This is a genomic window from Pedobacter sp. (genome assembly GCF_031119335.1).
GTDB lineage: Bacteria > Bacteroidota > Bacteroidia > Sphingobacteriales > Sphingobacteriaceae > Pedobacter.
This window is the reverse complement of sequence record NZ_JAVHXT010000006.1, coordinates 216,378-263,910: the sequence shown is the minus strand read 5'-3', so window position 1 is coordinate 263,910 and position 47,533 is coordinate 216,378. Positions and strand designations below refer to the sequence as shown.

General features: G+C 38.3%; 36 protein-coding genes and 2 tRNA genes. 21 read left to right on the top strand and 17 right to left on the bottom strand.

Going from position 1 to position 47,533, the window contains the following annotated elements; all coding sequences use genetic code 11:
* Positions 1–192: 192 nt before the first annotated feature.
* On the bottom strand, positions 193–441 hold the full coding sequence (locus REI64_RS09230; RefSeq protein WP_308849825.1) for a GIY-YIG nuclease family protein: 249 nt from the start codon (positions 439–441) through the stop codon (positions 193–195).
* 48 nt (positions 442–489) lie between these two features.
* A tRNA-Met gene (locus REI64_RS09225) sits at positions 490–563 on the bottom strand.
* Positions 564–792: 229 nt separating this feature from the next.
* On the opposite strand from REI64_RS09225, the gene REI64_RS09220 reads away from it, so the two are divergent.
* From REI64_RS09220 to REI64_RS09210, 3 genes are all read left to right on the top strand, one after another.
* Positions 793–1,173: an START-like domain-containing protein gene (locus tag REI64_RS09220; protein WP_308849824.1), complete on the top strand. Its 381-nt coding sequence runs from the start codon at positions 793–795 to the stop codon at positions 1,171–1,173.
* 72 nt (positions 1,174–1,245) lie between these two features.
* Entirely contained in the window at positions 1,246–2,700 is a 1,455-nt protein-coding gene (locus REI64_RS09215; RefSeq protein ID WP_308849823.1) for an LptF/LptG family permease, read from the top strand.
* Positions 2,701–3,249: 549 nt separating this feature from the next.
* Positions 3,250–4,461, top strand: a complete 1,212-nt coding sequence (locus tag REI64_RS09210) for a bifunctional 3,4-dihydroxy-2-butanone-4-phosphate synthase/GTP cyclohydrolase II (protein ID WP_308849822.1) — start codon at positions 3,250–3,252, stop codon at positions 4,459–4,461.
* Between the two features lie 368 nt (positions 4,462–4,829).
* Here the strand turns inward: REI64_RS09210 and REI64_RS09205 are convergent, their stop codons facing one another.
* Positions 4,830–9,230 (bottom strand): translocation/assembly module TamB domain-containing protein, encoded by a 4,401-nt coding sequence (locus tag REI64_RS09205; RefSeq protein ID WP_308849821.1) that lies wholly within the window; start codon positions 9,228–9,230, stop codon positions 4,830–4,832.
* 77 nt (positions 9,231–9,307) lie between these two features.
* Here REI64_RS09205 and tsaD point away from each other — a divergent pair, with 77 nt between their 5' ends.
* On the top strand, positions 9,308–10,309 hold the full coding sequence (gene tsaD / locus REI64_RS09200) for a tRNA (adenosine(37)-N6)-threonylcarbamoyltransferase complex transferase subunit TsaD (protein ID WP_308849820.1): 1,002 nt from the start codon (positions 9,308–9,310) through the stop codon (positions 10,307–10,309).
* A gap of 14 nt (positions 10,310–10,323) precedes the next feature.
* Positions 10,324–10,542 (top strand): hypothetical protein, encoded by a 219-nt coding sequence (locus REI64_RS09195; protein ID WP_308849819.1) that lies wholly within the window; start codon positions 10,324–10,326, stop codon positions 10,540–10,542.
* Positions 10,543–10,638: 96 nt separating this feature from the next.
* Here the strand turns inward: REI64_RS09195 and recA are convergent, their stop codons facing one another.
* Positions 10,639–11,649: a recombinase RecA gene (gene recA, locus REI64_RS09190; RefSeq protein WP_308849818.1), complete on the bottom strand. Its 1,011-nt coding sequence runs from the start codon at positions 11,647–11,649 to the stop codon at positions 10,639–10,641.
* 132 nt (positions 11,650–11,781) lie between these two features.
* Positions 11,782–12,441 carry an endonuclease III gene (gene nth, locus REI64_RS09185; protein ID WP_308849817.1) on the bottom strand — a complete coding sequence of 220 codons (660 nt, stop codon included), beginning with the start codon at positions 12,439–12,441 and terminating at the stop codon, positions 11,782–11,784.
* A 639-nt stretch (positions 12,442–13,080) separates the two neighbouring features.
* On the opposite strand from nth, the gene mtgA reads away from it, so the two are divergent.
* Positions 13,081–13,812, top strand: coding sequence for a monofunctional biosynthetic peptidoglycan transglycosylase (mtgA, locus tag REI64_RS09180; RefSeq protein WP_308849816.1), 732 nt, complete (start codon positions 13,081–13,083; stop codon positions 13,810–13,812).
* Here mtgA and REI64_RS09175 read toward each other — a convergent pair.
* Both REI64_RS09175 and REI64_RS09170 read right to left on the bottom strand, forming a co-directional pair.
* The gene (locus REI64_RS09175; RefSeq protein ID WP_308849815.1) at positions 13,809–16,250 is read right to left on the bottom strand and encodes an AsmA family protein; all 2,442 of its coding nucleotides are present in this window, start codon (positions 16,248–16,250) and stop codon (positions 13,809–13,811) included. The two genes, mtgA and REI64_RS09175, sit on opposite strands and share 4 nt — an antisense overlap.
* Positions 16,251–16,697: 447 nt before the next feature.
* Positions 16,698–17,183 (bottom strand): ABC transporter ATPase, encoded by a 486-nt coding sequence (locus tag REI64_RS09170; RefSeq protein ID WP_308849814.1) that lies wholly within the window; start codon positions 17,181–17,183, stop codon positions 16,698–16,700.
* A 50-nt stretch (positions 17,184–17,233) separates the two neighbouring features.
* On the opposite strand from REI64_RS09170, the gene REI64_RS09165 reads away from it, so the two are divergent.
* The gene (locus REI64_RS09165; protein ID WP_308849813.1) at positions 17,234–17,716 is read left to right on the top strand and encodes a hypothetical protein; all 483 of its coding nucleotides are present in this window, start codon (positions 17,234–17,236) and stop codon (positions 17,714–17,716) included.
* Positions 17,717–18,022: 306 nt separating this feature from the next.
* On the opposite strand, the gene REI64_RS09160 is transcribed toward REI64_RS09165, so the two are convergent.
* The 3 genes from REI64_RS09160 to REI64_RS09150 form a co-directional block, all read right to left on the bottom strand.
* Positions 18,023–18,811 (bottom strand): (Fe-S)-binding protein, encoded by a 789-nt coding sequence (locus tag REI64_RS09160; RefSeq protein WP_308849812.1) that lies wholly within the window; start codon positions 18,809–18,811, stop codon positions 18,023–18,025.
* A gap of 24 nt (positions 18,812–18,835) precedes the next feature.
* A complete protein-coding gene (locus REI64_RS09155; protein ID WP_308849811.1) occupies positions 18,836–19,354 on the bottom strand; it encodes a TPM domain-containing protein in 519 nt (172 codons plus the stop codon).
* An 88-nt stretch (positions 19,355–19,442) separates the two neighbouring features.
* Positions 19,443–20,738, bottom strand: coding sequence for a (Fe-S)-binding protein (locus REI64_RS09150; protein ID WP_308849810.1), 1,296 nt, complete (start codon positions 20,736–20,738; stop codon positions 19,443–19,445).
* A 233-nt stretch (positions 20,739–20,971) separates the two neighbouring features.
* Here REI64_RS09150 and REI64_RS09145 point away from each other — a divergent pair.
* Together REI64_RS09145 and REI64_RS09140 are read left to right on the top strand one after the other, a co-directional pair.
* Positions 20,972–21,044: transfer RNA gene (locus REI64_RS09145), tRNA-Phe, on the top strand.
* Positions 21,045–21,625: 581 nt separating this feature from the next.
* Positions 21,626–23,614, top strand: coding sequence for an AAA family ATPase (locus REI64_RS09140; RefSeq protein WP_308849809.1), 1,989 nt, complete (start codon positions 21,626–21,628; stop codon positions 23,612–23,614).
* Between the two features lie 49 nt (positions 23,615–23,663).
* Here the strand turns inward: REI64_RS09140 and REI64_RS09135 are convergent, their stop codons facing one another.
* Both REI64_RS09135 and REI64_RS09130 read right to left on the bottom strand, forming a co-directional pair.
* On the bottom strand, positions 23,664–24,176 hold the full coding sequence (locus REI64_RS09135; RefSeq protein WP_308849808.1) for a hypothetical protein: 513 nt from the start codon (positions 24,174–24,176) through the stop codon (positions 23,664–23,666).
* Positions 24,177–24,194: 18 nt separating this feature from the next.
* Positions 24,195–24,419 carry a helix-turn-helix transcriptional regulator gene (locus tag REI64_RS09130; protein WP_308849807.1) on the bottom strand — a complete coding sequence of 75 codons (225 nt, stop codon included), beginning with the start codon at positions 24,417–24,419 and terminating at the stop codon, positions 24,195–24,197.
* A 550-nt stretch (positions 24,420–24,969) separates the two neighbouring features.
* Here REI64_RS09130 and REI64_RS09125 point away from each other — a divergent pair.
* From REI64_RS09125 to REI64_RS09095, 7 genes are all read left to right on the top strand, one after another.
* The gene (locus tag REI64_RS09125) at positions 24,970–25,761 is read left to right on the top strand and encodes a sigma factor-like helix-turn-helix DNA-binding protein (RefSeq protein WP_308849806.1); all 792 of its coding nucleotides are present in this window, start codon (positions 24,970–24,972) and stop codon (positions 25,759–25,761) included.
* Between the two features lie 441 nt (positions 25,762–26,202).
* Positions 26,203–27,300, top strand: coding sequence for a hypothetical protein (locus REI64_RS09120; protein WP_308849805.1), 1,098 nt, complete (start codon positions 26,203–26,205; stop codon positions 27,298–27,300).
* A 931-nt stretch (positions 27,301–28,231) separates the two neighbouring features.
* Positions 28,232–30,061, top strand: a complete 1,830-nt coding sequence (locus tag REI64_RS09115; RefSeq protein WP_308849804.1) for an ATP-binding protein — start codon at positions 28,232–28,234, stop codon at positions 30,059–30,061.
* Positions 30,062–30,292: 231 nt separating this feature from the next.
* A complete protein-coding gene (locus tag REI64_RS09110) occupies positions 30,293–30,925 on the top strand; it encodes a response regulator transcription factor (RefSeq protein ID WP_308849803.1) in 633 nt (210 codons plus the stop codon).
* Between the two features lie 437 nt (positions 30,926–31,362).
* Positions 31,363–37,869: a choice-of-anchor Q domain-containing protein gene (locus tag REI64_RS09105; protein ID WP_308849802.1), complete on the top strand. Its 6,507-nt coding sequence runs from the start codon at positions 31,363–31,365 to the stop codon at positions 37,867–37,869.
* Positions 37,870–38,000: 131 nt separating this feature from the next.
* The gene (locus tag REI64_RS09100; protein ID WP_308849801.1) at positions 38,001–38,468 is read left to right on the top strand and encodes a CYTH domain-containing protein; all 468 of its coding nucleotides are present in this window, start codon (positions 38,001–38,003) and stop codon (positions 38,466–38,468) included.
* An 82-nt stretch (positions 38,469–38,550) separates the two neighbouring features.
* Positions 38,551–39,015 carry a hypothetical protein gene (locus REI64_RS09095; protein ID WP_308849800.1) on the top strand — a complete coding sequence of 155 codons (465 nt, stop codon included), beginning with the start codon at positions 38,551–38,553 and terminating at the stop codon, positions 39,013–39,015.
* Between the two features lie 33 nt (positions 39,016–39,048).
* On the opposite strand, the gene REI64_RS09090 is transcribed toward REI64_RS09095, so the two are convergent.
* Positions 39,049–39,801, bottom strand: a complete 753-nt coding sequence (locus REI64_RS09090; RefSeq protein WP_308849799.1) for an SDR family oxidoreductase — start codon at positions 39,799–39,801, stop codon at positions 39,049–39,051.
* Between the two features lie 211 nt (positions 39,802–40,012).
* Here REI64_RS09090 and REI64_RS09085 point away from each other — a divergent pair, with 211 nt between their 5' ends.
* From REI64_RS09085 to REI64_RS09075, 3 genes are all read left to right on the top strand, one after another.
* Positions 40,013–40,270 (top strand): hypothetical protein, encoded by a 258-nt coding sequence (locus tag REI64_RS09085; RefSeq protein ID WP_308849798.1) that lies wholly within the window; start codon positions 40,013–40,015, stop codon positions 40,268–40,270.
* A gap of 147 nt (positions 40,271–40,417) precedes the next feature.
* Complete coding sequence (locus REI64_RS09080; protein ID WP_308849797.1) at positions 40,418–40,693, top strand: hypothetical protein; 276 nt, start codon at positions 40,418–40,420, stop codon at positions 40,691–40,693.
* Positions 40,694–40,898: 205 nt separating this feature from the next.
* The gene (locus REI64_RS09075) at positions 40,899–41,471 is read left to right on the top strand and encodes an HD domain-containing protein (protein WP_308849796.1); all 573 of its coding nucleotides are present in this window, start codon (positions 40,899–40,901) and stop codon (positions 41,469–41,471) included.
* A 73-nt stretch (positions 41,472–41,544) separates the two neighbouring features.
* Here REI64_RS09075 and REI64_RS09070 read toward each other — a convergent pair whose 3' ends face one another.
* Positions 41,545–42,168, bottom strand: coding sequence for a DUF4142 domain-containing protein (locus REI64_RS09070; RefSeq protein ID WP_308849795.1), 624 nt, complete (start codon positions 42,166–42,168; stop codon positions 41,545–41,547).
* 196 nt (positions 42,169–42,364) lie between these two features.
* Here REI64_RS09070 and REI64_RS09065 point away from each other — a divergent pair, with 196 nt between their 5' ends.
* Positions 42,365–42,982, top strand: a complete 618-nt coding sequence (locus REI64_RS09065; protein ID WP_308849794.1) for a hypothetical protein — start codon at positions 42,365–42,367, stop codon at positions 42,980–42,982.
* A 306-nt stretch (positions 42,983–43,288) separates the two neighbouring features.
* On the opposite strand, the gene map is transcribed toward REI64_RS09065, so the two are convergent.
* Positions 43,289–44,053, bottom strand: coding sequence for a type I methionyl aminopeptidase (gene map / locus REI64_RS09060; RefSeq protein WP_308849793.1), 765 nt, complete (start codon positions 44,051–44,053; stop codon positions 43,289–43,291).
* Positions 44,054–44,092: 39 nt separating this feature from the next.
* Entirely contained in the window at positions 44,093–44,227 is a 135-nt protein-coding gene (locus REI64_RS09055; RefSeq protein WP_308849792.1) for a hypothetical protein, read from the bottom strand.
* A 199-nt stretch (positions 44,228–44,426) separates the two neighbouring features.
* Here REI64_RS09055 and REI64_RS09050 point away from each other — a divergent pair, with 199 nt between their 5' ends.
* The gene (locus tag REI64_RS09050) at positions 44,427–46,646 is read left to right on the top strand and encodes an NADP-dependent isocitrate dehydrogenase (RefSeq protein WP_308849791.1); all 2,220 of its coding nucleotides are present in this window, start codon (positions 44,427–44,429) and stop codon (positions 46,644–46,646) included.
* Between the two features lie 330 nt (positions 46,647–46,976).
* On the opposite strand, the gene REI64_RS09045 is transcribed toward REI64_RS09050, so the two are convergent.
* The gene (locus REI64_RS09045; RefSeq protein WP_308849790.1) at positions 46,977–47,276 is read right to left on the bottom strand and encodes a GIY-YIG nuclease family protein; all 300 of its coding nucleotides are present in this window, start codon (positions 47,274–47,276) and stop codon (positions 46,977–46,979) included.
* Positions 47,277–47,533 lie beyond the last annotated feature (257 nt).

Here is a 47,533-nt window from a genome sequence, read left to right as displayed (position 1 = left end):
AGCCAATGTAAATCTTGTCGAACTGTTTAGAATATAAAATGTAAACGGTAAACATACTGTTCTGCAAAAAAAAAAAAGCCCACATTTCTGTGAGCTTTTGCCTTAGTAGCGGGGAGCAGGATCGAACTGCCGTCCGCCAGCTGGCGGATATGAATTCCTGCGCTCTAACCATCTGATGGCATGAGAATATTCTTATTGCATCAATAGTTGCTTTCTGATGAACTCTCTACCTTTGGCAGACTTTAGCTGCTTTTCTCTTCTGAGTGCTTCTGATCTACTTTCGAAAACTTCTGTATGGAGAATTTCCCAAGGTCTGAATTTTATCGTGTAACCTTTCGTTGCCAATGCATTGTGCGACAACAGCCTTTGTTCTAGATTGCTGGTGTAGCCAATGTAAATCTTGTCGAACTGTTTAGAATATAAAATGTAAACGGTAAACATGCTGTTCTGCAAAAAAAAAAGCCCACATTTCTGTGAGCTTTTACCTAGTAGCGGGGAGCAGGATCGAACTGCCGACCTCAGGGTTATGAATCCTGCGCTCTAACCATCTGAGCTACCCCGCCGAAAAATTTCGAGCTGCAAATATAGGATTTAATACCATAAACAAGAAAATTATTTGAAAAGGTTTTTTTGTCGAAATGATAAGCCTCCCATAGCTTGTTTTCTAATTATTTAGCTAATAATAAAAGGCTCAAATCTAATAGATGTAGCAAAAAAAATACTTATTTCCTAAAACTTTGCTTTTATAAAAGAAAATACTTTTCTTTAGAAAAATATAAATCAGAAGTTAGGATGTCAGAAAAGAAGAAATTTACATTAGAATACGCAATAAGGTCATCTCCACGTATACTATATAGCTTTATAAGCGAGCCAAATGGTTTGGCGCAGTGGTTTGCTGATGATGTAATTTTTAGAGACCAAACCTATACTTTTACTTGGGATGGAGAGGTGCAAAAAGCGAAACTCATTAGCGCAAAAGAAAATAAGCTCGTGAAGTTTAAATGGGTCGATGATGAACCTTATTGCTATACAGAAATGGAAATTGTTCAAGATGAACTTACCAATGATGTAGCTTTGGCCATCACAGATTTTGCTACAGAAGATACTATCCAAGAGAGAAAGCAAATTTGGGATAACCAAATTACTTATCTTCTTAGCGTACTAGGAGCCTAAGTTTAATCGTTTTTGCTGTAATAGGTAGCTAACACTTTTAACTTTTCATTGGCTTTGCCTATCTTTGCATAGTTGAAAAAGATCCATTTATTGCTGATAAAGGCTTTTCTTAGGCCTTTTGCCGTCACATTTTTTATTGTGATGTTTATTCTATTGATGTTCTTTTTGTTTAAGTACGTCGATGATTTGATAGGCAAAGGCTTTGAGTGGTATGTAATTGCCGAGCTAATGATGTACGCATCGGCATCTAACGTGGCCATGGCACTGCCCTTGGCTATTCTGCTATCCTCTATCATGACCTTTGGTAACTTGGGTGAAAATTACGAGCTGGTTGCCATTAAATCTGCCGGAGTTTCACTGCGTAAAGCCATGCAGCCACTTCTAGTGCTCATTGTAGGCTTGGCGGTAGCTTCGTTCTTCTTTTCAGATTATATGCTGCCCAAGGCCAACCTTAAATACGGTTCGCTACTTTGGGATGTACGAAATAAAAAACTATCCTTCCTTATTAAGCCAGGCGTGTTTAACAACAGTATTCCAGGCTATTCTATGCGTGTAGAGCGTAAAGGCGAAGGTGCTATAGATTCGCTTTACGGCATCATGATTTACGACCATAATGGCGGAAACGGCATCCCGCAGATTATTATGGCTCAGAAGGGTAAAATGTCTAAAACGTCTGATGGTAACTACATGGTACTTAACTTGGTGAATGGCGTACGTTACCAAGAAGCGGCATCTAACAGTGGTGGTTATAACCCACGGCAGTCGTTAACGCGTATGCGCTTTAAACAAACTGAGGTGAAATTCGACTTCAGTAGTTTTAAGGACATGACCCGTACACAGGAAGAGAATTTCAAGAACAATGCACCTATGCTCAACAGAAAAGAGCTATTGCATAGGCGAGATTCCTTAACCAAAGATCTGGACAGCGTGGGTAAAGCATTGCAAACCAATGCCCAATATTACTTCAAGCAAAACAGTTATGTAAAGGGCTATACTAAAGTTAAAACGCCACCTGCAACTATTAAGGGTAGTGTGCTTATGGTACTGCCAAAAGACCAGCGGATACAAGCCCTGCAAGGTGCATACGACCAAGTTGATGCCTTAAAACAGACCATAAAAGGTCAATTGTCAGAATACGAATTTAGAAGTAAGGAAATTTTACGGGCAAAAATAGAATATCAACGTAAATATACTTTGGCGGTGTCTTGTTTGTTGCTATTCTTCATCGGCGCACCACTAGGGGCTATTATCCGCAAAGGTGGTTTAGGTTTGCCGGTGGTAATTGCTGTAATTTTCTTCCTTTTCTATCATATTATCTCTACAGTGTCTGAAAAATCTGCTAAAGAAGGCTCTTTAGATCCTATTGTTGGTATGTGGATGGCTATTTTCATACTCACGCCGGTCGGAATTTTCTTAACTTACAAGGCTACGGTAGATTCTGCGCTTTTCGATATCGATTACTACAAACAAACGGTGGTTGGGCTGTTCAAAAAACTTGGCAAGAAGAAAGCTGTAGAACCTAGTTAGGTGAAGAAACCATAACGGTAATTTCTATTAGTGAATAAGAAAATGTGTGGTCGTGCTCATGGCGACCGTTGTCCCGCTATCCGCTTTACTTGGGGCAACACGTAGGTTTGCCCCTATGTGCTCGCTTCTATCGGGTTTAATTCACAAAAACCTGTGCAAAGCACCTGTAAACCATGCTCGTTTAGCCTTTGCGTTCTTTGCGAAACTCTTATTTTCTTAGCATTAATTAACCGCAAAGTTTTCGGAGGTTTGGCAAGTACGTAAAGTTGTTGTACAATTTTGCCACCTAAACCCGATGGAAATGAAAAGCCCGCAAGCGAGGAACGAGTGCGGACTTGTAATGTACAGCGGGGCTGCGCTGAGATAGCAGTACGAAAATTGCTTTTCTAATTATAGAATGCTCTTTCAGATAAAATAAACCCTTTTGCAACTGTACACTAAACTTACGTTATAATTATAATTCAGTACAATTATTGCTGTTAAAGGTTGTACCTTTGTACTCAAATTAAAGTGAGGCGAAAACCTCATTCATTTTGTTATAAAGCCAAAATGGAAATTAAATTAAATACAATAGAAGAAGCGCTGGCCGATGTTAGGGCTGGCAAAATTATCATAGTAGTTGATGATGAGGATCGTGAAAACGAAGGCGATTTTTTAACTGCGGCTAGAAATGTAACGCCAGAGATCATCAATTTCATGTCTAAATATGGACGTGGTTTAATCTGTGCACCGCTTATTGAAGAAATGTGCGATAAGTTGGAGTTGAATTTAATGGTGCAGAACAACACCGTTTTACATCAAACGCCATTTACGGTATCTGTAGATTTGATTGGGCAGGGTTGTACCACAGGGATCTCGGCACATGATAGGGCTAAAACGGTGCAAGCGTTAATTAATCCGGCTACCAAACCAGAAGATTTAGGTAGACCTGGACATATTTTCCCGCTTAGGGCTAGAAAAGAAGGTGTTTTACGTAGAACTGGACATACGGAAGCTACCATAGATATTGCTCGTTTGGCTGGTTTTGAACCTGCTGGTGTGCTGGTAGAAATTATGAACGAAGATGGCACAATGGCTCGTTTGCCAGATTTGATGCTGATTGCCAAGCAACACGATTTAAAAATCATTTCTATTAAAGATTTGATCAGTTATCGTTTGGCTGCCGAGAGTTTAATTAAGGAGGAAGTTACGGTAAACTTGCCTACACAATGGGGAGATTTTAAGATGACTGCTTATACGCAACTTAGCAATGGCGCTACGCATTTAGCTATTTCTAAAGGCGAGTGGCAAGAAGGCGAGCCTGTTTTAACACGTATCCACAGTTCTTGTGTTACTGGAGATATTTTTGGTTCGTGCCGTTGCGACTGCGGCCCACAATTGCATAAGGCTATGGAAATGATTGACAAGGAGGGGAAAGGCCTAATTGTGTACATGAACCAAGAGGGTAGAGGTATTGGCTTGGTAAACAAGCTGCATGCTTACAACTTGCAAGATGCTGGTTTGGATACTGCCGAAGCGAACATTCAGTTAGGTTTTAAGGTAGACGAACGTGATTATGGTGTTGGTGCACAAATTTTAAGGGCGCAGGGTATTACCAAAATGAAATTGATGTCTAACAATCCGACAAAAAGAGCTGGCCTGATTGGCTACGGTTTAGAGATTGTAGAAAATATTGAAATTGAGATAGAAAGCAATAAGCATAACGAATCTTACTTAATTGCGAAGAGAGATAAAATGGGCCATCAGATTTTGAAGGGCTAAATACTTATTGAACTATAAGAAAGCGTCAGGAGTTAAATATTTCTGGCGCTTTTTTATTTAACGTGAGTTTTGGGTCTTAATCTAGTCTAACAGACCCTGAAATAAATTTACTGCGTAGCTTTCCGCTTCGCTACAGGTTAGGGTGACGGGATATGGGCGTTTCGTCATGCTGAATTTATTTTACTCCGTAGCTTTCCGTTTCACTACAGGTCAGCATCAGCTTTTAAGGCAGCTTTAAACAATACTCGAAATCAATAAATGTACAAACATCTGATAATCAGATGTAAACACCCGTAACTCACGTTATTTACGTTAAATTGGAAAGGAACATTTTGTTCGAGATGGCGAAAGAGGACTTGAGACCAATATTATTTCCGTTGATTTTTCTTGCTCTCGTTAATGATCGCTTCTTTGCTAATACGTTGCTTCTCTTTCTCTGCTTCTTTCTTTTTCTGCTCTCTACGGTACTTGCCCGATATTTTCTGCATCAGCTCAGCAAAAGTATCAAATTGTTGATTGTAGATTAATCCTAGCGAAGTGATATTTCTGAACGGATCTATACCCGGATTGGCAAATATACTTTGTATGGTAGGCGGTTTGTTAGCCACTTTACCTACCAAACTACCGTCTTTCTTAATCAATCCTAAAACCTCAACTTCGCGGCCAACCTGATTTCTAAAACCGATGGTGTTATCTATAGAACTTTTGCTCATATCGGTAATTCCGGCGTTTACAATTACCCTATCGTTAAAGAATTTGAACGAGGCACTGGCTTCGTTAAATGACCTGATGTTAATATCAACGAAGTTTAAATTTAAACTAGAAAGTACATTGTTAAGCTGGTTAAAGATTAAATCGGTTGCTGTACCTGTACCTACAGAACCTAACTGCTGACTTAAATTTTCTGAACCTGTGCCTGGGGCAAACCTGCGCTGAATAATTAAGCTCAGCGCTTGCGTATTCATGTTGTTGCCATCGTTAAAGTAAGATTGCAATTCCTCTTTAACCGCTGGTAAGGTTGGGAAGAAAATATCAAGTTTAATGTCTGGTTTCATCAAAAGTCCCGTTAATCCCATTTCTACCTCGGTTTGGGCAACTTGTGTAGCGTTACTACTTCCATCACGGTTTGCAGCTTGGTATAAATCGCCAAGTGCAGCACGTAGCATGTAAATTGCTTTAAGGTTAATTTGTGCATTAACTGGGTTTCCTGTCCATCTAATTGTTCCACCTTGCCTAATCTCAAAGCGCTTGTTGATTACTTCTCTCGCCGTAAAATCAAATACACCACTTTCAATAATGTAATCGCCCTTCATTTCGAAATCGCCAACTTTAGAAATATTTAGTTCTAGATCTGCATTTCCTGTACCACTTAGTTTACCTAAAACTGTAAATATATTCACCGTAGTATTAGGATCTACCGATAGCTTAAACCTCATGCTCAAACCTTCGAAACTACTTTGTTTCTTTACCACTTTCGTAGTGTCTTTGCTCACAAAGGTGATGAAGTCCTTATCGGTTACCGTTTCGGAACTGTTAAGCGGAAGGCTAAAAACCGTTCCTTTCTCTGTTTTCGCATCAATGTCAATAAACATATCGTTGGTAGGCCCTCTGAAAGAGAATTTACCGGTTCCGTAGGCTTTACCAAAATAAATCGCATTATCTTTTGAAGTAGTATTCAGTGCCATTAAGCCCTTAGCTTCTAGCTCTACCTGTATGTTTGGGTTGTTAATGTCCTTCAAATCTACACTACCGTTTGCAGTTCCAGTGTGTCCCTCTAAATCCTTTAAAACTAGATCGTTTAATTGAATAGCACTATTGTTTACCGAAACTTGATCGTCTATTATATAGGTGGTTTTAAGGTAGTTAACCGTCAGTTGTGCTTTGTTAAGCGTAATATCTCCATTAATCAAAGGCTGATCGAAAGGACCTTTAACTGTTAAATCTGCCGAAACCTTTCCTTTTAGATTAGACACCAGCTTATTTAAGAAAGGAGTTAGAATTGCCAATTCACTATTGTTCAGGTTTACCTTTAGGTCAATTTGCTTTTGGGCGGCATCCAGATTTCCCGTTATATTGAATGTTTCTCTGTCAGCAGCAACAATTTTAGTATAAACCGAAGCAATTTTACTGGTGCTGTTAAACGAAGAAGTATCCGTAAGGCTACCGATATAGGTATTGTTAAAGCTGAGCGAATCAATATGCAGGCTATCTCTTACCTGCGGCGATTTGAGTATACTATTGATTCTTGCTTTTCCGTTGGCTATTCCTGCAAAGCTAAATCCAGATCCTTTCATAAATGGATTAATGGTAGAAAGCCTAAAGTTTTCTAATGTCACCAATAGGGCATCTGAAGGGTCGTCAGAAATGACACCGTCTATTTTCAAATCTTGCTTTCCGTTGCTTAATGAAAAGTTTTCGACTTTGGTTTTTCCTCCATTAAAACTAATCTGAACCTTGTCTTCAATGTTCCAATCCTCGTAGTTTATTTTTAAGTTGGATGGTAAAATACTGATTTTAGATGTGTCTGGTAAGAACTCAACCAAGCCGTTTAAATCCAGTTGGTTGGCATCGTCTGCGTTAGATAGTTTTACGTTGAGGGCCAAACTATCGTTACGCAAAATGTTTGAAATGTTGACGTTCTTAATGTAAAGACTGTCATTCAGATCTACTCGATCTGAAGAGATAATTGCTGTGAGCTGTCTTTCGGAAGTGTTTTGATCAATGATAATATTATTTGCAACTACGCCATTATATTTAAGGCGCTTGATAATGCCCCCCATAGTGGCTGTTTTGTTCCTCGAATCAAAGGCTCCAACCAGTAACGACTGTTCGTCGATTTCCAAACCTGGAGAAATCAATTCGGCAATAGGTTCAAAGTCTTTAATTTTTAGTCTAAAATCAAATACCTGCGTTTTGTAATTAACAATCTCTGTTTTTAATGATGGGATATAGGTTTTTGCAATGGTTTTAAAGTAGGATACAATAGTTCCTAAATCGTACTGACCTTTAATGCCTGCTTCCAAAATATCAGAATTGATGCTTAAACTTCTATCTAAGCCAGTGCCTCTGGCGTTAAGAAACACAGAATCTACTTTGTAAATACCTCTTAGGTTGTTAAGTGTGATTTCTTGCAGCAGTAGACTACCTTGAATATTGTCGAGATTAGTTCCAGAAAAATTGGTGCTAAATATCGCATCTACCTTAAGCGAATCTTTGTAGAGTTTCAAGGTTTTTAAACGGGCATTTCGAATGTCGGCTTTGAAATTGAAAATCGGTAGTTCTGGGTTTAAATTTACGCCACCATCAAAGTCCAACTGTACATTCTTGTCGTTAACTTTTAAGCTTCCATCGAAAAATTTCTTCTCAAAAGTACCATTAATGTTGATGTTGCGATATCTATACCCTTTGAAATCTAAATAACTGATTTGCCCTTTCAATTCTTCGCTCAAATCTTTAACCTCGGTGCCACGCCCTTTAATGTAAAGTTCTGAGCTAATTCTGCCCAATAATTTTTCGTTAAGAAGATCGCCAATGTGGAAGTCGTAGGTTTTTACATTTCCAGAGTAAGAAGGCACCCCTTTCTTATCAATCTTCATGTTAACGTCCGATTGTAAACGGCCTAGTTTTGTTTTAAATTCTCCAAAGGCGATAAAATCGTTCTGGAAACCGGTAAAACGTCCATTAAAGTTAATGTTGCCAAATTTATTAACAATGTCTGGAATTGATTTAACACGTTTACCCGTTAGATCTGTGAGGATATTATCTAAGTCGGTTTTGTTAGTTCCGGCTAAATCAATTCTCATATCCATGAAAGTTTCGTTCCAATTGGGAAGTCCTTTCATGTTAAAATCTCCTTTAATGTAGGTTGCTCTTCCCGCTTTCACGGAAAGTTTTTTTGCCCTTAAATCATTAACTAAGCCAGTTATTTGACCGTCAACCTCCAAATCTAACTTCATGTTTTTTAACGCTGGTGCGAAAAAAGCTACATCACTTGAAGATATGTGGCTGTTTATAAAGTTAGCCTTCATCCTCACCTTATTTTCGTAATCACTAAAATCTTTGAAGGTTTTAAACTTCATCTGATAATAATCGGTGAGGCGGGTTTTATTGGTTACGAGTAGTAGGTTTTTCAGTTCTATGGCATTGCTATCTACAGTAGTAAATGCACTTAGGTTTTTAAGATAAAAGCCGCTTTTTTCTCTTAACGTTAGGTTTTTGATGTTAGCTTGGATGAGGTGATCCTTGGTATTAAATCCCTCAAAAATACCATTCATTTCAGTTACATCTACGTCCTCAAAGTTTACACCTTCAACTTTTTGAGTGTCTCTAAGGTTCTTGTATTTAAAATGAAGATTATTAATGATAATTCGATCGAAAAGAATTTCAAATTTCTTCTTCTTTTTCTTGGGTTTCTTAGGTTCGCCGCTGTCAAAGTAATCGATGATAAAATCAAGGTTGGAATTTCCATCTAATTGATTTTTCAAGAAAAACGTGCCATCGTTTAGCTGAACAGTGTTGATGTCCAAAATCCTCTCTTTGAGTGATAAACGGTTAAGGTCAACTAAAAACTTTGGAAAATGAGCTAAAGTATCTTTTTGCAAGTCTAAAACCAACAGTTCTTCTAATACAACAGACTTAAAGGGTTTTACATATAAGCCTCCAATACTTACGGTTGTATTTAATTCTTTAGATAAATAATCTGCAGCTTTTTTGGCTACATAGGTCTGTACAGGCTTAAACTGTAGGGAAAAGAGTACGCCTGCAACCAAAATAATGATCGAAGCGATAATCCACAGAAGTATTTTTAATAGTTTTTTAATAATTTTGTAGCTTAAATATCTTTCCAGTGCCTATCATATTAGCTATAGAATCATCTTGCGACGAAACTTCGGTTGCCATTTGTGATAACGGCAAAATTACTGCCAATGTTATTGCAAACCAAACAATTCATGAAAATTATGGAGGTGTAATTCCTGAGTTAGCCTCTAGGGTACACCAGCAGAATATTGTGCCCGCCGTACAACAAGCCCTAGAGATAGCAGGAGTGGACAAAAAGCAGCTGGACGGTGTTGCTTTTACGCAAGGGCCGGGCTTGCTCGGGTCCCTATTAGTTGGTGTTTCTTTTGCTAAATCTTTTGCGTTAGCATTAGATCTACCTTTAATTTCGGTAAACCACATGCAGGCGCATATTTTAGCGCACTTTATTGACGACCCAAAACCAAAATTCCCATTTTTGTGCCTCACTGTTTCTGGCGGACATACACAAATTGTATTGGTGAAAGATTATTTCGACATGGAAATAGTAGGGGAGACTTTGGATGACGCTGCGGGCGAAGCTTTTGATAAAACTGCGAAAATTTTAAACCTACCTTATCCGGGAGGGCCATTGATTGATAAATATGCTAAAGAAGGAAATCCGACGGCTTATCAATTTCCAGTTCCACAAATACAGGGATTAAATTATAGCTTTAGCGGCTTTAAAACCGCAATTCTCTACTTTGTTAGAGATAGTGTTAAAGAAAATCCGGCGTTTGTAGAAGAAAACTTGGCAGATATATGTGCTTCGGTACAACATAGTATTGTCAATATCTTACTTAATAAATTAAAAAAAGCAGCGAAGGAGTATCATTGTAATCAAATTGCAATAGCTGGTGGTGTTTCGGCAAACTCTGGCCTGCGTAATACGCTGTTAAGTTTACAAGATACGCTAGGCTGGGAGGTGTTTATCCCAAAATTTGAATATTGTACAGATAATGCGGCCATGATTGCTATAGCTGGTTATCAGAAATTTTTACAGAATGACTTTGTTGGTCAAGAGGTTTCGCCTATGGCCCGAATGAATTTTTAGCACATAATAATAATATGCAAGCAAACAGTTTTATCTTTTTTGGTTTATTGGCGATACCGCTAATCGTTTTTTTAATTTGGGTAATTAAGCAGGATAAGAAAAAAAACTATCTCGGTTTAGTGCTATTGCTTATTGGGGCAGTAATTGCAGCCTATACTATTGTAAGGTTAGACTCTTCTTTTGTGAAAGAGAAAATTCCTGCTGCCGCACCAAAGCCTTCGAGTTTTAGGTAGTTTGGTGGTGCTTCATTGCTAAAGAAAAAACTATAAAAGTAAAAGGGCACAGTTCATTAAAACTGTGCCCTTTAATATGTTCAATTACTGTACAGTCTATTGTTCTTCCAACTGCTCTCCAGTAACTTCTTCTCTAATTCGAGTTTCAATTTCTTCTGCTAACTCGGGATTGTCTAACAATAATTGTTTAACCGCATCTCTACCTTGGCCTAATTTTGTATCTCCGTAAGAGAACCAAGATCCAGCTTTTTTAACAATACCAAAGTCTACACCTAAATCTATAATCTCACCCACTTTAGAAATACCTTCGCCAAACATAATGTCGAATTCTGCCAAACGGAAAGGAGGAGCAACTTTGTTTTTCACAATTTTCACCTTCACACGGTTACCAGATACCTCATCGCTATCTTTAATCTGAGAAGTTCTGCGGATATCTAAACGTACCGAAGCATAAAACTTTAATGCGTTACCACCGGTAGTAGTTTCTGGGTTGCCAAACATTACACCAATTTTTTCACGTAATTGGTTAATGAAGATACAGCAACAGCCAGTTTTAGCAATTGTTCCTGTTAATTTACGTAATGCCTGGCTCATTAAACGAGCTTGTAAGCCCATTCTGCTATCGCCCATTTCGCCTTCAATCTCTGCTTTTGGCACCAATGCAGCAACCGAGTCAATCACGATTACATCAATAGCACCAGAGCGGATCAAGTTATCAGCAATTTCTAAAGCTTGCTCACCATTGTCTGGTTGCGAGATCAAGAGGTTGTCTGTGTCTACACCTAATTTCTTTGCATAAAACTTGTCGAAAGCGTGTTCAGCATCAATAATTGCAGCGATGCCGCCTTTTTTCTGCGCTTCGGCAATAATGTGGGTAGCCAAAGTAGTTTTACCAGAAGATTCAGGGCCGTAAATTTCAATGATACGTCCTTTAGGTACACCACCTACGCCTAAAGCAATATCTAAGCTGATAGAACCAGTAGAAATGGCTTCCATACTTTCTACGGCTTGGTCGCCAAGTTTCATGATAGAACCTTTACCGTAAGATTTTTCTAGTTTATCTAAAGTAAGCTGTAGCGCTTTTAATTTTTCTGTATTCGGATTCATGTCTTTTAAATTCTGGTAATAAATATAATACGTTTCGGCAAATAAATAAATTATGTTTAACTAATAATTTTAGCAAACATATCGAAATGTTTTTATTAAGTGCAAATATTTTTAGAAATATTTTTTACTCCTTTATGTTTTGCTCATATTTTTAGCTTTCTGCAGCTTTTCAAAATATTGGCAAAAATAGGTCAGTTCGCATATTTCGCACTTCGGACTGCGAGCTACACAAACATAACGTCCGTGTAAAATTAACCAATGATGAGCCACTGCAATGGTATGTTCTGGAAGGTTTTTTACCAAATCTTTTTCTACTGCTAATGGTGTTTTGCCCTTAGTTAGTCCCAAACGATTGGCTACTCTAAAAACGTGCGTATCTACCGCCATTGCAGGTTCGTTATAAACCACAGATGCAATCACGTTTGCAGTTTTCCTGCCCACCCCGGGCATTTTTTGTAGCTCTTTCACGTCAGATGGTACTTCATCGTTAAAATCGTTGAGCAACATATTGGCCATGCCCACCAAATGTTTTGCCTTATTGTTGGGGTAACTAACGCTTCTAATATAATCGAACACAATATCTGGCGTAGTTTCTGCCAATGCCTTAGCGTTAGGGAAACGCTGGAAAAGTGCCGGCGTTACCTGATTAATTCGCTTGTCGGTACATTGGGCAGATAGAATTACCGCAACCAACAATTGGTAGGGATTGTTGTAGTGTAGTTCAGTTTCGGCGTGTGGTTGTTTGGTAGAAAAATGCTCTACAAAATGACGGTAACGTTCTTTTTTTAGCATCACCAAATTTACGATTTTAGATTTACGAATTACGATTGTGTATGTTGATTTTTAGAAAATGTTTGCCAGTATTTCATGGCAATTATAGTCCCGCTTTACGTTGCAATCTTTTTGTGTCCTCTTGCCGTCATTTCGAACGCAGAGAGAAATCTCAAAGTTAAATGCTTCTATGCAACAGATTTCTCCTCGTTCCTCGTCAGAAATGACGTCACAAAAAGTATTTTAACTACAATCGGGTTTAATTAACATACGAAAGTAATTCTAAACAGCGTATTTAAGACCCTCTCTGCCCTTTGGGCATCTCTCCCTAAAAGGGAGAGAAAAGCAAGGAGTATGTACTGTTTGTTTCCCTCTCCTTACAAAGGAGAGGGTTAGGGAGAGGTTTTTATTTTATATGCACAGCACTTGCAGGTTAAACCCGATAGCAGCGGAAATACTTTTTGTAGCGTCATTTCGAACGCAGAGAGAAATCTGTTCGATAACTGCATTTACTGTGAGATTTCTCTCTGCGTTCGAAATGACGGTTGACAAACTCAAAAAGATTGAAGTGCATAGCGGGACTAACACTAGATAGTATCTGGAACATTGCTTTTCAAATAATGAATAATACCTTAATTCAAAAAACATACCTTTGCATTAATGGCTCGCAAACCAAAGAAACACACATCGAAAAGACCTTTATTTAAGCGCATCGCAATTGCCGTAGGAAAAGTGATGCTTTGGTTTTTTATATTTTCTTTCATTTGGGTGCTGGCCTATCGTTTTATCAATCCACCAATAACTTTTTTAATGGTGCAGCGCAATTGGGAACGCAAAGCTGATGGAAAACCTGCCAAAATTAAAAAAGAGTGGGTGAAATTTGAGGAGATTTCTGACAATATGAAACGTGCTGCGGTTAGTGCCGAAGACCAACTTTTTTTGAAGCACATGGGTTTTGATATCAAAGCTATCGAGAAGGCTTATAAAAGCAATGAAAAACAGGGTGTCAAGAAAAAGAAAATTAAAGGCGGAAGCACAATATCTCAACAAACTGCTAAAAATGTGTTCTTATGGCCAGGGCGCTCTTATGTGCGCAAAGCTTTTGAAGCTTATTTTACCTTGCTGATTGAGGTGCTTTGGAGCAAGGAACGCATTTTGGAAGTTTACCTAAACGTAATTGAAATGGGAGATGGTATTTACGGTGCCGAAGCTGCCTCGCAAACCTATTTTGGCCATTCTTGCAGAAAAATGAAACGCTCTGAAGCTGCGCTGATTGCTGCTTGCTTCCCTAACCCGCTGCGTTGGAACCCGAACAAAGCAACAAGCTATATTCAACATAGAAAATACTTGATTATGCGAAATATGAAAAGGTTGGGGCCGTTGGATTTTTAGTTTTCTTCCCTATCCTTCTTTTTATTCCACTTAATCTTAAGCTCACCATTTTCATCAACTGCTTTCAAGTGCAGTACAATTCCTTTCATCCTAGCCAATTCCCTTTCTTCCTTGTCAATAATATCAGCACTTTTTTTAGGATCTCGCAACGGAATATCTAAGGCGATGTTAGTGCCACCATTGAAACTGTAAACTCCTTTTACATCAAAGTTAAGTGCAGTTGAATTTACTTTCATAGGGCTGATATCTACCTTGTCGCCACGTAAAGTAAGTACGCCATTTAGTTTTTCCAATTCTACATTTGATAAATTTCTGCTTCTAAAAACAAACTTTCCTACTTTCTCTAAAGGATCAAAACCTACCAAAGCTGCTTTATCTAAAGTGAAATTTACCTTGCCGTACATCGATTTTGGTACCATATTTCCTTTTGCCGTTACATTGCCAGATGCATTTACGTTAGCAGAAAGAAATCCTTTTAGGTTTTTATTAGTTATAGACTGCTGACCGAAATTATCGAAAGCATAAAAGAACTCTTTGATACTTACCCGTGCAATGTTGGCGTTCAGCTGCATTTTGTTCACAGCACCCAATTGCTCCACTTTGCCGTTGAAATTAATATTGCCACCAGCGTGTTGCACTGCAATTTTATTGAAGTAAACACCATTGCCAATTAAGGAAATGTTTGCATTTAAATTACGGGCTACAAACTTATTGTAAACCGCCCTATTAACATTCAACTGCAAATGCACTTTTGAGGCTTCTAAAGCCGCACTTAATTGTTCCGAAGCTTCTTTAATGGCATTCTTGCTGGATGTTTTTTTACGTTTCGCCTGTCGTGGCCCTAAAAAAGGCATAAATTCGCTCAGGTTCAAATTCGGACTGCTCAAGTTCACTTTAGCCTCTATCTTCTGCGGGTCGGTGTAGTAAAAGTTTAAGAAATTCTCGATGCTACAACTCATGTTCAGTATGCTTTTGCCCAACTGCAGCCTGCTATTGGTAATATTTAAATCTTTTTGGTTAAAGTTTAAATCTAGGGAGCTATTTACCAACTTTAAATTACGCGGCAGGTAGTTGATGGTAGCATCTTTTACCAATATTTTGCCATGAATTATTGGCTTAGTAAACAAGAAATTGTCAATATCTGCCTGACAAAACAAGCTCAAATCTGCAGTGCCTTTTTCAAACTTGAAACTTTCTTCCTCAAAAGAACCATTCAGTTGTTCTAGGTTAAATTTCGAAGTTACCAAACCCTGCGCTAAAGGCTTTTCCAAGTTCGAAACCGTAAAAGTATCTATTCTAATTGGTGCGTTGTAGTAATTCGCTTTCAGTCCATAAAAGCGAATAATAGAGTTTGCATCGCCAATGGGTTTGCTGGTGGTATCTTGGTTAGAGAAAAATCCTGTAAAACTGCAATCTGTTAAATTGCCCGATGGAATAGAAAGGTTGTTATTTGCAACCGTCATCTTTACATTAATAAGTGGGTCGCTGCTGGTTTTATCGCCGTTATCAATAATACTAGCGGTAACATCAATGGGCTTCTCTATGCCAAATCTTAGCAATTTAGTAGAGATGTTTGGCGCCAACAGTTTAGCAACGTTCGGAAACATAATCTGATCGGCCTTTATGGCAATAGAAAAAGCAGATTTATTTTCGGCCACGTTAATATTTGCACCAATGCTAAAAGTATCGTCACCTATCTTAATTTGTTTTTGATCAATAATTATCACTTCCGCCTCATCTTCATAATGTGCCGTCATGTTGCCAATAATGCTTTTATCTTTTAAAAAACTGCCTTTTCTGGTGTTAAAAGCAAAACTTCGAACTTGTGTTTTCAGTTTGAAATCGCCATCCCACCTGCCAAACGGATATTTTATCTTTCCCTTCAGTTCGTCTACATAAAAACTGAAAAGCTTAAAGCGTTTCTGGTTATCTATCACCAAATCCACTTTGTTCAAATCAATAATCCTTACCTGTAAATCGTTCGACTTATCATCATTGTTCTCTGCCTTTTTCTGGCTTTTGGTGCGGAACATGCTGGTGTTGGTGTAGCCAGTAGAATCGGTATACAAATAAATTTTTGAATTGTTAATGGCCACTTTGCGGATGTTGATTGTGCCCACAACCAGCGAAAGCGCATTCAGCGAAACATCAATATCTTTTGCGTTAAGCAGTTCGTGTTGGTGGTTTTGCCATAAGCTATCTCTAAGCGATACGTTTTTTAAAGATACAGATATGCCGGGAAAGCCTTTAAGCAAGGTGGTTTCCATGTGCGAAACGCTGACCGTTCCGTTCACTTTGGTGTTTACCTGATTAAGTATCTTGGCTAAAATAGCCTTGTTGTTTTTGCTGATGTAGTATGCCGCACCTACCCAAGCTAGGATAAGTAAAATGAGCAGTGCACCTACTATTTTTAAAGAAATTTTGAGCCAACGTTTCATTGATGGTATCTGTAATCCCAAGTTAACAAATAAACATACAAGTTGTTTGCTAATGGTTAATTATTAGGAGATAACAGACTGATTTTAACTTTTTGAAAAGCAAAGGTGGTGCTACTATTCGATGTTGGTCCCGCCAAACGCTTTACTTCCCCATGAAATATCGGGGTCGTGCTCGCTTATGTCGGGTTTAAAATGCAGGTGCTCTGCACAGGTTTACGTTTCCTAAACCCGATAGGAGCGTAAATACTTTTTGTTGCGTCATTTCGACGAAGTATGAGGAGAAATCTCAGAGTGAAATGCTTCTTACTAACAGATTTCTCTCTGCGTTCGAAATGACGGCAAAAGAATACAAAAAGATTATGGCGTATAGCGGGACTACAGCTGCCAAGATGTACTGAACGCACATTTTCAAATAAAATCAGTTAACCGAATAACCAATTTAAACAATTAACCATTTAGCTGTTCTGCAAATATGTTCTTATGCCAACTATCTTGCAGAGGTACTTCCCATTTTTGCTCAAAATCTGCTAAGGTTTGCACCAAATTATTGAAAACAACAGTGTCTAAGCCAATTTTTTTGATGGTAATAAGTGTTTCAAAATCTTCTTTGGTTGCTACGTGTACCTCGCCATCTATCTTGTAGGCCATATTGAAACGGTCGAACAGATCCAAACCGTATTTGCTTTCAATTTCTTTCATTACCCTTACCGAAGAATCGATTGAACAACCCGTAGCATTAGCCACATCTTGGTCTACCGTGAGTACAATAAAATAGTTGTGGAAGATCTCTGCTTTTGCCTTAAGCTGCGAGCCATGAGCGGTCCATTGGTCAACAAAACGATTTAGGATATCGCTTATTTCTGCTGCTTCCTGTTCCGTAAACTTTCGATTACTTTGGTAGATCCAAACTTTAGATTGTGGAGAAAAAATCATATTCAAATTTATCAAAATATTTAACTTCCACCTTTTAAACGGGAACTCTCATGCAAAAGTTTACACTGTCCTTAAAAAAGTTGGTTTTCTTTTCGTTTGGCCTAAGTTTTTTACTGTTGGTTGGCTTTGCGGCACCAGAAGATAGTCGGGTTTTTATACATAGTATGTTGAACAAACACTATGACAAAGACGGGCAAAAAGAGCCTTTAAAGCTATATGAACTGAAGATTACTAACACTGGTTTTTGTCGTTACAGAAAGGTTTACACCAACGGCAAGGAGGAGTTTTTTGCGTTTAATCTGAGCAGGTTTAAATCTATGGATTATTATGGTGACACCAAGAGCGGCGAGCTTTGGCTGCATACCAAAAATGATGATGTGATTGTACAAACCCGTAACGATAAGCAAGGTGCTATTGATAGCATGTCGACCTATTTAGTGGTTCCTTTAAAAGGCATTGACGAAGAAAAACTGAATGAACTGGCTAGTCATTTAAGAGCGTTAACGCAGCCTAACTTGGTTGCTAATAAATAAAGCCCCTCTCTGCCTTTCGGCATCTCTCCCCAAAGGGGCGAGAAGCGCACTATTTTAAGTTTAAGCTCTGCTTGCGTTAGCCCTACAATCTCGACGTTCAGCTCATTTCGGTCTCCTATTTTTCGGTTTGCACCGATAAGCCAAAGTATTTACTTTGAAAGAAAAATAGGCAACCGAGAGTTTTTGTTACTTTTTGCGGTCAAAAAGTAAGAGCCCAGTGGCGAGTAGTTTCCTTAATTGCCTACTAGAGCATTACGATTCCGAAATAAATTCGGGATGACGAAGTATTAGTGCTACAGTTACAACTTACAATCCATTCGCTCTAGCCGTAATCTCTGCGATATCTAATACTTTAACCTCTTGTTCCTTGTCTTTAAGCTTCACGCCATCGTTAAGCATGGTCATGCAAAATGGGCAGCCAGCTGCGATAAATTGCGGTTCGGTAGCTAAGGCTTCTTCAATACGTTCAATGTTCACGTCCTTTTTACCTTTTTCTGGTTCTTTAAACATTTGCGCACCGCCAGCACCACAACACAAGCCATTCGCTTTGCAGCGTTTCATCTCTACCAAATCGGCATCTAAAACTTCTAATACTTTTCTTGGAGCTTCGTAAACGCCATTTGCCCTGCCCAAGTAACAAGGATCGTGATAGGTAATTTTTTTGCCTTTAAAGCTTTCGCCACCTTCTGCTTTAAGTTTGCCCTCGTTAATTAAATCTTGGATAAGTTGGGTATGATGGATGACTTCGTAAGTGCCGCCTAAACCAGGGTATTCGTTTTTAATGGTGTTGAAACAATGTGGACAGCCGGTAACTATCTTCTTGATATTGTAAGCGTTCAATACTTCGATGTTAGCCATTGCCTGCATTTGGAAAAGAAATTCGTTGCCTGCTCTTTTAGCCGGGTCGCCAGTGCAACTTTCTTCCGTACCTAAAACGGCATACTTCATACCTACATGATGTAAGATTTTACAGATATCTCTGGTAATTTTCTGTGCTCGTTCGTCGTAACTGCCGGCACAGCCCACCCAAAATAATATTTCTGGTTCTTCTCCTGCGGCCATCATTTCGGCCATTGTTGGTACTTTGAATTCCATTGTTTTCGTATTGCGTTTGGCGTATTACTTTTTGATCTTAGTTCTCAATAAATCTTCTAAAGCTTTTGTGCCTTCAAAAGTTCCTTTGAAATAGAGATCCTTTTTAAAGTTGCTGATAAAATATTTATTCATGATTTCTTGAGTTTCCTCATCAGAAATCATCTTTTCGATCCCGTAGCCATTGTTTATCCTCATCATTCGATGACCTTTTGAAAAGCCAATCAGAATGCCATTATTTTCATCTTTTTTGCCAACTCCCCAATCATTCGCTGTTGCCAAAGTGAAGTCGTTAAAGTCTGTTTTACTTACCATGGTGGTATCAAAAGTGGCAATTGCAATTTCAATACCTGTTTCTTTTTCAAATGCTTCTACCAAATTACGAAGCGAGTCTTTTTGTGCCGAATTAAAGTTTTTCTCATAGTCGCTAACAAAACCTATAGACGTTGGGATTTTATACTTGCTTTTTGCTGGCTCATCTTTTGGTTGTTGAGCACATGCGCAAAAAAACAATAAAACTATACTAGTTAATAATCCTAATCTCATCCTTTGTATCACTTAGCTCCTTTGTTTTTTGCTTTATAGGCTTTCTGCTATTTAACCTTCGACCTTCCGCCTTTCACCTTAACTCCTCTTAATTCCCCTCACTCCAATTAAACCTATCTGCTGGCGAGTATTTCCAAGGTGCGCCATTGTTCTCTACGTTTCCAAGCATGGCGTTGATACTTGCAGGAGCAACAGATTCTTCCATCACTGCGTAGCGCCTTAGCTCCATGATAATCTCTAGTGGATCTATGTTTACAGGGCAGGCTTCTACACAAGCGTTGCAACTAGTGCAGGCCCAAATTTCTTCTCTGGTAATGTAATCGTCTAACAACGATTTTCCATCTTGGTGATCTGTCCCATGTTTATCGATGTTTTTGCCCACCTCTTCCATACGGTCGCGGGTATCCATCATAATTTTACGTGGAGAAAGTAATTTTCCAGTAATGTTCGCTGGGCATACAGAAGTGCATCGCCCACATTCTGTACAGGTGTACGCGTTCAGTAGGTTAATTCTGCTGAGGTCTTGAATATCTTTTGCACCAAATTTTCCGGGTGCGGCATCAGCAGGTACAAATGAAGGGTCTAGCATCGCTTTTACTTCATTGGTTACGCTATCCATATTAGTGAACTGTCCCTTTGGTGTTAACTTTGAAAAGTAAGTATTGGGGAAGGCCAACATGATGTGGAAATGCTTCGAATAGGGTAGGTAATTTAAAAATGCGAAAATACCAACAATGTGGAACCACCAGCAAAAGCGTTCGATGAAAATTAGACTATCAACGGTGTTTGGTAGTAAGCCATGCAACCACGAGCTAATTGGAAAAGCACCTGCTGCGGTATAATGAGCTGCGCCTAAAGCCTGTAATTTAGCATCGGCGGCGTTCATTGTTAGAAAAGCTGTCATCAACAGAATTTCGGTGATGAGAATGTAGTTGGCATCTGACTTCGGCCAGTTTTTCATCTCCACACCAGAAAAGCGTTTCAACTTTAAAATATTTCTACGGATGAGAAAAATTACGCAGGCCAGCCAAACGCCAGCTGCCAAAATCTCGAAACTGCCAATTAGAAAGCTGTAGAAACCACCCAGTCCCGCAAACACACGATGTGTGCCGAATGCGCCATCTATTGCAATTTCGAGGACTTCTAGATTGATGATGACAAAACCTAGATAAACGATGAGATGCAGGAAAAAAGGAATTGGCCGCACAGCCATTTTAGTTTGTCCAAAAGCGACTTTGAGCATAGTCATTAACCTTTCTTGTGGTTTGTCGCTACGATCGGTCGCTCTTCCCAATTTGATATTGCGAATAACCTTACGGGCATTGTAAGCAAATAACGCAGTGCCAGCTAGGGCCAAGATGACGAATATAATTTGTGAAACCATAATTAATCTAGCGTAATGGTACAACGAAGTTAAAATATTTCGTTTTAAAACATTTATTATGCTTGCATAATTTATTGAATTTAGAACGGTTATGAATTAGTTTATGTTTTGATGAAAAATTAATGCGTTGATTTATAGCGTCAAAATTGGTTTCTGCTTCTATTTTAGAAATATTTTTCAAAAATAATTTTGCCTTTCAAAAAAAGAAACTACATTTGCATTCCCAAACGGGAGGTGCCTTAGCTCAGTAGGTAGAGCAAAGGACTGAAAATCCTTGTGTCGCTGGTTCGATCCCAGCAGGCACCACTTCCACAGACCCCGAAGTAAATTCGGGGTTTTTTGTTTTAAGTGACTCTTTGATCATTCAAGCTTAATGCCCCGCTCTTAATTTTCTATATTGTTATGCAAGCATAATATAGTACACTCACAGTACTCTATCCCTACTTGAACCCTACCTTTAACCTACTCGAAACCTAGCTAAACCACGAAGCTTTTTAGTATATGTCTAAGGCTTGTGTTCGTACCTGCTTCGGTGCTTGTTCGGGAAAAAGGCCTTTTTGCCGAATCGGGTACGAACAAGCCTCGAACACTAACCGAAGAAACACTAGAAAATATCATTACCTAAGCGAGAATAATAGAATGAAAAAGATCTTAAAGCATTAGTATATGCATCCAACATACCAAACAACTAGAACCTAAACAATTTGCAAATCTCAAACCCTTCATTTATATTGCCTTATCTAAATATCTCAAGCTCGATCTTCTCTGTTTAAATTCAAGTATTTTTACATTAAAGTTTCGCAAAGCAGACCATATTTGGATTTATATTCAATTTATAGCGCATATAAACAATTATCGCTAAACGTAATAGACTCTACTAAACAATTATGAGATACATTGAATCAGTAAGAATTTCAAAATTTAGGTCTGTTGGACCTAACGAGACTTTTGAATCGTTAGGGCTAAACATTTTTTCTGGCAGTAATGACAGTGGAAAATCAAATATCTTAAAATCATTAAATTTATTTTTTACAGGACAATCAGAATTAAATATTAGGTACAATCCTGAAACTGATTTTAATAAGTGGTTTAGAGATAATAATGTCAGAGGTGAAAGAAACATAGAAATTGAATTAAAAATTGCAAAAGGAAATTATGGCGACACGGAAGGAATAAATGAAGGGTTTTCTGCAAAGAAAATTTTTCGCATTGACGGTGGACAAGAGACTAAATTTTATGGCAAAGATGGAGATGAGTTAAAGCCAGATAGTAAATCTTTTAGTAGAGCTAATGGTGTTATAAGTGAAAAAATTCGATTCGTTTATATTCCTGCAATTAGGGATTTAAAATTCAGAGAATCAATTCAAAGATTAATAGAGGAAATAGCAAATTCTACTGACAAAAGATTTAAATCTCAAGATTTAAAAGATGCTTTTGTTAAAATGGAATCTGGTATTGATAGTCAATTGAAAGAGCTAACAACTAGTGTTAAAGAGTTAATGAATATTGATATTGAAGCAAATGTAAATTTTAGCACATTGCTTGAATCCTTAGCCTTTGAAACGAGTGAAAAAATTAAGATAAAGAAACGAGGAAAGGGTAAAGAAGAAATTCAAAAAGTAAGTTTAAGAAATAGGGGAGATGGGATTCAAATGCAGTTTTTTTCATTTTTACTTTGGTTTATCTCCAAAAATGATAAAAAGCATTTTTATGTGTGGGGATTTGAAGAGCCAGAAATTGCATTTGAGTTCAAAAGACAATTTGAATTGGCTGATATTTTCCAATCAACTTTTAGGAAAGTTGCTCAAATTTTTCTTACTACGCATTCTCCTGCCTTTGCTCTATCTGAGGCAAATGATTCTACAACGGTTTTTAGAGTGAATTATGAAAAAGATAAGTCAACGAAATCAGATAGGTATAATTCGAAAGTTATTCCCATTAATGAATATTACGAAGGGCTTTTTAAGGATCTGACAAATTCAAGTTCTGAGAACAAAAAGATGTTAGAGCGTGATATATGGGGTATTAATGCACAAAAAATTTCGAAAATGATTGGAGAATCTATGGCAGAAATTGTAGGGGTTAGGCATATTTCAAATAATCAACTTGAAGAATTAAAAAACCTCATTGCCTCTCAACAGCAAGAAAATACTGACTTAAAAACGAAAGTTGATAACATCAGTAAGGATCTAAAAAATCTATTTCCTAAAAAGGTATTCATTTGCGAGGATTCTACGTCAATAAGTTTGTGGGAAAACTTATTGTTTGATAAACTTGGTATTGGTAGAACGGATTTCAAGGTTATATCATCTAAAGGATGTACAAACACAGAAGTGGAGGCTGCATTACTACATTTGATAAAAGAAGACAATACATATAAACCGCAAATTTTTAGGCAATTAGATAGAGATGGCTTTACAACAAAACAAGTAACTTTTTTAGAAACTCGAAAAATAGAAAATAGCAACTATAAAAAATTCAAGCAATATGTTGTCAAATTTTTACCAGTTAATGAAATTGAAAATTTTGCAGTTCTGACGGATAGTTATTATACAGAAGATAAACTAAAAGACTATGAAGTAAATATTAAGATAACGGACGCTTTCAATCAAACTGTGAAAAGTAGTATACAGAATGCCTTAAAATTGTGCAAAGAGGAAGATGAAAGAAAGCTGTTTCTTAATAAAGAAGCTGAAATGATAAAAGAAGCACGAAGTAGTTTGCTCAAATTATTCCCAGGAAAAGACATAAAGAAAATTAAAAGCAACTTTAACTGTGACACGATTTTAAAGAATAAAAATTACTCAGAGTTGCCTCTCGAATTTCAAAATTATTTGAAGGAAATTAAAAATTACTTTGAACCACCAACAACTTGATGATGCTATATTTAACTCTATGATAGTAAAAAAGCGATAACAATAATTGTCAATCTTTAAGAGTTTTGGCCTTGTTTGCTAAAAACTTTCTCAAGAAAATAAAATATACAATAATACCTAAAGCTAGTAACAAGATGCTAATAGCCCAAAGCCAATAGCCCGCATTTAAGCTTAAAATGTCGCCCATGCTTCCACTTTCTGATTTCATTACTTCTTTCCAAAGACTGAATTGCCACGCAGTTACAGTAGCACCGATGGATAAGATGAAGATCCAGTCGTTTGGTATAAAGGTTGGACTAGATAATTTTTTTGCTCTGGTGGTTGTTAAGAACAGGATTATAGCACAAAGAGCTAAAGGGTTAGCCATCCATGTTAACCATTCGAATGTAGCCCCACCTAAAATAATAAAGGGTCCGCCTAATAATACAAGATAAGATTGATTTACTGCGATCTCATCTGTGCCTTCGTTAGTAAAAGCGACCTGAGTAAGCGATATCAAAAATAATAGCAAGGGCAGCAGCACTACAAAAAGTCTCAAATAGGTTAGATTTTTTTCTTGCATAAAAGCTTTTTTCTTGCTTTAAAAATCCAACAGTACTTTTGGGTCAATCCCCAATCCTTTTGCTAAAGAAAGTAAAGTAATTAGAGAGGGTGCAGTCTCGCCCTTTTCAATTCTATGAATTTGGCTGTAATCTACATTTGAAAGTTGCTCAAGGATACGTAAACTGATCTTTTTCTCATTTCTAATGTTTTTTAGATGAGTGCCGAATGATTTAAGTATTTCTTCTTTTTTGAGTTCTTCCACATAACAAATAGATAAAAAATACACAATTTGTTTGTGGGATTATTTGCATACAAAATTTTTAGTTTCTATATTCGGTATAGTTAAATAGATTTTAGTAAAATCTTGCAACTTCAATACAAGTAAATGGGAAGAGTAACGACATCGGTATTATCTTTAGCTAATCGTTGCAATGGGCAACGAGGTCATTTGTTTGGCCTTTCTTTCCGAACATCCAAACCTGTATCGTTTTATCTTTTTGATAGGCTTTACCCTTTGAAGCCTAAGAGCCCGGTGTAACCCCCTCTGCCTTCGGCATCTCCCCCTAAAGGGAGAGAGTTCGGGTATGGTGGGGCAGTGCTAATTAACTTGGAGATTGCCGCGGTCGTTACACTCCCTCGCAATGACGGCGAGGGGTTGGGCTTCGGAAAAAATAAGGCTAAATGCCTCAAGGGAGAAGGAATGTCTAGGTAGGGGCAAGGAACAAATTACCAAATTCCAATAATCAAATACCAAATCACAATAATCGACTGCTCGATGAACCAATGAACAATTGAACTAACTAACTAAGACTATGAAAACAAATTACGCCCTCCACTTTAATAAATTTCGAGAGGGAAATGAGCAAGGACTGGAATTCTTCTACAAGCTATGGTACCATAGGTATTATTATTGGGGCTTGAAATACATTAAAGATGAGGTAAATGCAGGCTGTATAGTGAATGAGGCTTTTTTGAGGCTTTGGCTTTTAAGGCAGCAGATGGCTTCCACAGAAGAGATAGAGCAACTATTGAAAAAACTAACAGCAGCAGGTTGCAGGGCATTTTATAGCACGGGCAACCATCAGTTTCAGCGCAATATGCTGCGGCTCGATGAAATAGAAAATTACCAAGATTGGATGGCTGGATTTGACCCGAGGCTGGAAAGCGAAGAAGAAATGCTTTACGAGCGAGAACCAGAAGAAGCACTCAAAGCACAATGGGCACGGGTAGAAAGCGTGATCCCCAACCTTAATCCAGATCAGCAACTGTTTGTCCGTTTGTGCATCAAATATAGTTTCGACTATGGTCGTATTGCCTGGCATGTTGGAGGGATCTCCGATTATCAGGTGGCCAAAAAGGTGGAGAAAACGTTGGCTTGCCTAAGGGCAATTATTACTGATACGCAAAAATTGGAAGCAGTGGGACAAGCCGGTACCTTTAAGTTTGAGGGCGATGTTTGCGAGGAGCAGTCGGCTATTTTACACATGCGTTATGAACTGCAATACAGTTTCGAAGAAATAGCCAGAGAACTGAACCTAAACCAAGGGTATATCCAAAAGGCTTTTGTAAATGCAATGACGAAGATTAGGAAAGTTAAAAGTTAAGGGGTTTTTTGGTTGGTTTGATGAGCAGGTGGATTTGATAATTTGGTTAATCGGTTAATTGTGGATTTGGTTAATTGTGGATTTTTAAGATAGGCATCATTTCGAGCCTCGGCAAAATCATTAATACCCGTTTAATCGACCTTGGCCTTTGCGGTAGAGATGCATTAGCCTTAGTAGAAACATAAAAGCAAAGGGCGAAACTTACACCGACTTATTGACCTAAGCTAGCCGTAACTAGCTAGGCAAAGCAGCCTAGATTTATACCTAATTAGTCTATTATATTTTATCTGTAAGTATGCTTTCGCTAAAGCTTCAGGTTTGCTTCTTTTCATCAATGGAACTGCGGAGCATTCTTTAATACAATTGAAAATATCAACCTCACATTAAAAAAAAGAAGGCCCGACCAGCCGAAGAGAATTTAAAAAAGTAAAACATATACTTATGGAAACTAAAACCATCACAATTACTCGTAAAATTCAGCTCCTCATAGATAGTGAGGATGCTGAATTTGTTAAGCAGGCCAAAGCTCAACTGTATCAGTGGCAAAACATCTGCTTTAAGGCTGCCAATATGATTGTTAGCCATCAGTTTGTGCAAGAACAGGTAAAAGATTTTTTCTACCTCACAGAAGACATCAAGCTAAAGCTAACCAATCAAAAGAAAGATGAAAATGGGATACTCCAATTGTCTCGGGAAAGCACCACTTATCATGTACTTTCTAGACATTTCAAGGGTCAAATGCCGATGAATATTCTAGGTAATTTAAATCACGGATTGTTGTCTTACTTTAATAAAGAAAAAGCAGCCTACTGGAAAGGGGAGAAGTCGCTTAGGAACTATAAAAAGCATATTCCCATGCCATTTGGAGCAGATGTAATTTCCAAGTTTACGCTAACTCCAGACGGTAGGAACTATTGCTTTAAACTATTCCAAATTCCCTTCAGAACTTATTTAGGTAGGGATAAATCGGATAAAAAAAACATGCTAGAACGCATAAGGACAGGATCCTTAAAACTTCGTGTGAGCCACTTGCAGCTAGTAGAGGGTAAGGTGTTTTTATTGGCGTCTATACATATTGAAAAGGAGCAACATGTTTTAGACCCTGCCGTAATTGCCGAAGCAACTTTGTCTATTGAACATCCCATTACAGTAAAAATTGGAAAACACGAGCATGCCATCGGCAACAAAGAAGAATTTTTACATCGCAGGTTGGCCATTCAGGCAGCTATCCATAGGATACAAAAAGGTGCAGCTTTTAATCGTGGTGGGCATGGGCGCAAGAGAAAGATGAAAAGCTTGGATGATTACCGACACTTAGAAAAACGCTATGTGGAGCAGAAATTACATGTGTACAGTAGAATGCTCATTAACTTTTGTGTTAAACACCAAGCAGCCACATTGCTATTGGTTAATCAGCAAGAGAAGGAGGAAATTGCCAAAGAAGACGCCTTTTTATTACAGAACTGGAGTTACTATAGCTTAAAAGAAAAAATTAACTACAAAGCTGAAAGAGCAGGGATACAGGTAATTGTAGAATGATATTTACAGAGGTTGCTTGCACAACCGCAGGGTGAGATCAATGATGCTCACTGGGTTCAAAGTAATTTGTACATGCAACGGCGATCTTCATGTCAGACAGAACGTGGTTAGTAATCATTTAATATAGAAAATAACAGAGGTTGCTTGCACAACCGCAGGGTGAGATCGTTGATGCTCACTGGAGCCAGAGTAATTGGTACATGCAACGGCGAATTTCGCGTCAAACAGAATGTGATACCTAAAAAGTAGATATAGAAAAAAATAGAGGTTGCTTGCACAATCGTAGGGTGAGATCAATGATGCTCACTGGGTTCAAAGTAATTTGTACATGCAATGGCGGACTTTGCGTAAGATATTTTACAGCAGATAATGATTATAAGTTGAAAAATTACAAGGTTGCTTGCACAACCACAGGGTGAGATCGATGATGCTCACTGGGTTCAAAGTAATTTGTACATGCAATGGCGCAATTTCATGTCAGACAGAACGTAATTGCTAATCATTTAATATTGAAAATAATAGAGGTTGCTTGTACAGCCATAGAGGAGATAAAAAATCTCGTTAAAGCCAATATAGGGTTATACAACATGTGGGCGCTGCTGTTTAAACCAGTATTGATTCGGCATAATTCTAGATATCTCTTCGTACCTCATCGATATGACGGGATAGGAGCAAATCGTTGAGGAAAAAACCAGCCAACACAAGCTCCGCACCACCTACACACATGGTCGGCACAAGGATGACACATGAATGGTACATGAACCACACAAGGATGGCACATGAACAACTTACGCAAAAACCGAACTTAAAACCATTTAGCGAATTTTATAACCAATAACCAATGAACTAATGACTAATGAACAATTTGACTTCAGCTAGTTATTCTTAATTTGTTTAGGTTTCCTATCTTAGCAAAACAAAGTAAATCCCGTTGAAAGCGTATTTTCTCCTTCTGTTATGTTTTGTATTAAGTGTATCCAATGTATCTGCTCAATGGAAAGACGATTATGAAAAAGGTAAGTGGTTAGATTCTTTACGCAAAGCCTACTATTTTGATAAAAGTAGCCGTCCCGCTATCGGAAAAGTATTAAAGCAAAAACTTCAGCAACAGAAAGACGGTGAACTGCAGGCTTTTGTAGAATTAATTGAGTTTACGGGTAGAATAGATCGTGACCCTGCAAGTGTTGACAGCTTTTACGAACAGATAGAAAAAAAATATAAAGCTTATCCTAATATACAGGCCATGTGCTATCAAAATATTGGCTACTATTATTTTATGGTTGCTGTTAATTATGAAAAAGCATTTGGCGCCTACCTTAAATTGGAGAAACTATTGGAAGTCTATCCAGCTAACGTAATCACCAATTATGCCAATTATTGTGCAGAAATCTCCTCTGCATTTTATAAGTTTAAAGACTATAAAAAAGCAATAGAATTAGGCAAAAGAGGAGTGGACTATGCCAGTAACCAATGGGATTTTTATAATACCATTGGCCTGAGTTTTATGGAGCAACACCAGATAGATTCGGCTATACATTACCTGCAAAAGGCAGTAGATGTAGCAGTAGAGAAAAAAATGCTCAATGTTTACCGCACCATTTCTCTAGGCAACATAGGCTATGGTTATTATAGAAAGAAGGAATACGAAAAGGCAAAACCCCTAATAATTATTGATTTAAACGAGGCTTTAAAGACGCAAGATTACGGTTTGGCATCTGGAGCAGAAATCCCTTTGGCAGATATCTACCTTACAGAGCAAAAATGGGCAGCAGCCAACGTACTTTTAGACAGTGCCCGACACCATATTGCCCTGAGCAGGCAATTAAAAAGGTTAGAGAAGTTTTTCCCAGTGCGTAGTCGTTATTATCAGCTAACGGGTAACCAAAAGCTTGCACTGGCCTATCGCGATTCTACTATTAAGGCTATTAAACAAAACGACTCGATTTTTAATAGCTTACTACTAATGCGGGTACAGCAACGTACCGACTTAGAAAAACTGGTTGAGGAAAAGGCTAAGTTAGAAAGCTATAAGAAGGTATCTCAAATACGTATGATAGCTGTAATTGTAGTTTTTGTCATATTGCTGATCGTTATTTTAGTAGTTAGATATTATCGAGGCAGAATAGAGAAAGACAGGAAGCGGATAGAAGAACTTAACAGGATCATGGCGTTGCGGCAAAAACTGAGCGCTGATATGCACGACGATATTGGCAGTACATTGAGCAGCATTTCTTTGTACACGCATTCGCTATTGATGCAGCCACAGGCAGATCCCCAGCGAAATACCCTCGAAAAGATCAAACAAAATGCCCAAAATGTTCAAGAAAGCATTGGCGATATCATTTGGAGCGTTAACCCCGATATGGATGTGATGGAGCAGGTAATTGCCCGCATGCGAGCTTTTGGTGCCGATATGACCGAGCATGCCGGGATCGTTTTTCAGTTTACGGCCGATGGCGATGTAGGTAATTTATCTTTAGGCATGGCCACGCGGAAAAATCTTTATCTGATTTATAAAGAGGTGGTTAATAATGCCGTGAAATACAGCATTGCTACAACGATCAATGTATTGATGAAAGTAGAAGTTGGAGCATTTTCTATGATAATAAGTGACGATGGTGTCGGTTTTGATGTTTCTGCTAAAAGGTCGGGAAATGGACTGTCTAATATGAACAGACGTGCAGAAGAAGTGGGCGCAGCGATTACAATTTCGAGCAAAGAGGATAAGGGCACTACCGTTACATTGAAGATACCTTTGTAGCCGCTAGCTAATATTAGCTATTGGGTGCTGACTTTAAGGATGATAGTTTTGCTGACGTTGATTGCGGTGGCCGGTTATAATATGTAAAACATAGGCGTTATGTTGAGCTTCGCAAAATTTAGGTGCAAATAGTCGAAACATTTTTGAATTAGTCTTCGACAAGCTCAGACTGACAAGGGCAATAGAATTTTTATGGTTTAGTTTATAAGACCTAAAACGGAAAAAATAAGAATGAAGAAACGCATTATCATATTTGATGACGATAGTACCAGAAGGGACAGTTTAGCGATGTTGCTAAATATGTGCCACGATATGGAATGCGTGGGGGCTTTTGAAAGTGCTGCCGAGGCGGTGGCTATGGTAAAAGCTGCACAGCCAGATTTGGTTTTAATGGATATTGATATGCCATTGGGCAACGGAATATACGGTACCCGTGTCATCAAAACAGAATTTCCGAGTTTGCCTATTATTATGCAGACCGTTTTTGACGACAATGAGCACATTTTTGAAGCGATTAAAGCAGGTGCTAATGGTTACCTCTTAAAAAAAACACCACCAGATAAACTGTTGGATCAACTGAGAGATGCTTTTGAAGGCGGTGCTCCAATGACAGGAACGGTAGCCTTAAAGTTATTGCAATTTTTTAGGGAAGAAGACATATCACCATCTTATAATCTGAGCGAAAGAGAAAAAGGTATCCTTAAATTATTGGTTGATGGTCATAGTTATAAGATGATTGCCGCAAAAAGTGATATTTCCTATTTTACGGTTTGCAACCATATTAAAAAAATCTACGAGAAACTTCATGTAAACAGCGCCACCGAAGCGGTGCGTTTGGCTATTCAGAATAGAATAGTTTCTTAAGGGTTATTAGTTGCTTGCTTTTTTAGACACCCCGCCCGTTGGGCACCTCCCGACATATCGGGAGGAATTGCGCTCTACATTCCCCTCTTTTAGAGGGGTGGTCGAAGACCGGGGTGTTTGGTTCAAAAATAATACTTGAAAATACATTTTAGTAATAGTAAGGACTCGAGTTTAAATTTACAGCAGTAAATCTTTACTGAGCTCTCATTTTCACATTAGCTTCTTTGAGACAAAGCGCCGTCAATAGCTAATATTAGCTATTGTGCGATAATCCTATTTACTCTTTTTTTGCGTAGAGAAAGTTTGCACAGTTCGCAGCTATTCCTCAAAAACGCAAATCAAAATAATGCTCAATTTTCCCATCATTGGATTAAGCTTTTTTAATACCATTACCCCTCAATGGTATGTCCATAATCACCAATATTAAACTTTAAAAGATGAAGAAATTTTACCTTTTTAATCTACTTTCATTATTTGTTTTTTTGCTGTGCAATGCAATTGTAGCAAACGCAGCAATAAAATATGTAAATGTAAATAACACCAGTCCTGGCAGTGGCACTAATTGGGCAAGCGCCTATAATGATTTAAAAACTGCTATTGACGCAGCTAACAATGGCGATGAACTTTGGGTTGCTGCAGGTACCTATCAGCCAGCTAGTGGACAAAGTTTCGCGATGAAAGAAGGTGTGAAGATTTACGGTGGTTTTGCAGGTGCAGAAAATTCTCTGAGCCAGCGTAACTGGAAAACTAATGTAACTATTTTAAAAGGCAATGGACAGAGTGTTTTTAGAAATGAAGCTAATAACCTAACCAATGCAGCAGTGTTAGATGGTTTTACCATTACTGAGGGAAGAGTACAAGCAGGAGGTGGAGGATTAGGTCAAAACGGCGGCGATGCACATGGAGGCGGAATGTATAACAGAGAAGTTTCTCCAGTGATAAGAAATTGTGTGTTTGTTGATAATTCGGTAAGAGGTGGAGGAGGTGGCGTTGGTGGCGCCGGAGGAAATAGTTTTGGAGGCGGGATGTTTAATGATAATTCTTCTCCCTTAGTTGTTAACTGTGTATTTACTAATAATCATGGGCATGGAGGAAATGGATGGTTAAATAGACCTGGTGGAGGTGGGTATGGCGGTGCAATATATAATCATAATAATTCAAGCCCAACATTTATTGGTACTGTAATTTATAAAAATGGTGCAAACGATAGAGGTGGTGTTTTTAATGACCAAGGCCACCCCAAATACATTAACGTTACTATAGTTGGTAATAGTAATGGAGGGATGAAACATAATAGCAATGATAACCTCACCATAACAAACTCTATCATATACGGAAATGAAGGCTACGATCTTTTTATAGAACCCAATAGGCAAACAACTATATCGCACAGTTTAATTTCGGGCATACCAACCGATCCAAGTAAAAATATTTTGGGAGGAACACTAGATCCATCTTTCTTCAATATTTATAATGGGGCTGGTGCAGATAATATTTGGGGAACGGCCGATGATGGCTTGAAATTGTACAACACAAGTTACGTCCTTAACAAGGGTAGTAATAGTGCTATCAGTGGTTATAGCCAAGATATAGCGAATAGTAGTCGCATAGAAGGTGGTACTGTTGATTTGGGAGCCTATGAAGGGGGCAGTTCATCTTACAGAGGGCGTATTTATGTAAATGGAAATGCAAATGGTACAGGTACTGGAGCGGATTGGGCAAACGCTTTTAGAGATTTGAAAAGTGCTATTGCTACTGCTGCAGCTACAGATGAAATATGGGTAGCTAAAGGAAATTATAGACCTGATAATGGACGAAGTTTCTACCTAAAAGAAGGTGTAAAAATTTACGGCGGTTTTGCAGGTACAGAAGCGACCCTATCGCAGCGAAATTGGACTATCAATAGAACTATTTTGGAAGGTCATAATGCTAGGGTGATAGCAAACGAAGATAGTTATTTAACAAACAATACGATATTAGATGGTTTTACAGTTACCAATGGCAGATTTACTGGTAAGCATGCAGATAATAGCCTGCCTGCAGAGGATGGAAAAGGAGCCGGTATTTACAACTATAATGTGTCTCCTTTTATCAGTAATTGTGTTTTTACCAATAATGTAGCTACTGGAGGTAATGGAAATAGCCAAAACAAGGCGGGTGATGGTACCGGAGGAGCAATTTATAATTATAACTCTACAACAAAAATTTTCAATTGTGTTTTCGAAAACAATCAAGGTTTAGCTGGTAATACTAATGGCGGTACTGCTGGTACAAGTTTTGGCGGTGCAATATTCAACCAAATTACAAATGCTGTTATTGCTGGTGCAGTGTTTTACAATAATACGGCAACAAACGGTGCGGCTATAGCAAACAATCAGGGTGCTTCAAAATTAGTTAATCTAACCATTTATAAAAATAATGGTGGAGCTGTTTATCATCATGGTACAGCAAATTTAGAGTTTGCTAATAATATAGTTATCGATAACACCAGCTATGGTATTAATGTGACCAACGGTAGCGCTCATAGTTTGAGTTATAGTTTAATACAAGGTGTTGCCGCTAATGCCGCTAATCATATTTTTGACGAAAATTCAAGTGCTTATTTTAGGAATAAACAAGATCCGGACGGTGCAGATAATATTTGGGGAACGGCAGACGACGGATTAGTTTTTAATACGAACAGTGCTATTGCAAATTTAGGAAACATTAATGTTTTACCAGCTGGATTTACCACAGATATTACCAATGGTCCCCGTACTCAAGGAAGTACTATAAATTTAGGCGCTTATCAAATAGCTGTACAGGCTAAAGGCTTAATATATGTAAAAGCAGACGCAACTGGAGATAACACTGGCGCTACTTGGCAAAATGCCATCAAAAGTTTTAAAGATGCACTTGATGCCGCTAATGCAGGAGATAAAGTTTGGGTGGCTGCGGGTACGTATCAACCAAATGGTGGTGCTTTTTACAGTATGAAAGAACAGGTAGAAATATACGGTGGCTTTAACGGAACCGAAACTCAATTAAGTCAACGCAATTGGAAAACCAACAAGACTATTTTAAAAGGTAATGGACAGAGTGTTTTTAGAAATGAGAATAATGGATTGACCAATGCAGCTATTCTAGATGGCTTTACCATAACACAAGGGCGTACGCAGGGCGGTAGTGGCGATCATGTCTGGCCCCGTGCAGTAGGAGGCGACGGCCATGGCGGTGGTATGTTTAATCGAAACGCTTCTCCTGTAATTAATAATTGCAATTTTTTAAGTAACGAGGCCGTAGGTGGAGAAGGTGGGACAAATATGAGCGGTGGTAATTCTTACGGTGGAGGTATGTTTAACGACAATTCATCTCCAATAATTTCAAACTGTTATTTTTCTGAGAACAAAGCACATGGCGGTATGCCTAGGGGTGTAGGCGTTTGGGGTACTGGGCATGGTGGCGCAATTTATAATCATAATTCATCTAATCCTAAATTGATCAACACAGTAATTAACGGTAACATTGCTGCTAGAGCTGGTGGCGTATATACAGATCAAGGCTATCCAAAATTTATAAACGTAACCATTGCAGCAAATAACAGTGGAGGTATGTTTCATAAAAGTACCACAAACTTAGAGTTAACTAACGTGATTCTTTCAGGTAACGAAGGTTATGGATTAACCATAGATGGAACTAGCCCAACAAACATTAGCAATAGTTTAATACAAGGCTTGGCAGCAGATGCTGATAAAAAGATATTGGACGGTAGCTTAGATCCAAGGTTTGTAGACGAGGTAGCTGGTGATTTTAGGGTGTATGTTGGTAGCCCTGTGCTAAATTATGGTGCAAATTCTGCAATTCCTCAAAATATTACTACCGATTTAGCAGGCAACAATCGTGTACTAGAAAATACAATAGATTTAGGGGCCTACGAAGGTGGTGTAGTACCTAAAGCATTGTATGTAGACTCTGCAGCTACAGTAAGTAGTTACGGTGTAAAGTGGAATAAAGCATTTAAAGGACTTTCGGCGGCACTAGATTTTGCACATCAATATCCGGCAGTAGAAAAAATTTATGTGGCAAAAGGAACTTATTACCCAACCAATCAATATGGAGGAGGGGCACGTGACGCAACTTTTGCTATTACTAGAGGCGGTTTAAAACTTTTTGGTGGTTATAACGCAAGTACTGGTGTAAGAAACACATCAGCAAACCCCACCGTGCTTAGTGGAGACTTGGGGACAAACAATAATTTTTTAGATAACAGCTATCATGTGTTGGTAGTTGCAGGTATACCTAATACCACGGTAGACAGCGTAACTGTAGACGGTTTTACTATCCAAAAAGGCTATGCAGATAACACAACGTTGGGCTATGCAACATTCGCTACGCAAAAGGGCCAAAAAAATATATTCAAAGGTTATGGTGCCGGAGTTTATACTACAGATGTGGGCAGTAATGTTACGATTAGCCAATGTCATATTGTAGATAATGCCGCCCACCATGGCGGAGGTATTTCTAATGAATCATCAAGTCCAACTTATATCAATAATGTGATAGCTAAAAACTATGGAAGCTATTACGGCGCTGGTATTTTTAATAACACAGCAAGTCCTCAGCTTATTAACTGTACAGTCGTTAGCAATAGCATGTCGAACACTGGCAATGGCGGAGGTATGTATAATTTGAGCAATTCGGTGCCTAAAGTAACAAATAGTATCTTTTGGGCTAATACTGCTCAATCAAACTTAGGTATTGGCGGTACCGCGGCTAGTGTTAACTATAGCCTTATACAAGGGGCTGCAGTTTACGCAGGTACTGGTAATAAAAATACTGAACCTTTATTTGTAAGCATAGCTAATTTAATAGGTTTGGATGGTATTTGGGGAACAGCAGATGACGGATATAGAATGATTGCTGGTAGCCCAACAATTAATGCCGGTGATCCAAGAACAAATGTAACCGGAAGTGTGTTGCAGGTTGGCGCAGTTGATATTTTAGGTGCAAGCCGTGTGCAGGGTGGCAATATAGATATGGGAGCTTACGAAGGGGGCATTCCTTATAAAACATTCCACGTAAATGCAGCATCTAATGCAGCTACAGAAGATGGGTTAACATGGGCAACAGCTTTTAAATCATTAGCTTCTGCACTTAACTACGCCAACAACAATGCAGATATCAACCTTATTAAAGTAGCTGCTGGTACTTACAATCCAAGTGGATCTAATACAGGTACAGGTAGAGATGCGTCTTTTGCTATTACGCGTAAAGGTTTAGACTTGTTGGGAGGCTACAACGCTACAACCGGGGCAAGAAACATTACCGCCAACCGCAGTATTTTAAATGCCAATATGAACCACCATACATTAATTTTAGCTGGTATTCCAGCAAGTAATACAAGTGGCGTAAGAGTTGATGGGTTTACAATTCAAGGTGGAGAAGCTAACATTACTGCACTACAGTCTATTATATTAAACACAGAAAATGGTGCGCAGAATATCTTTAGAGGATATGGCGGAGGGGTATACACCGTAGCAGTTAACGACAACACCGTAGTTAGCAATTGTATCATTACTGGCAACTACGCAATTTATGGCGGGGGTATATCTAATGCGAATGGAACGCCAACGTTCATAAATAATGTTGTGGTAAAAAACCTAAGTGTTAAAGCTGGCGGGGGTATATACAACAACGTGTCAAACGCCAAAATAACAAACAGTACCATAGCTGACAATGCCGCATTTGACCCGCAACAGAGTGCTTCTAGCGGTGGAGGAATTTATAATGACAGCAATTCTTTGCCGCAAATTGCAAATACAATTGTGTGGAATAATACAGCAAATGCTAATGCTGGTATTGGTGGCAGCACAGCAACGGTTAGCTATAGTATAATACAGGGGGGGCATGTCGGAACAGGAAATATTGATGTAAATCCAAAGTTTATTGATGCAGTAAACCCAGCGGGAGCAGACCAAATTTTTGGCACAGCCGATGATGGTCTGCGTTTAATGCCCAGCAGCCCAGCGGTAAATACGGGAAGTAATGTGCTGTTCACAGATTTAGATGGAAGCACATTAGACTTAGCGGGTAACCCACGGGTGTTTGAATATGCAACTAATGGTGTGATAGATATGGGAGCGTATGAAACCCAAGGGTTGTTCTCCCAAACCATCAGCTTTGCTGCATTAAATCCAAAAAATACAAATAGTGCAGATTTTGCCTTGAACGCTACAGCTAGTAGCGGGTTGCCAGTAAGCTATGCCAGTAGCAACACAGCCATCGCAGATGTTTACCAAGACAACGGTGTTTGGAAGGTGAAAATTAAAGCTGCGGGTTCGGTAGATATCACTGCAAAACAGGTTGGTAACGGTGACTACGCTGCGGCAACAGCGGTAGATCAAACCTTGGTAATTGTTGACGCTACGCTTCCGGTACAGCTAACCAGTTACACTGCCAAAACGGTAAACCAAACAGCTAGGCTAGATTGGGCTATATCATCAGAGCATGACAACAGTAAATTTGTAATTTATCGCAGTGGCGATGATAAGCAGTTTATCCAAATAGGAGAGGTAGCAAGTTTGGGTAATACCAATACCAACAGAAATTATTTCTTTGTAGATAAGCAGCCTTTAAACGGAAACAACTACTATAAACTTGTGCAGGTAGATTTGGATGGCAAACCCACTGAGCTGGGTGTTAAACCGCTAAACTTTGTGCTTTCGGCTATCAATTTCAATGTGTACCCTAACCCAACAAAAGATAGGGTAAATGTTACTTTTGAAGTTGCAAAATATAATCGTGTGTCATTATCAAGTGTAGATGGCAAAGTTTTAAAATCTATTCCACTTAACACGCAGCAAGATCAATTAACAATAGATTTGTCTGCTTACCCAGTGGGGACTTATTTTATAAGATTAACCGGTATCCAAGAAAGCATTGTTAAAAAAGTAGTGAAACAGTAACCATACTTTCCAAACAAACTAAACCCTGTGGGCAATTGCTTACAGGGTTTTTTAATTGTGTACCATAGGTAATTAAGAAACTCACAAGTTTAGTTGCTAAATAGTTACCTTCGTTTCGCAAATTCACACCAATGGCCATAGAAATAGAACATAAATACTTAGTAAGCGCAAGCGCTTGGGGTAAAATAACAGATACTGAGCCAGTACAAATTAGACAAGGATATTTACAAATAGACCCGAACAAAACCATCAGGGTGAGAACAAAGGCAAATCAAGGTTTCATTACCATTAAGGGCAAGACCAAAGGTGCTAGTAGGCTCGAATTTGAATATGAGATTCCTATTGCCGATGCCAATGAATTGCTGGATAAATTCTGTTCTAATCTAATTGAAAAGATGCGGCATTACGTTATTCACAACGGCAAAACTTGGGAAGTAGATGTATTTTCTGGTTTAAATGCGGGTTTAATTGTTGCAGAAATTGAATTAACCAGCGAAGAAGAAACCTATACTTTACCAAGTTGGGTAACGGAGAACGTTACGAATGACGTTAAGTATGCAAATTCGAATCTGGCTATTATGCCCTTTGCGAAGTGGTAGTGAAAAAGTGAATTGAAATAATTTATTTTTAGCGTAAATTGAGTTGGCTATCGCTGCTATCTGCGTTTAACTCAGAATTATCATGAAAACACTTATAATCTTTCTATCATTTTTATTTCTCAGCAACTCTAATACCATTCATCAAGACAAAATTTTAAAGATTGATAAGAAAGGTAACATTGTTGGCTTGCCTAAACAGTTTACTCCGGCTAAGTTTGATTTAGCTACAAAGAAGTTAAGGATAAAAGACAGAGAAGTTATCTTTCCAAAATGTTTAAGCTCTTATTTTGAACAACATCGAAATCCTAAAGTGAACTTATCAGCTTCTTGGTATCACGAAAAACGCATTCTGCCATATTATTTGAATTTTGAGATAAATGATAAAAATTCAAATTATGGATATACGATTTTGATTAATTTGGAAACACTGGAATTGATTTACATTAATAAATCTATTATAGAGGGTAACACGATACATAATCCAAAAATAGATTTAGGAGAACGGTGTTTAAAGGATTATAAAGTTGCAATAAAAACTGTTGATTAGTGTTAATAAATAAGACCTAATAATTGAGTTTGCTTATATAATTTGCTTTAAAGGCTTAATCTTTAATTCGACAATAGAAGTTCTTTCATGCTGAGCAAGTACGTAAATCACACTTTCAGCAATATCATCGGCCATTAACATTTCCATTGCTTCAATTTGCTTTAACTTTTCTTCCTGCGATTGTTCTTGCATATCGGTATCAACCGCACCAGGCTCAATCAAGGTTACATTAATCCCCTTTGGATTTACTTCCTTTCTAAGAGATTCTGAAAAGCCTTGCAATGCAGATTTTGTAGCCACGTAAACAGAGCTGCCATCTTCACGGGAAACGGCACTCATAGAACCAATATGAATAATATGTCCTTTTTCTTGAGGAACCATTGCAGTTAGTGCATAATGGCTACATGCCATATATCCCATTAGGTTGGTTTTAACGATATATTCCCAATCCCTGTACTCTCCTTCGGTTATACTGCCAAACCCTAATGAAGCATTATTTATCAGCACATCTAAACCGCCAAGCTCTTCATTTACGGTCATAAATACCTTTTCAAGGTCATCTTGTAAAGATACGTCGGCAGCAACACCAAGTACTTGGGTTTCCGAATCGTCATGTTTAATCTCCTCTAAAGTTTCTTGTATCACATCTTGATGACGACCAACAATAACAATGTTGGCTCCTAGCTGCGCCAATTTAATAGCCAACGCTCTACCTATGCCGGTTGTGCCGCCTGTAATCAATATTCTCTTTCCTGCTATTCTTTTAGTGTCAGATATTTTTTCCATGATGATTGATTATATGTCTATTAAAAACCACTGCTGTAGATAGAAGTTTGTAAGCCAAATACCCCTTTTTAAAGGGTAAATACCCAATTGATCGGGGTGTTTTACCAATAATAGTACCGTAGCAAAGCTGATGGCTAATCTTCTAAATTCTCACTAATGAGAGGCATATATTTTGTGCATTTAATTGTTATTCACTTAGAATTAGATAACGATGGAAAATAAAGCACCACAACACGAGAATGATCCAAAGGATCAAAAAAAGGTTATTGATGGCCCAGGAAATATGAATGATAGGCCGCAGACACATGATGGAATTTCGGACCAAGGCACTACAGCCGAAGAAGTAAGCGGCGAAGAACAGCAGCGTACCAATGCCGATGAAAGGGAAATTCCCCAGTTAAACCCAGGCAGAAATGATGTAGAAAACCAAGAACCTACAGATTTTGATATCGATGAAAGTACTGACTAAAGGCTTGGTTTTTAGAGTAAACGTATATCTACGCCCAAAAGCGTCCCGAAATACTGTTTTTTCTAATAACAAAAACTTTTAGTTCATCAATTTACTTAAACCTATCCGATGGGATGTCCCTGTCGCCAAACCTTTTAATTGAATATCATGAATTATCAAGAAAACGAGCAACAAGGTACTGAACAAGGTTCGAACCTAGAAAACCAAAGCATTGGCGGTCAAGAACAAGCCAGTGATGGCGAAAATATTTTAAGAGATGAAGAAGATCAACTAGACCAAGAAGAAGAAACAGCCGCCGACGACTATGAACGCGATGAAACTGCAGATAGCGACTATGACAAAGACGGTAGTGGAAGTGATCTTGAAGAGGATTTAGAACTAGATCAAAATACCGAAGATGAAAGGCGTGATGGTATCGTCTAATCTTTAATGGGTGCTTGAAAACGCTAGTCAATTGTTTCGCCAAAGCTTCTGTATGAAGGATGTTCAAAAGATCTTATATCGAGAAAGAACTTTTGAACATCCTTTTTTAGTTTTTGATTTTACAATACCGCTAATTGATTTTTTTATTCATTTCTGCCGATACCTTAGAGACAAAAATCAGACTAGTTAATGGAATTAAGAAAAGATGCCTCAGACTGAAGAAATTTTAATGAAAGTAGCGGCTTTTGCTACCAATGCGCATGCTGGACAACAGCGGAAGTACGTTAATGAGCCTTATATCGAACATCCCGTTAGGGTAATGTATATGTGTATGGCACAGCAGCAGTCGTTGCACGTGCTATGCGCAGCTTTACTACACGATGTTTTAGAAGATACTTCGATACATGAAGATGAATTGTTAGCTTTTTTAGGCGAGCTTTTTTTACCACAGGAAGCCAAGGATATATTAAGTACGGTAGTTGAACTTACAGACGTTTATATCAAGAAAGCTTATCCACATTGGAATAGGAAGATTAGAAAGGAAGCTGAATTGGAAAGGTTGAAAAGGATTTCATCTGGCGCTCAAACCATTAAATACGCTGATATATTGGACAATTCCGAAGCTATCGCTACGCAGGATCCAGGTTTTGCCGCGGTATTGTTAAAAGAGTACCAACATCAAGTTAAGGTTTTAAATGGCGGGGACTCTACTTTAAGGCAAATGGCAACAGAAAAGTTGGAGGCGGCGTTAAAAACGATGTCTAACAAAGCAAATTAAAAAGAATTTTTAAGGTAGGTTATAATCAACTAACCGAAGGCCTATTGATCAGCCTTCGGTTAGTTGATTATAATTAATGAGCCGTAGCCTCGTCTCTACTAATTTTTAAAGGCATACCATCTTTATCTCCTTTAATAATGCGCATAATCTTATAATTATGTTGGGCCTCCATTAAGTGATGTTCTAAAGTAGGCAGTTTTTTCCTTGCGAAATTTGCTAGCGCAGGTTGTGCCTCGTTTGTACTTGCTGCCCTAAAAAGGCTAACAGCATTTTCATGCTCTTTAACCATTAGCTGTGCGTAGAAATGATTTCTTTCGTCATTTTTCAACGAATCTAAGCGAGAAAGTATTGCTTTTTTATCATCAGGCAATCTTTGCGGTATACTGATTTTATTTTGTTTAGCGATGGCTTTGAGCTCTCTTTGCGCCATTAGATGATCTCTCACCATAATGGTAGCAAGGTTTTGGATGTCCCTATTTTCGGTTCGCTTAATCATGATTGCACTGCTTTCTATTTCCATCATTGTACCAATAGCTGCTTTAGTGGCAAAATCATTTGTACTTCCTTTTTCCAACGCTGGGTCTATTTTGTCTTTCCTAATTTGGTTAAGGTTGTTCTGGCTAGATGGATTGGGATTTTGTTTACAAGAAATTAGTGCAAAACCCACTGAAAATGCTAGTAATAATATCTTTTTCATGTCTTTTCTTTTTTGGTTACTTATAAATCAACAGAGATATGACTATTTGGTTTTAATTCCGCAGGTATTTAGGGGTGGCGCATGTTTAACTTGCGATAAATACTTGTCAGTATGAGCAAGAAGTACCCATTTCTTTCTTCCGAAGAACTTTTCTAAGTAAGATTGCTTACTTAATTAACAACTCAATAATTAAGACATGGAAAAGGAATTGGAAAACCAAAGTATTCCGCCACAAAAAATTGGTGAACAAATGGATGTGGTTGAAAAGCGCTCGTTCGACAATGAACTCGAGGCGATAGATTTCTTTGAATTGGTAAAGCATCGATTGCTTAACGTTAATCGTTGGTCCGCTTTGGCGGGCAGCGCTTTGTCTAACTTTCAGCTCACTAATAGTTACGGTAATGTGGTAGATCGTTTGGTGCAGGAAGGAGATTATTTAAGGATTGATATCCCTGGCCCAGGCTCTAGTGCTGGAGATGGATATGATTGGGTTACCGTAGAAAAAATTGAAGAAAACAGTGAAGCAGGTATGGAAGCACTCAATTTAAGGGTAAGGCCTTCTGCAAACCCTCTTTCTAATAACAGGGATACTGCCCATTTTCTCACAGAGCAAGCCACTTCTACATTTCAGGTAAAACGTATAGGGAAAAATATCTATGCATCAGAACATGGACGCAACGAATTGGCCAATACTTATAATTTAAATACTGCAGATAATATTAGAAATATGCTGATAGGCTGGGCTGCCATGTTGGGGTTTTCTTATCCGCAATGGAAAGCGCTAGTGAGGGGGTTGCTCGCAGATCCAGTATAGTTTGGCATCATGTGAGTAGTTTTAAGTAGCTCGGTTAAGGTTACACTTTGCAAGGTGCGTAGTTGTGCGTAGTCAAAGTTTTTTATAGGTTTTAGGATATGTTTTTCTTTGCATCGTCAAGAAAATCACTTATAAAAGACAATGAAAAACCCTATCTGCCAAAAAAATGAAGCTATCAACTTCATACGCTTTATCTACATTGTTATCTCGCTGGTAAGCTGGATTATAATCTGTAATTGCCTCTAGGTTAATTGCCCCTGCTTATAAAATAGAATTGAAATCTCTCTTCAAGGATGGGACTAAGCTTTAATCCCAAATCTGGTTCATCTCTGTAAGAATGATAGGCTTACAATCAGTTACCACAATAGTGTGCTCGTGTTGCGCCATATAACCACCTCTGTTGCCCACCATCGTCCAGCCATCGGCTAAGGTTTCTGCAATAGTAGAATCTGTAGAAATGAAAGTCTCAATGGCAACTACCGAATTTTTCTTGAAACGGGTTAAATTAAATCTATCTCTATAGCAAGCAACCTCGTGCGGTTCTTCATGTAGACTACGGCCAACACCATGTCCGGTAAGGTTTTTAATTACTTTGTAGCCACGTTTTTTAGCTTCGGTTTCAATCAGATGACCAATATCTGAAATACGTACACCACCTTTAATATTGGCAATGGCTTTTTGTAAAATTTCTTTCGAAGCATTAACCAATTTCTGATGGTTGTTAATGTCGTTTCCTAAAATGAAAGAACAACCGTTGTCTGACCAAAAGCCATCTAACTCTGCCGATACATCAATATTGATTAAATCACCTTCCTTCAAAATCCTTTGTGCGTGGGGTATGCCGTGGCAAAACTCATTATCAACGCTAATACAAGTGTAGCCAGGGAATTTGTAGGTCAAAAAAGGGGCAGATTTAGCACCAAATTCTTCCAACATTTTTCCGCCAAAATCATCAAGTTCTTTAGTGCTCATACCAGGCTTAGCATATTCTTTCATCGCTTTTAGCGTAAGCGCAACAGCTTCGCTGGCTTTTTGCATCCCTTGTAATTCGGTTTCGTTGGTAATAGACATATCGATTTCTTTAACGGCGCAAAGATACGAAATTAAGCTTTATGGATGTAATTTGGCATAAAGCCACTCGCCAAAAGCATAGCCGTTTTGGTAAATTCCAATAGCGATAATAAGCAAAATGATAGGCAGTAAAATTTTAAACCATTTAGATTTTAGTAATTCTTCTTTCTTCATGATGTAGTTTATTTAGGTTTTGTTTAGAACGATGAGAAGGTGTAATTGTTACAGTAAACACATCAAATTACACTTGATTTTAACGTATAAATAACAAAAGCCTGTTATAAAATTCGCTCGTTTATCTTATCTTTAGGCGATTTTATCAAACCAGTCCTTTTTTTGGACATCTCATTTTAAACATCATAAAATAAAAAACATGTCAAACTCATCAAAAATTATCTATACCAAAACAGACGAGGCTCCATTGTTAGCTACATATTCATTTTTGCCTATTGTACAAGCTTTTACGGCGTCGGCAGGAATTGAGGTGGAAACTAGGGATATCTCTTTAGCAGGAAGAATTTTAGCAAACTTTCCTGAGTTTTTGAAAGATGATCAAAAAATTGGAGATGCCTTGACAGAACTTGGAACTTTGGCTAATACACCAGAAGCTAATATTATTAAGTTACCTAATATTTCTGCTTCTATTCCTCAGCTGAAAGAAGCTATCGCCGAGTTACAATCTCAAGGTTTTGCATTGCCAAATTTCCCAGAAGATGCAAAAACAGACGAAGAAAAAGCAATTAAAGCAAAATATTCAAAAGTTTTGGGTTCGGCTGTAAACCCGGTTTTACGTGAAGGTAACTCAGATCGTAGAGCACCAAAGGCAGTTAAAAACTATGCGAAAGCTAACCCGCACTCAATGGGTGCTTGGTCTTCAGATTCTAAAACTAAAGTAGCCCACATGAACGATGGCGACTTTTATGGTTCTGAAAAATCTACAACGGTTGAAAACGATACCCAATTTAAAATTGAATTTGTAGATGCAAGTGGTGCAGTTACCGAATTGAAGGGTTTGGCTAACTTAAAAGCTGGAGAAGTAATTGATAGCTCTGTAATGAGCTTGGCTAAATTAAAATCTTTTGTGGTTGATGCCATTGAAGAAGCAAAAGCTACTGGCGTATTACTTTCTGCGCACTTAAAAGCAACAATGATGAAGGTTTCTGATCCTATCATTTTTGGTGCAATTGTAGAAGTTTATTTTGCAGAAGTTTTCACCAAATATGCTGAGCTTTTCAAATCTTTAGGAGTTGATACTCGTAACGGTTTGGGCGATGTTTACGCAAAGATTGCCGGACATGCGCAAGAGGCAGAAGTTAAAGCGGCAATTGATGCAACTATTGCCAATGGTCCGGCTTTAGCCATGGTTAATTCTGATAAAGGGATTACCAACTTACACGTTCCTTCAGACGTAATTGTAGATGCTTCGATGCCTGCAATGATCCGTACTTCGGGTCAAATGTGGGATAAAGACGGCAAGCAACAAGATACTTTAGCTATCATTCCAGACAGAAACTACGCTGGTATTTATACTGCAACTATTGATGATTGCAGAAAACATGGTGCTTTCGATCCAAAAACAATGGGGTCGGTACCTAACGTTGGTTTAATGGCGCAAAAAGCCGAAGAGTATGGATCTCACGATAAAACTTTCCAAGCTGCGGCTAACGGTACTATCCGTGTAAGCGACGCTGCTGGTAACTTGTTTTTTGAGCAAGCTGTAGCAACTGGAGATATCTTCCGTATGTGCCAAACTAAAGATGCGCCTATCCAAGACTGGGTTAAACTAGCAGTGAACAGAGCTCGTTTATCTAGCACTCCTGCGGTTTTCTGGTTAGACGAAAACAGAGCGCACGATAGAGAAATCATCAAAAAAGTTAATAAATATTTAGGAGATTTTGATACCAATGGATTAGATCTTCGTATCCTTTCTCCAATTGAAGCTACTAAATTTACGTTAGAGCGTATCCGTAAAGGTGAAGATACTATCTCTGTAACTGGTAACGTATTACGTGATTACCTAACAGATTTATTTCCAATTTTAGAATTGGGTACTTCAGCAAAAATGTTATCTATTGTGCCTTTAATGAACGGTGGCGGTTTATTTGAAACTGGTGCTGGTGGTTCTGCTCCTAAACACGTAGAGCAGTTTGTTAAAGAAGGTTATTTACGTTGGGATTCGTTAGGTGAGTTCTTGGCATTACAGGCTTCGTTAGAGCATTTAGCACAAACTCAAGATAACTCAAAAGCACAAGTGTTGGCAGATGCTTTAGATGAAGCTAACGCGAAATTCTTAGCTACTGATAAATCTCCGGGTAGAAAATTAGGAACTATTGATAACCGTGGTTCTCACTTTTATTTAGCATTCTACTGGGCAGAGGCTTTAGCAGCACAAACAAAAGATGCAGAGTTAAAGGCTAAATTTGCTCCATTAGCACAAGCATTAGCAGAAAACGAAGCTAAAATTACTGGTGAGTTAATTGAGGCTCAAGGTAAAGCGCAAGAAGTTGGAGGTTACTATCATCCAAATGACGAGCTAGCTGGAAAAGCAATGCGTCCAAGTGTTACATTGAATAATGCTTTGGCAGGTTTGTAGAAAGTTTCAGCCTATTTAGATATTAGTTATTTAGAAAATCCCCAGTCGCTAAGATTGGGGATTTTTTGTTTTGCTTCCATTTCCGTCATTTCGACGACCGAAGGAGGAGAAATCTAGCACCTTGTTAAGCATGTAGCTAGACTTCTCACTACGTTCGAAATGACGGAAATGGGATAGCTACTATAAGTTCTTCGCTGTGGTAGTTCACGTATGCCGTCATCTCGAACGAGGCACGAGGAGAGATCTAGCACCTTGTTAAGCATATAGTTAGATTTTTTCACTTCGCTGTGCTTCGTACCGAAGCGAAATAGGTGCGTATCTGCTCCAGTACTACCATTCTTTTATCTCCTCCAACAAGTCATTCCAAGATGAATTAAAGGAATTAATCAGATTGTCTTTCTTTTCCCGTCGCCATTTTTTGATTTCCTTTTCTCTGTTAATTGCTTCTGTTATGTCATGAAATGTTTCATAATAAACACAAATTATTGCGTTGTACTTGGCTGTGAAAGACTTTGGGTATTTCTTATCTCTGTGTTCTATTAAACGGGATAACAAATCGGAGGTTACACCTACATAAAGAACAGAACGATTGACATTAGTGAGTATGTATACGGCGCCGCCTCTTTGCATGGTTTTAATTAGTCAATAATATCAGATAATTTGATATGCTTCTTTACTAGTTGTTAGAAATTGGTTATTTTTAATTCAGCTATTAAATTTTTAGGAAGCTAGATTTAGCTTCGCTTTCTTTCAGTTCTCACTGTGTTCGAAATGACGAAAATGGCAAAGCCTCTTGTAAGTTCTTCGTCATGCTAATTCACGTATGCCGTCATCGAACGAGGCAGGAGGAGAGATCTAGCACTTTGTTAAGCATGTGGTTAGATTTC

Coding starts and splice junctions, on each gene's coding strand:
- REI64_RS09230 (WP_308849825.1), bottom strand. CDS start 441: ATGTTTACCGTTTACATTTTATATTCTAAACAGTTCGACAAGATTTAC.
- REI64_RS09220 (WP_308849824.1), top strand. CDS start 793: ATGTCAGAAAAGAAGAAATTTACATTAGAATACGCAATAAGGTCATCT.
- REI64_RS09210 (WP_308849822.1), top strand. CDS start 3,250: ATGGAAATTAAATTAAATACAATAGAAGAAGCGCTGGCCGATGTTAGG.
- REI64_RS09195 (WP_308849819.1), top strand. CDS start 10,324: ATGCAAGCAAACAGTTTTATCTTTTTTGGTTTATTGGCGATACCGCTA.
- recA (WP_308849818.1), bottom strand. CDS start 11,649: ATGAATCCGAATACAGAAAAATTAAAAGCGCTACAGCTTACTTTAGAT.
- nth (WP_308849817.1), bottom strand. CDS start 12,441: ATGCTAAAAAAAGAACGTTACCGTCATTTTGTAGAGCATTTTTCTACC.
- mtgA (WP_308849816.1), top strand. CDS start 13,081: ATGGCTCGCAAACCAAAGAAACACACATCGAAAAGACCTTTATTTAAG.
- REI64_RS09175 (WP_308849815.1), bottom strand. CDS start 16,250: ATGAAACGTTGGCTCAAAATTTCTTTAAAAATAGTAGGTGCACTGCTC.
- REI64_RS09170 (WP_308849814.1), bottom strand. CDS start 17,183: ATGATTTTTTCTCCACAATCTAAAGTTTGGATCTACCAAAGTAATCGA.
- REI64_RS09165 (WP_308849813.1), top strand. CDS start 17,234: ATGCAAAAGTTTACACTGTCCTTAAAAAAGTTGGTTTTCTTTTCGTTT.
- REI64_RS09160 (WP_308849812.1), bottom strand. CDS start 18,811: ATGGAATTCAAAGTACCAACAATGGCCGAAATGATGGCCGCAGGAGAA.
- REI64_RS09155 (WP_308849811.1), bottom strand. CDS start 19,354: ATGAGATTAGGATTATTAACTAGTATAGTTTTATTGTTTTTTTGCGCA.
- REI64_RS09150 (WP_308849810.1), bottom strand. CDS start 20,738: ATGGTTTCACAAATTATATTCGTCATCTTGGCCCTAGCTGGCACTGCG.
- REI64_RS09140 (WP_308849809.1), top strand. CDS start 21,626: ATGAGATACATTGAATCAGTAAGAATTTCAAAATTTAGGTCTGTTGGA.
- REI64_RS09135 (WP_308849808.1), bottom strand. CDS start 24,176: ATGCAAGAAAAAAATCTAACCTATTTGAGACTTTTTGTAGTGCTGCTG.
- REI64_RS09125 (WP_308849806.1), top strand. CDS start 24,970: ATGAAAACAAATTACGCCCTCCACTTTAATAAATTTCGAGAGGGAAAT.
- REI64_RS09120 (WP_308849805.1), top strand. CDS start 26,203: ATGGAAACTAAAACCATCACAATTACTCGTAAAATTCAGCTCCTCATA.
- REI64_RS09110 (WP_308849803.1), top strand. CDS start 30,293: ATGAAGAAACGCATTATCATATTTGATGACGATAGTACCAGAAGGGAC.
- REI64_RS09105 (WP_308849802.1), top strand. CDS start 31,363: ATGAAGAAATTTTACCTTTTTAATCTACTTTCATTATTTGTTTTTTTG.
- REI64_RS09100 (WP_308849801.1), top strand. CDS start 38,001: ATGGCCATAGAAATAGAACATAAATACTTAGTAAGCGCAAGCGCTTGG.
- REI64_RS09095 (WP_308849800.1), top strand. CDS start 38,551: ATGAAAACACTTATAATCTTTCTATCATTTTTATTTCTCAGCAACTCT.
- REI64_RS09090 (WP_308849799.1), bottom strand. CDS start 39,801: ATGGAAAAAATATCTGACACTAAAAGAATAGCAGGAAAGAGAATATTG.
- REI64_RS09085 (WP_308849798.1), top strand. CDS start 40,013: ATGGAAAATAAAGCACCACAACACGAGAATGATCCAAAGGATCAAAAA.
- REI64_RS09080 (WP_308849797.1), top strand. CDS start 40,418: ATGAATTATCAAGAAAACGAGCAACAAGGTACTGAACAAGGTTCGAAC.
- REI64_RS09075 (WP_308849796.1), top strand. CDS start 40,899: ATGCCTCAGACTGAAGAAATTTTAATGAAAGTAGCGGCTTTTGCTACC.
- REI64_RS09070 (WP_308849795.1), bottom strand. CDS start 42,168: ATGAAAAAGATATTATTACTAGCATTTTCAGTGGGTTTTGCACTAATT.
- REI64_RS09065 (WP_308849794.1), top strand. CDS start 42,365: ATGGAAAAGGAATTGGAAAACCAAAGTATTCCGCCACAAAAAATTGGT.
- map (WP_308849793.1), bottom strand. CDS start 44,053: ATGTCTATTACCAACGAAACCGAATTACAAGGGATGCAAAAAGCCAGC.
- REI64_RS09055 (WP_308849792.1), bottom strand. CDS start 44,227: ATGAAGAAAGAAGAATTACTAAAATCTAAATGGTTTAAAATTTTACTG.
- REI64_RS09050 (WP_308849791.1), top strand. CDS start 44,427: ATGTCAAACTCATCAAAAATTATCTATACCAAAACAGACGAGGCTCCA.
- REI64_RS09045 (WP_308849790.1), bottom strand. CDS start 47,276: ATGCAAAGAGGCGGCGCCGTATACATACTCACTAATGTCAATCGTTCT.